The 57,039-nt window shown below is 63.7% G+C and carries 53 protein-coding genes (2 of these 53 running past the window's edge); 33 read left to right on the plus strand and 20 right to left on the minus strand.

What is annotated here, in order from left to right:
- The 18 genes from BM194_RS00540 to BM194_RS00625 form a co-directional block, all read left to right on the plus strand.
- Positions 1-657: the 3' portion of a MurR/RpiR family transcriptional regulator gene (locus tag BM194_RS00540; protein ID WP_092842691.1), read on the plus strand. The gene continues 207 nt to the left of window position 1, outside the view; only the last 657 of its 864 coding nucleotides appear in the window; its start codon lies beyond the left edge, outside the window; its stop codon occupies positions 655-657.
- Between the two features lie 117 nt (positions 658-774).
- Positions 775-1,464 carry a beta-ketoacyl synthase chain length factor gene (locus BM194_RS00545; protein WP_092842692.1) on the plus strand — a complete coding sequence of 230 codons (690 nt, stop codon included), beginning with the start codon at positions 775-777 and terminating at the stop codon, positions 1,462-1,464.
- Positions 1,465-1,478: 14 nt separating this feature from the next.
- Positions 1,479-2,279: a lysophospholipid acyltransferase family protein gene (locus BM194_RS00550; RefSeq protein ID WP_092842693.1), complete on the plus strand. Its 801-nt coding sequence runs from the start codon at positions 1,479-1,481 to the stop codon at positions 2,277-2,279.
- Positions 2,257-2,520 carry a phosphopantetheine-binding protein gene (locus BM194_RS00555; RefSeq protein ID WP_092842694.1) on the plus strand — a complete coding sequence of 88 codons (264 nt, stop codon included), beginning with the start codon at positions 2,257-2,259 and terminating at the stop codon, positions 2,518-2,520. Before BM194_RS00550 ends, BM194_RS00555 begins: the two co-directional genes overlap by 23 nt.
- Before the next feature lie 25 nt (positions 2,521-2,545).
- Positions 2,546-3,103 carry a COG4648 family protein gene (locus BM194_RS00560; protein ID WP_092842695.1) on the plus strand — a complete coding sequence of 186 codons (558 nt, stop codon included), beginning with the start codon at positions 2,546-2,548 and terminating at the stop codon, positions 3,101-3,103.
- Positions 3,100-4,857: an ApeI family dehydratase gene (locus tag BM194_RS00565; protein WP_092842696.1), complete on the plus strand. Its 1,758-nt coding sequence runs from the start codon at positions 3,100-3,102 to the stop codon at positions 4,855-4,857. Before BM194_RS00560 ends, BM194_RS00565 begins: the two co-directional genes overlap by 4 nt.
- Positions 4,847-5,602, plus strand: coding sequence for a glycosyltransferase family 2 protein (locus tag BM194_RS00570; protein ID WP_092842697.1), 756 nt, complete (start codon positions 4,847-4,849; stop codon positions 5,600-5,602). The genes BM194_RS00565 and BM194_RS00570 overlap by 11 nt, the downstream gene beginning before the upstream one ends.
- A 2-nt stretch (positions 5,603-5,604) precedes the next feature.
- On the plus strand, positions 5,605-6,558 hold the full coding sequence (locus BM194_RS00575) for an LpxL/LpxP family acyltransferase (protein ID WP_092842698.1): 954 nt from the start codon (positions 5,605-5,607) through the stop codon (positions 6,556-6,558).
- Positions 6,539-8,098 carry an HAL/PAL/TAL family ammonia-lyase gene (locus tag BM194_RS00580; RefSeq protein WP_092842699.1) on the plus strand — a complete coding sequence of 520 codons (1,560 nt, stop codon included), beginning with the start codon at positions 6,539-6,541 and terminating at the stop codon, positions 8,096-8,098. The genes BM194_RS00575 and BM194_RS00580 overlap by 20 nt, the downstream gene beginning before the upstream one ends.
- 30 nt (positions 8,099-8,128) lie before the next feature.
- A complete protein-coding gene (locus BM194_RS00585; RefSeq protein WP_092842700.1) occupies positions 8,129-8,695 on the plus strand; it encodes a LolA family protein in 567 nt (188 codons plus the stop codon).
- Complete coding sequence (locus tag BM194_RS00590) at positions 8,682-11,042, plus strand: MMPL family transporter (protein ID WP_092842701.1); 2,361 nt, start codon at positions 8,682-8,684, stop codon at positions 11,040-11,042. The genes BM194_RS00585 and BM194_RS00590 overlap by 14 nt, the downstream gene beginning before the upstream one ends.
- The gene (locus tag BM194_RS00595) at positions 11,039-12,304 is read left to right on the plus strand and encodes an NAD(P)/FAD-dependent oxidoreductase (RefSeq protein WP_092842702.1); all 1,266 of its coding nucleotides are present in this window, start codon (positions 11,039-11,041) and stop codon (positions 12,302-12,304) included. Before BM194_RS00590 ends, BM194_RS00595 begins: the two co-directional genes overlap by 4 nt.
- Positions 12,301-12,894, plus strand: a complete 594-nt coding sequence (locus BM194_RS00600; protein ID WP_092842703.1) for a DUF3261 domain-containing protein — start codon at positions 12,301-12,303, stop codon at positions 12,892-12,894. The genes BM194_RS00595 and BM194_RS00600 overlap by 4 nt, the downstream gene beginning before the upstream one ends.
- Positions 12,891-14,075 carry a beta-ketoacyl-ACP synthase gene (locus BM194_RS00605; RefSeq protein ID WP_092842704.1) on the plus strand — a complete coding sequence of 395 codons (1,185 nt, stop codon included), beginning with the start codon at positions 12,891-12,893 and terminating at the stop codon, positions 14,073-14,075. The genes BM194_RS00600 and BM194_RS00605 overlap by 4 nt, the downstream gene beginning before the upstream one ends.
- Positions 14,072-14,554: a hotdog family protein gene (locus BM194_RS00610; protein ID WP_092842705.1), complete on the plus strand. Its 483-nt coding sequence runs from the start codon at positions 14,072-14,074 to the stop codon at positions 14,552-14,554. Before BM194_RS00605 ends, BM194_RS00610 begins: the two co-directional genes overlap by 4 nt.
- Entirely contained in the window at positions 14,551-15,276 is a 726-nt protein-coding gene (fabG, locus tag BM194_RS00615) for a 3-oxoacyl-ACP reductase FabG (protein WP_092842706.1), read from the plus strand. Before BM194_RS00610 ends, fabG begins: the two co-directional genes overlap by 4 nt.
- 74 nt (positions 15,277-15,350) lie before the next feature.
- The gene (locus BM194_RS00620) at positions 15,351-16,061 is read left to right on the plus strand and encodes a LolA family protein (protein ID WP_092842707.1); all 711 of its coding nucleotides are present in this window, start codon (positions 15,351-15,353) and stop codon (positions 16,059-16,061) included.
- Positions 16,062-16,158: 97 nt separating this feature from the next.
- Positions 16,159-16,767, plus strand: coding sequence for a hypothetical protein (locus BM194_RS00625; RefSeq protein WP_092842708.1), 609 nt, complete (start codon positions 16,159-16,161; stop codon positions 16,765-16,767).
- Here the strand turns inward: BM194_RS00625 and BM194_RS00630 are convergent.
- The 6 genes from BM194_RS00630 to BM194_RS00655 form a co-directional block, all read right to left on the minus strand.
- Positions 16,761-17,120, minus strand: a complete 360-nt coding sequence (locus BM194_RS00630; protein ID WP_092842709.1) for a RidA family protein — start codon at positions 17,118-17,120, stop codon at positions 16,761-16,763. The genes BM194_RS00625 and BM194_RS00630 overlap by 7 nt on opposite strands.
- A 24-nt stretch (positions 17,121-17,144) precedes the next feature.
- The gene (locus BM194_RS00635) at positions 17,145-17,999 is read right to left on the minus strand and encodes a universal stress protein (protein ID WP_092842710.1); all 855 of its coding nucleotides are present in this window, start codon (positions 17,997-17,999) and stop codon (positions 17,145-17,147) included.
- A gap of 60 nt (positions 18,000-18,059) precedes the next feature.
- Positions 18,060-19,550: a SulP family inorganic anion transporter gene (locus tag BM194_RS00640; protein ID WP_092842711.1), complete on the minus strand. Its 1,491-nt coding sequence runs from the start codon at positions 19,548-19,550 to the stop codon at positions 18,060-18,062.
- 346 nt (positions 19,551-19,896) lie between these two features.
- Positions 19,897-20,826, minus strand: coding sequence for a DMT family transporter (locus tag BM194_RS00645; protein WP_092843021.1), 930 nt, complete (start codon positions 20,824-20,826; stop codon positions 19,897-19,899).
- Between the two features lie 75 nt (positions 20,827-20,901).
- Positions 20,902-21,732 carry a slipin family protein gene (locus tag BM194_RS00650; RefSeq protein ID WP_092842712.1) on the minus strand — a complete coding sequence of 277 codons (831 nt, stop codon included), beginning with the start codon at positions 21,730-21,732 and terminating at the stop codon, positions 20,902-20,904.
- Between the two features lie 174 nt (positions 21,733-21,906).
- Positions 21,907-23,334, minus strand: coding sequence for an NfeD family protein (locus tag BM194_RS00655; RefSeq protein ID WP_092842713.1), 1,428 nt, complete (start codon positions 23,332-23,334; stop codon positions 21,907-21,909).
- Positions 23,335-23,518: 184 nt separating this feature from the next.
- On the opposite strand from BM194_RS00655, the gene BM194_RS00660 reads away from it, so the two are divergent.
- Positions 23,519-24,217 carry a TIGR04283 family arsenosugar biosynthesis glycosyltransferase gene (locus BM194_RS00660; protein WP_092842714.1) on the plus strand — a complete coding sequence of 233 codons (699 nt, stop codon included), beginning with the start codon at positions 23,519-23,521 and terminating at the stop codon, positions 24,215-24,217.
- On the plus strand, positions 24,204-24,839 hold the full coding sequence (locus BM194_RS00665) for a TIGR04282 family arsenosugar biosynthesis glycosyltransferase (RefSeq protein ID WP_092842715.1): 636 nt from the start codon (positions 24,204-24,206) through the stop codon (positions 24,837-24,839). Before BM194_RS00660 ends, BM194_RS00665 begins: the two co-directional genes overlap by 14 nt.
- Before the next feature lie 4 nt (positions 24,840-24,843).
- On the opposite strand, the gene BM194_RS00670 is transcribed toward BM194_RS00665, so the two are convergent.
- From BM194_RS00670 to BM194_RS00680, 3 genes are read right to left on the minus strand one after another with little or no spacing between them, the layout of a single operon-like run.
- Entirely contained in the window at positions 24,844-25,332 is a 489-nt protein-coding gene (locus tag BM194_RS00670; RefSeq protein WP_092842716.1) for a DUF302 domain-containing protein, read from the minus strand.
- Positions 25,333-25,364: 32 nt separating this feature from the next.
- Positions 25,365-26,666, minus strand: coding sequence for a Glu/Leu/Phe/Val family dehydrogenase (locus BM194_RS00675; RefSeq protein WP_092842717.1), 1,302 nt, complete (start codon positions 26,664-26,666; stop codon positions 25,365-25,367).
- A gap of 45 nt (positions 26,667-26,711) precedes the next feature.
- On the minus strand, positions 26,712-27,677 hold the full coding sequence (locus tag BM194_RS00680; RefSeq protein WP_092842718.1) for a radical SAM protein: 966 nt from the start codon (positions 27,675-27,677) through the stop codon (positions 26,712-26,714).
- A 135-nt stretch (positions 27,678-27,812) separates the two neighbouring features.
- On the opposite strand from BM194_RS00680, the gene BM194_RS00685 reads away from it, so the two are divergent.
- The 4 genes from BM194_RS00685 (at position 27,813) to BM194_RS00700 (ending at position 33,085) form a co-directional block, all read left to right on the plus strand.
- Positions 27,813-29,963, plus strand: coding sequence for an FAD-dependent oxidoreductase (locus tag BM194_RS00685; RefSeq protein ID WP_092842719.1), 2,151 nt, complete (start codon positions 27,813-27,815; stop codon positions 29,961-29,963).
- Between the two features lie 88 nt (positions 29,964-30,051).
- A complete protein-coding gene (locus BM194_RS00690) occupies positions 30,052-30,912 on the plus strand; it encodes a putative selenate ABC transporter substrate-binding protein (protein WP_092842720.1) in 861 nt (286 codons plus the stop codon).
- Positions 30,912-31,583: a phosphonate ABC transporter ATP-binding protein gene (locus BM194_RS00695; protein ID WP_092842721.1), complete on the plus strand. Its 672-nt coding sequence runs from the start codon at positions 30,912-30,914 to the stop codon at positions 31,581-31,583. The genes BM194_RS00690 and BM194_RS00695 overlap by 1 nt, the downstream gene beginning before the upstream one ends.
- 29 nt (positions 31,584-31,612) lie before the next feature.
- Positions 31,613-33,085 carry a PhnE/PtxC family ABC transporter permease gene (locus BM194_RS00700; RefSeq protein WP_092842722.1) on the plus strand — a complete coding sequence of 491 codons (1,473 nt, stop codon included), beginning with the start codon at positions 31,613-31,615 and terminating at the stop codon, positions 33,083-33,085.
- Between the two features lie 13 nt (positions 33,086-33,098).
- On the opposite strand, the gene BM194_RS00705 is transcribed toward BM194_RS00700, so the two are convergent.
- Positions 33,099-33,770 carry a haloacid dehalogenase type II gene (locus tag BM194_RS00705; protein WP_092842723.1) on the minus strand — a complete coding sequence of 224 codons (672 nt, stop codon included), beginning with the start codon at positions 33,768-33,770 and terminating at the stop codon, positions 33,099-33,101.
- Positions 33,771-33,932: 162 nt separating this feature from the next.
- Between BM194_RS00705 and argC the strand changes: the two genes are divergently transcribed.
- Entirely contained in the window at positions 33,933-34,874 is a 942-nt protein-coding gene (argC, locus tag BM194_RS00710; protein WP_092842724.1) for an N-acetyl-gamma-glutamyl-phosphate reductase, read from the plus strand.
- Between the two features lie 88 nt (positions 34,875-34,962).
- Positions 34,963-36,111, plus strand: coding sequence for a DUF418 domain-containing protein (locus tag BM194_RS00715; RefSeq protein WP_092842725.1), 1,149 nt, complete (start codon positions 34,963-34,965; stop codon positions 36,109-36,111).
- A gap of 145 nt (positions 36,112-36,256) precedes the next feature.
- Here the strand turns inward: BM194_RS00715 and BM194_RS00720 are convergent, their stop codons facing one another.
- From BM194_RS00720 to doeA, 9 genes are all read right to left on the minus strand, one after another.
- Positions 36,257-37,573 carry a dipeptidase gene (locus BM194_RS00720; RefSeq protein WP_092842726.1) on the minus strand — a complete coding sequence of 439 codons (1,317 nt, stop codon included), beginning with the start codon at positions 37,571-37,573 and terminating at the stop codon, positions 36,257-36,259.
- A gap of 82 nt (positions 37,574-37,655) precedes the next feature.
- Entirely contained in the window at positions 37,656-38,600 is a 945-nt protein-coding gene (locus BM194_RS00725) for a cyclodeaminase (protein WP_092842727.1), read from the minus strand.
- A gap of 42 nt (positions 38,601-38,642) precedes the next feature.
- The gene (eutB, locus tag BM194_RS00730; RefSeq protein ID WP_092842728.1) at positions 38,643-39,641 is read right to left on the minus strand and encodes a hydroxyectoine utilization dehydratase EutB; all 999 of its coding nucleotides are present in this window, start codon (positions 39,639-39,641) and stop codon (positions 38,643-38,645) included.
- Positions 39,642-39,758: 117 nt separating this feature from the next.
- Entirely contained in the window at positions 39,759-41,165 is a 1,407-nt protein-coding gene (locus BM194_RS00735; protein ID WP_092842729.1) for an aminotransferase, read from the minus strand.
- 187 nt (positions 41,166-41,352) lie between these two features.
- Positions 41,353-42,822 carry an NAD-dependent succinate-semialdehyde dehydrogenase gene (locus tag BM194_RS00740; RefSeq protein WP_092842730.1) on the minus strand — a complete coding sequence of 490 codons (1,470 nt, stop codon included), beginning with the start codon at positions 42,820-42,822 and terminating at the stop codon, positions 41,353-41,355.
- Between the two features lie 164 nt (positions 42,823-42,986).
- A complete protein-coding gene (locus BM194_RS00745; RefSeq protein ID WP_092842731.1) occupies positions 42,987-43,817 on the minus strand; it encodes a formate dehydrogenase accessory sulfurtransferase FdhD in 831 nt (276 codons plus the stop codon).
- 68 nt (positions 43,818-43,885) lie between these two features.
- Positions 43,886-44,356 carry an Lrp/AsnC family transcriptional regulator gene (locus BM194_RS00750; RefSeq protein WP_092842732.1) on the minus strand — a complete coding sequence of 157 codons (471 nt, stop codon included), beginning with the start codon at positions 44,354-44,356 and terminating at the stop codon, positions 43,886-43,888.
- A gap of 13 nt (positions 44,357-44,369) precedes the next feature.
- The gene (gene doeB / locus BM194_RS00755; protein WP_092842733.1) at positions 44,370-45,383 is read right to left on the minus strand and encodes a N(2)-acetyl-L-2,4-diaminobutanoate deacetylase DoeB; all 1,014 of its coding nucleotides are present in this window, start codon (positions 45,381-45,383) and stop codon (positions 44,370-44,372) included.
- A 33-nt stretch (positions 45,384-45,416) separates the two neighbouring features.
- Positions 45,417-46,616, minus strand: coding sequence for an ectoine hydrolase DoeA (doeA, locus tag BM194_RS00760; protein ID WP_092843023.1), 1,200 nt, complete (start codon positions 46,614-46,616; stop codon positions 45,417-45,419).
- Between the two features lie 204 nt (positions 46,617-46,820).
- On the opposite strand from doeA, the gene ehuR reads away from it, so the two are divergent.
- From ehuR to yejK, 3 genes are read left to right on the plus strand one after another with little or no spacing between them, the layout of a single operon-like run.
- A complete protein-coding gene (ehuR, locus tag BM194_RS00765) occupies positions 46,821-48,227 on the plus strand; it encodes a MocR-like ectoine utilization transcription factor EhuR (protein WP_092842734.1) in 1,407 nt (468 codons plus the stop codon).
- A gap of 30 nt (positions 48,228-48,257) precedes the next feature.
- Positions 48,258-49,187 (plus strand): 2-hydroxyacid dehydrogenase, encoded by a 930-nt coding sequence (locus BM194_RS00770; RefSeq protein ID WP_092842735.1) that lies wholly within the window; start codon positions 48,258-48,260, stop codon positions 49,185-49,187.
- Between the two features lie 7 nt (positions 49,188-49,194).
- Complete coding sequence (gene yejK, locus BM194_RS00775; protein WP_092842736.1) at positions 49,195-50,199, plus strand: nucleoid-associated protein YejK; 1,005 nt, start codon at positions 49,195-49,197, stop codon at positions 50,197-50,199.
- Positions 50,200-50,719: 520 nt separating this feature from the next.
- Here yejK and BM194_RS00780 read toward each other — a convergent pair.
- Positions 50,720-51,280, minus strand: a complete 561-nt coding sequence (locus BM194_RS00780) for a DJ-1/PfpI family protein (RefSeq protein WP_092842737.1) — start codon at positions 51,278-51,280, stop codon at positions 50,720-50,722.
- Between the two features lie 151 nt (positions 51,281-51,431).
- On the opposite strand from BM194_RS00780, the gene BM194_RS00785 reads away from it, so the two are divergent.
- The 4 genes from BM194_RS00785 to BM194_RS00800 all read left to right on the plus strand — a co-directional run.
- On the plus strand, positions 51,432-52,145 hold the full coding sequence (locus BM194_RS00785; protein WP_092842738.1) for a hypothetical protein: 714 nt from the start codon (positions 51,432-51,434) through the stop codon (positions 52,143-52,145).
- A gap of 78 nt (positions 52,146-52,223) precedes the next feature.
- A complete protein-coding gene (locus BM194_RS00790; protein WP_092842739.1) occupies positions 52,224-53,150 on the plus strand; it encodes a LysO family transporter in 927 nt (308 codons plus the stop codon).
- Between the two features lie 112 nt (positions 53,151-53,262).
- Entirely contained in the window at positions 53,263-54,570 is a 1,308-nt protein-coding gene (locus BM194_RS00795) for an efflux RND transporter periplasmic adaptor subunit (protein WP_092842740.1), read from the plus strand.
- Positions 54,567-57,039, plus strand: the 5' portion of a protein-coding gene (locus BM194_RS00800; RefSeq protein WP_092842741.1) for an efflux RND transporter permease subunit. 626 nt of this gene lie beyond the right edge of the window; 2,473 of the gene's 3,099 nt are visible here — the first part of the coding sequence; it begins with the start codon at positions 54,567-54,569; its stop codon lies off the right edge, out of view. Before BM194_RS00795 ends, BM194_RS00800 begins: the two co-directional genes overlap by 4 nt.

The raw sequence follows: 57,039 nt of genomic DNA on the forward strand, positions 1-57,039 counted from the left end.
AAGATAAAGCTTGCCCAGAGTCTGGCAGGCGGGACGCTCTACGTCAGTCGCAACGTGGAACGCGACGATGACGCCGCCAGCTATGGCGACAAGATTTTCAGCGCGACAATCGCTGCGCTCGATGAGGCCCGGCGCGCCCTGGACGCCCGCCTGGTCGAGCGCGCCGTCGACTATCTGATCCAGGCCAAGCAGATCAGCTTCTTCGGCCTGGGCGCCTCGGGCCCGGTCGCTCAAGACGCACAGCACAAGTTCTTCCGCTTCAATCTGCCGGTCATCGCCTACGAGGACGTGCTGATGCAGCGCATGGTGGCCGCAGCCAGCCACACCGGCGATGTCATCGTCATCATTTCCTATACCGGCCGCACCCGCGAGCTGGTGGAGATTGCCAGGCTGGCCCGCGAGAATGGCGCCGTGGTGCTGGGCATCACTGCCCCCGGCTCGCCGCTGGCCGCAGAGTGCACCGAAACGCTCAACGTGGTGACCCCGGAGGATACCGACGTCTACATGCCGATGACCTCACGCATGATTCATCTGGCCCTGATCGACGTGCTGGCCACTGGCGTGACACTGCGCCGTGGCGAGGATTTCCTGCCACACCTCAAGAAGATCAAGGACAGTCTGAAGGCCACGCGCTTTCCGCTGGGCGAAACGGAGTGATACCCTGTCGCCAAAAAAGCCGGTGCAGACTTACCCGCACACGGCCAGACGCGTAGGGTTTCCCGTTACGCTCATGGGTCGCCTCGTACACCGAGACGACCGGAAACGGAACGCTTGATGACGACAGCCTCGATTACCCTTCAGGATTGGCGCGCCTGGCAACCGGGTCGTGCCGTGCACGCCGACTCCCGCCTGTCGGTAGAGCCTCGCCCGAGTGGCGCTTCGGTGCCCGCCATGCTGCGCCGACGCCTCAATCCGTCCGGGCGTGCCGTCTGCGACATGCTCGCCGCACTGGACCCCGAGGCACAGCGCATCCTGCTCTATGCCTCGCGGCATGGCGATGGCGAACGCACGCTGGACATGCTCTATGCCCTGACCGAGCAGGAGCCGCTATCGCCGGCTCGGTTCGGCATGTCGGTGCATAACGCCACGCTAGGCGTCCACTCTATCGCCAGCGGCAATCGCCGCTCCCTGCAGGCGATCGCTGCCTCGGGGGCCGAGGTCGCCGCGCTGTTCAGTGAAGCGCGCGGCTATCTTGCCGAAGACGAGCGTGACGTCATTGCCGTGTTCAGCGATGCGCCGGTTCCCGAGCGCTTTGCCGCTCATGTGGCGGAGCCGACCGAACTGGCTGCCGTGGTCCTGCATCTGTCGATCCGTGGCGGGCGCAGCATAGACACCCACACCTGCGCCCTTTCTCAGGCCGGACACGTCCGCGCGCCCCAGCCCGCCGACGTTATCGCCTGGCTACTGGGTGAAGCACCGCTGGTCTGTCCTTCCCGACAACTGGCCTGGACCTTGTCGCCCTGAGACCGGACGCAATCATGGTATTAACGCTGACGGCCGGCATCGACCGCGGCTGGCGCTGTTTCGCGACCGCCCTGGGCTTTTCACTGTTTGCCCTGTGCGCACTGGCGGTCGGGCTAGCCATCGCCCCTCTGGCCCGACTGTGCAGCACCAATCGAGCCTCATCCCAGCGCCGAGTCAGGCGCAGCGTCAAGGCAACGTGCCGAGGTTTCATCGCCTTGCTCAAGGGGCTGCGTCTGATCGACTACCGCTTTGCCCACGCAGAGCGGTTGCAGCAGCCTGGCAGTCTGGTGCTGGCCAACCATCCAACATTGCTGGATGCATTGTTCCTGCTCGCCAGCGTTCCCGATGCCGTCTGTGTGGCCAAGGGGGGCCTGGCCAACCACCCGGTGACGCGCAGCGTCATTCGCGCGGCGGGCTTCATCGCCGACCCGAATCCACGTCGCGTGATTGCAGCCGTCGGCGAAGCGCTGGAAAATGGCCAGTCCGTCATCCTGTTCCCCGAGGGCACCCGGTCGACCCCGGGGCAACCGGTCCGACTGCGACGCAACGGTGCCATGATCGCCGTCATGCGCCGTGCGCTGGTCATCCCGGTACGCATTCGCTGCGAGCCGCCGACCCTGCTCAAGGGCAGCCCCTGGTACCATGTGCCCGCGCAGCGTCCGCGTTTCACCTTCGAGGTGGGAGCTGCCATACAGGAAGACACCGAGACCCCGTCGATGCCGGCAATCATTGAACTCAATCGCCGGCTCGAGACTCTTTTCAACCATGATGCCCCTAAGGATGATATCGCCCATGACGAACGCGCTGGAACTTGAGCTCAAGCAGCTGATCATCGATACCCTGGAACTCGAGGACGTGACGCCTGAGGATATCGACCCGGATGAGCCGCTGTTCGTCGAGGGACTAGGGCTCGACTCCATCGACGCCCTGGAACTGGGCCTGGCATTGCAGAAGACTTACGGCATCAAGCTCGAAGCCGACAGCGAGGAGACCCGCCGGCATTTCGCCAACCTGAGAAGCCTCGCGGCGCTAGTGGAAGCGCGGCGCGTCAAGTAACCCCCACCAAGCCAGCGTGGCCTTTATGCCTTCCCTGCATCGCCCTCCATCACTGCCTCCCGGCCAGCTCCTGCTCGGCGTGCTGGGCCTGGCCTGGCCGGTGCTGGCGCTTATTCTGGTGCCCAGCCTTGGACCTTGGCCCTTACTGGCCGCAGCAGTCGCGCTGGCGTACTGGCGATTGCCGCATAGGCACAAGCCGTGGGGCGCGGTGCTGGCAATGGCAGCCTCGATGGCAGTGCTGTTCGGTCATGCAGAGTTGGGGGTGCGGGCCTGGCCAGTCATTGTCAACGCGACATTGCTGGTCATCTTCGCGGCCAGCCTGCGCCAGGAGCAAAGCGTGATCGAGCGCCTGGCACGTCGCCAGGAACCTGACCTGCCTCCCCGCGGCGTAGCTTATACACGTCGGGTCACCCAGGTCTGGTGCGTGTTCTTCCTGTGCAATGGAGCCGTGGCGCTATGGACCGCACTCTATGCCGACTTGAGGACCTGGTCGCTGTATAACGGCGGTATTGCCTATGGGCTGTGCGGCCTGCTGTTCGCCGGCGAATGGTGTGTTCGACAACGAGTAAGGAAGCGCTCTTGACGCGGCAGATGCAATTGCTTGGCGCCCCCTGGCGACAGGCACCTTCTCACGACATCGTGGCCTGGGACGCCGATCGCGGCGCTCCCGCCCTCGATCAGGCCGGGTTTCACCAATCCATCGGCGCCTGGCAGTACCGGCTGGACGAGCTGGCTCCAACGGGGCAGAGCTGGCTGCTGTACCATCGTGACCCCGTGGCGTTCGCTGCCGCCCTGATCGCCTTGTGGGAACGTGGCGATAGCGCCGTGCTGCCGGCCGACGACCGGCCAGAAACGCTCGACGCCCTGTCGTCTCTGGTCACAGGCCGGCTGGGTGATGTCGCCCAGGGCCACCAGGCCGGTGCGCCACAGGCGCCCCGTTGGGGTCACCTTTGTGCCGACCGAGTGGCCGTGACACTGTTCACCTCGGGCTCGACCGGCGCACCCAAGCAGCTCGACAAGACCTTCGCGCAACTCGACGCCGAGCTATCGGTTCACCGGACCCTGTGGCCACTGGATGGCAGGCTGGTCATCAGCCAGGTCAGCCATCAGCACATCTACGGTTTGCTGTTCGCCATACTCCGACCGCTTTGCGAAGGTGCGCCGATGGCTTCCCGCACGTGCCGCTATCCGGAAACGCTAAGCGCCTGGCTGCAGCACCTTTGCCCCTCCCGTGAGGCCAGCTCGCAGACGCCACGCAGCGCCGTACTGATCAGCGCCCCGCCGCCTCTCGAACGCCTGCCCATTGAGCTCGACTGGCAACGGGCCAGCGAGCGGCTGGCCCGCATCCATTCGTCCGGCGCCCCGCTGAGCGCCGCCGCCAGCGCTCATGCACGAGCCGTGCTGGGTGTCGGTGTCAGCGAGATCTACGGCAGCTCGGAAACCGGAGGTATCGCCTGGCGCGACCAGCAGGTCAGCGATCACTGGACGCCCCTGCCCGGCATCGAGGTGCGCGACGATGCCGAAGGTCGATTGTGGCTACGTTCGCCGTTCCTGCCCGACCCAGGCGCCTGGGAATGCCAGGCCGATCGCATCGCCCCGGTGTCCGGCGGGTTTCGCCTGCTCGGTCGTCGCGACCGGATTGCCAAGGTGGGCGGCAAGCGCTTGTCGTTGTCCGCCATGGACCATGCCCTGCAAACCTGCCACGGCGTGCTGCAGGCGCGTGCCCTGCCCTTGGCTGCTCGCGACAACCGGCTCGGCGCCATCATCCAGCTCAGGGCTGAGTGCGTACCGTACGATCATGCGGCTCGCCGCGACTTGATCCAGGCCCTGCGCAACCGCCTGTTGTCTGCCTTCGAACCGACGGTCATTCCGCGTTATTGGCGCTTCGTCGAGGCCTGGCCGACCAATACCCAAGGCAAGCTGTCGACAGAGATCGTCGCGCAGCTGTTTGCCGACCTGAAGGACCGTCGCCTGCCGCGTTGGCTGGGCTCAGAAGCCGATGACGCCCAAGCATGCCGGATCATCCTCGAAGTGCCTGAGCGGCTTGTCTACTGCCAGGGGCACTTCCCCGAGCAGCCGGTGGTTCCCGGCGTGGTCATGCTGCAGTGGGCCATTGATCTGGCACGCCGGCATCTGGGAGTGGACGGGACGTTCCAGCGCCTGGAGCGGGTCAAGTTTCCGCAATTGCTCCTGCCCGGCGACCGCGTCAGCTTGAGCCTGACCTGGCATCCAGACAGTGAAGGCGGTCGCTTGGCATTCGACCTGTCGGGACGGCGCGGTTGCCACGCCTACGGCAGGATGCGTTTCGCCATGACGGAGGTCAGCCATGCCTCATGATGCGCCGGCCAGGCCCTGCGTCCTCATTCCGGTCTACAACCATGCTGCCGCCATCCAGCGCACCTGCGAGGGGGCGCGCCGTCTGGGCGTGCCGATGCTGCTCGTCGATGACGGCAGCGACCGAGAATGCGCAGCCGTACTCGATGCCTTGGCCGAGGCAGAGGATATCACCCTGGTTCGCCTGCCGACCAATCGTGGCAAGGGCGCCGCTGTCAAGGCGGGCCTGCACGAAGCCGAGCACCTGGGCTTTACCCACGCCCTGCAGGTGGATGCCGACGGCCAGCATGCGCCTGAGGACTTTCCGCCATTCCTGGCGGGCCTGACCGCCACGAGCCGGGAGTTGCGTATCGGTTACCCGCGTTTCGACGACAGTGTGCCCCGGCATCGCTTCTATGCCCGTTACGCTACGCACTTGCTGGTCTGGCTCAACACGCTGTCGTTCGCATTGCGCGACACCATGTGCGGCGTCAAGCTCTATCCGGTTGCCGAGGTCAATCGCCTGACACGTCGCCATGGCTGCGGCAACCGCATGCAGTTTGACACCGAATTGCCGGTCCGTTGGCTGTGGGCCGGGCTGCCCACCTGCAACCTGCCGGTACGCGTGCATTATCCGCTGGATGGCATCTCTCACTTCGCCCTATGGCGCGACAACGTTCAGCTGGCGGCAATGCATGTCCGGCTATTCTTCGGCATGCTCCGGCGGCTGCCCCGCCTGCTAGCAAAACGCGGTTCATCAAGGAAATGACAATGACCACCCATAGCGACCAGCCCCAGCATTGGGCGCGTATCCAGGAATCGGGCACGGTCGCCGGCATGCGCGCCATGGTATGGATTCGCCGCCGGCTCGGACGCCTGCCGTTTCGCCTGATGCTGGGTCTGGTGATCGCTTATTATTATGTGGGCCGTGCCCTGCCACGCCGGGCATCGCGGCGTTATCTCGAGCGCATCTGGCCGCTGCATGCCGGACGTCCCCTGCGTGGCGGCTGGCTGCTCGGCCTGCGCCACTTCATGGCCTTTGGCCAGTCGCTGATGGACAAGGTCGACGCCTGGAGCGGGGTGCCACTCGACGTACGCTTCACCCCCGAGGATCGCGCCTGCCTGGACCAGGCCATCCGCAGCGGGCGCGGCGGACTGATGCTGGTCTCGCACATCGGCAATCTGGAGATCTGTAGCGCAATGAGTGATACCCGCGACGATTTCCACGTCACCCAGCTGATGCATACCCGCAATTCGCGCAAGTTCAATCAGTTGCTGGATCGCTCCACCCTGCGCCGCGGCCCGGAGATCGTCGAGGTCAGCGAGATCACGCCTGCCACGGCCATGCGCCTGGCCGAGCGAATCAACGCCGGCGGCTTCGTGGTGATTGCCGCCGACCGCGTTCCGGTCAACGATAATGGTCGCGTACGTCATCTCGACTTTCTGGGTTCGCCTGCGACGTTTCCCGAGGGTCCTTTCTGGCTGGCTGCCCTGCTGCGCTGCCCCATCTATACGCTGAGCTGCCTGCGCGAGGAAGAGTCCCATCGTGTCGAGTTTCGCCCCTTCGACGACACGACCCACCTGCGCCGCGCCGAGCGTGACGCCTGGCGCGAGGACGCCATGCGCCGTTACGTGGCGTGGCTGACCGACCAGTGTCGGCGCTATCCGCTGCAATGGTTCAACTTCTTTCCCTACTGGCTGACCGATGATCGACACGCAGGCTGATCGCCTCCCCCCGCTGATTCTCGATGGCGCCCCCGTCTCCCTGGACGCGGTAGGCGCTGTCGCCCGGCGCGAGCGCCACGTCATGCTTTCCGGTGACAGGGCATTTCGTGAGCGCATCGAGGCCGGCCCGGCCTTTCTCGACCGCCTGCTCGACGAGGAAGGCGTCGTGTATGGCGTCACTACCGGCTACGGCGATGCCTGCACGCGCAGCGTACCCGCCGAGCAGCTTGCCGATTTGCCGCGCCACCTGTACACCTTTCACGGCTGCGGATTGGGCGACGTGCTCGATGTCGAGGCCAGCCGTGCCGTGGTGCTGGTCCGCCTGGTATCGCTGTGCCGGGGTGTGTCGGGTGTCAGCCTGGAATTGCTCGAGCGCCTGGTGTGGTTGCTCGAGCACGACGTGGTGCCGGTCATTCCCTCGGAGGGCTCGGTAGGTGCCAGTGGCGATCTCACGCCGCTTTCCTACCTGGCTGCCGTGCTGTGCGGCGAGCGCGAGGTCTTCGATGCCGGGCGTCGCCGGCCTGCCTTGGATGCCTTTGCCGAACGTGGCCTGACGCCTTATCGGCTGCGCCCCAAGGAAGGCCTGGCCCTGATGAACGGCACGGCGGTCATGACTGCCCTGGCCTGCCTGGCCTGGGAACGTGCCGAGCGTCTCTCGCACCTTGCCACGCGGATCACCGCCATGAACGTCTGGGCGCTGGACGGCAATCCGTACCACTTCGATGCAGACCTGTTCGCCGCCAAGCCGCATGCCGGCCAGCAGCGCGTGGCCGAACGCCTGCGCCGGGACCTGGCGCAGGGCGACGCCGGCAATGCGCCACGCAATTCGCCGCGCCTGCAGGACCGTTACTCCACGCGCTGCGCCCCACACGTGATCGGCGTGCTGGAGGACAGCCTGCCCTGGCTGCGCAGCTTCATCGAGAACGAACTCAACAGCGCCAACGACAATCCACTGATCGACCCGGTGGCCGGCAAGGTCATGCATGGTGGCCATTTCTATGGCGGGCACATCGCCTTCGCCATGGATTCACTAAAACCGCTGGCGGCCAATGTTGCCGATCTGCTGGATCGCCAGCTCGCGCTGCTGGTGGATACTCGCTACAACCATGGGCTGCCCGCCAACCTGAGTGGCGCATCGACGGCGCGTGCATCGCTCAATCACGGCTACAAGGCGGTACAGATCGGTGTCTCGGCCTGGACCGCCGAGGCGCTCAAGCAGACCCTGCCGGCCAGCGTGTTCTCGCGCTCCACCGAGTGCCACAATCAGGACAAGGTCAGCATGGGGACCATCGCCGCGCGCGATGCGTTACGGGTACTGACGTTGTGCGAGCAGGTCATTGCCGGTGTACTGCATGCCGCCTGCCAGGCCGTGGAATTGCGCCAGCGAACGGGTGCCTCGCCGCCGGTCGCCATTGGCCGCTTCCTGGCGCAGTGCCGGGAACATGTCGCCGGAGTCGAGGAGGACCGTGCACTCGAGGCCGATCTGCGTCACCTGTGCCGACACCAGGCCACGCTCGCCGCAGCGCTTTACCACACCTGACGCTCATCACGGCAACACGAGGCAATACCGATGATTCGTACGCTACTGCTGCTGTTGATAGGGTTGCCGGCCAGCGCCCTGGCTTTCACCCTCGATGACCTCCAGGCCCGTCTGAACCAGACCGACGCGTTGGCGGGTCGTTTCGAGCAACAGCGTCACTTGGCCGACCTGGACACGCAACTGACCAGTCGTGGCCACTTTCGCTACCAGCGCGACGAGCGCATCGTCTGGGTCTTGGAGTCGCCCATCGAGGATCGCCTCGAATTTACGCCCGACTCGGCCGCGAACATCGATGACTCGCTGGGCGGTAACCAGCGCGGGCGCGATCAGGTAGCTGCGCTGCTGCTCGATCTGCTGGGCGGCGACTGGCAAGCGTTACAGACCCACTTCCGGATCGAGCTGAGTGGCGATGCCCGGGATTGGCAGGTCGACCTGACCCCCTTGAGCGACGCCCTGCGCGACCGGCTGTCCGAGATACGGATCGAGGGCGGCGAATACTTGGATGACCTGACGCTGCACGCCGCCAACGGCGATCGACTGCACGTGCGGTTCTTCGATCAGCAGCCAGCGATGAAGGACAAGGATGTCACGCCGTAAGCCGGCGTTGACGTGGCCAAGGGTGGCAGCCTGGCTGTGGGGCGCCGTGCTGCTGGCCTGCGCACTGGGCCTGGCCGCACTGCTGCGCGACGGCCTGCCCGCCGATACGCGCCTGACGGCCATGCTGCCCGAAGACCGGCAATCGCCGCTGATCGAGCGCGCCGACGCCCAACTCGGCCAGTCCTTCGAGGATCGCTTCGTCCTCCTGCTCAGCTCATCCACTCTGAATGCCGACACCCATGTGCTGGCCCAGGCCCTGACCGCAGCCAATGGCAACACGAATCCCCCCTGGCTGGCACGGCTCGATTGGCGCGACACCGATCTGGCCGACCAGGATCCGCGCGATGACCTGGGCCAGTACCGCTACCGCCTGCTCACGCCCGCGCTACGCCAGGCAATCGCCGCTGACGGCGGCCAGTCATTGGTCGAGCCGGCCCTGCGCGAGCTGTTTTCACCGACCGGCCAACCCCAGCCGGTCACCGATCCCTTCGGGTTGCTCGACCACTGGCTGACATTTCTGGATGCCGTTCTGGCGGAGAGCACCGTGCGGCCGCGCGATGGGCTACTGACGCTGCAGGACGATGAGCGTACCTATGCACTGCTGATCGGCCAACTGGCCCGCTCACCCTATGACCTGACGGCCCAGCAGGCACTGACGTCTACCATCGCCGAGTTCGAGCGCGAACATCCCGAGGTTTCGCTGCTGCGCTCGGGGCTGGTCTTTCACGCTGCCACCGGGGCGCGCCAGGCGCGCCAGGAGATCACCACCATCGGCCTGGGGGCGCTGATCGGCCTGGTGGCCGTGCTGTGCTTCGTATTCCGCTCGCCTCGCGTACTTGGCCATATGCTGCTGCCGCTGGTCGGCGGTGTGCTGTTCGCGCTGCCGATCACGCTGCTGCTGTTCGGCCGGCTACACCTGCTGACACTGGCCTTCGGCGCCAGCCTGATCGGTATTGCCATCGACTATGCCCTGCACGTGCAATGTCATCGCGCCGTGCAGGGTACGGCTTTTCGCTTGCGTCCGCTGTTGCCGGGACTGACGTTGGGGCTGGTGTCCAGCCTACTCGCCTATCTTGCCCAGGCATTGACACCGATGCCGGGACTGCGTCAGATGGCCGTATTTGCCGCTCTCGGCCTGCTGGGTGCGTGGCTGACCGTGGTGCTCTGGCTGCCACGCCTGACCTCGCCCGCTCACCCATTCACGGATCGCCTGTCCCGGCGCCTGTGGCAGCTCACCATGCCGCGCCGGCGGCTGCCTCCCCGTCTGGCTACGCTCTTCGCCATTCTACTTGTCAGTCTGGTCGCCTGGCAGCTCGAGGCCGACGATAGCCTGCGCCTGCTCAATCCCTCGCCGGCATCGCTGCTCGAGCAGGAGCAGCAAGTGCAACGCCTGATGGGCAGCAATACCGGCAATCGCTACTATCTAGTCACGGCTCCCAGCGAGGCCGAGGTACTGTCCCGCCTGGTAGCGCTCGGTGCCACCCTGAGTCGTTGGCAGCAGGACGGGGTCAGCCTGCGCTACACCAACCTGGCCGATAGCGTGCCGCCGCCTGAGGTGCAGCAGGCCAACCTGGCCCGGGTACGCCAGCTCTACGGCGAGCCGTTGACCACATTGCTCGAACGCGCCGGGCTGCCTACCCGACTGGCCGAGCAGGCCCGCCAGACGCTACACGACGCCCCTGTACTCGACGTATCATCCTGGCTGGCAACATCGGCTGGCCAAGGCCAGGCCCGCCTGTGGCTCGGCGCTACCGACACACGTGACGCCAGCGAAAAGGAGCCCCGTTTTGCCGCCATGCTGCCGCTCACCGATGTGGATGCTTCCCTAGTGCCACGTCTCGAACGACTGGCGCAAACCCGCGAGGGCGTGAGCTACGTCGATCGCGTCGAGCGGCTTTCCGGCCTGCTGGGTCAGCTACGCCAGCACATCGCCTGGTGGGTAGCCGCCGCGGTAGCCGGGCTGGCCCTGCTGCTGGCCTGGCGTTATCGTCGCTGGACATGGCGAGTGCTGGCACCGCCGCTTGGCGCCATTCTCGGTGTGCTCGGCATCCTTGCCGTGGCCGGCATTCCACTTAACGTCTTCAGCCAATTGGGGCTGCTGCTGGTGCTCGGGATCGGGCTCGATGCGGGGATCTTCAGTGTCGAACATGCCAGGCGCGCCGAGACCTGGCTGGCCATCAGCCTGTCGACACTGACCAGCCTGCTGGCCTTTGGGCTACTGGCCTTCAGCGCCACGCCTGCCCTGCATTACCTGGGGCTATCCTGCCTGATCGGCCTGGCCCTGGTATGGTTGCTGGTGCCGTGGGTGAGGCCCCCTGATGGGGCCAACGTCAAGGAGCCAAGATGACACATGACATTGGTGTCGATACCGACGTGGCGATCATCGGCGCCGGCCCGGCCGGGGCGGCAGCCGCTGCCCTGCTGGTGCGTAGCGGCCTGAGCGTGCACGTGCTCGAGCGCAGTCGCTTCCCGCGCTTCTCGATCGGTGAAAGCTTGCTGCCCCAGTGCATGCAAACCCTCGACGAGGCAGGCCTGCTGTCGGCCGTCGAGGCCGGGGGTTTCCAGCCCAAGAACGGCGCTGTATTCACCCACCGCGCTCATGAGGCAGTCATCGATTTTCGCGACAAGTTCAGTGACGGGTGGGGAACGACCTATCAGGTCGAGCGCGCCGATTTCGATCAGCGCCTGATCGAAGCGGCCGCCGCCCAGGGCGCCCGGGTCGACTTCGGCGTCACCGTTACCGGATTTCGCCCCGATGCGCAGCACCCCTGCCTGACATACTTCGACGAGAGCGGACACGAAGCGACGCTGGCGGCGCGTTTCGTACTCGATGCCAGCGGCTATGGCCGCGTTCTGGCCCGCCTGCTCGGGCTCGGTCGCGATCCACGTCTCGAGCCGCGCATGGCCTTGTTCACCCATGTCGAGGACCACATTCAAGAACCGAATTTCGACCGCGACAAGATCCTTATCGGCGTTCACCCCGAGGACGCCTCGCTGTGGTACTGGTTGATCCCTTTTTCACACGGCCGGGCCTCGGTGGGGGTGGTCGGCGATGTCGATACCTTGTCCGCCCAGGGCGGCGACGCCGAACAGCGCTGGCAACGGCTGATCGAGGCCGAACCCCGCTTTCGCGAACTGCTTCGTGATGCTCGCCCGCTACGCCCGGTGGCCTCGCTTCAGGGCTATTCTGCTGACGTGACTCGCCTCCACGGACCAGGCTACGCCCTGCTCGGCAACGCCGGGGAGTTTCTTGATCCGGTATTTTCATCCGGCGTCACCATCGCGCTACGTTCGGCCCAACAGGCGTCGCCCCTGGTCGTGCGCCAGCTCCGCGGCGATAGCGTCGATTGGCAATGCGAATTCGAGCGTCCGCTGCGCCAAGGGATCGACACGTTTCGTGCCTTCGTGGATGCCTGGTACGACGGCCGCCTGCCATCGATCATCTTTCACGACGCCCACCCCGCCACGATCAAGCGCATGATCAGCTCGGTGCTGGCAGGCTATGCCTGGGACACAAGCAATCCCTTCGTCAGCGCCGCCCGACGGCGCCTGACCACCCTGGCCGAGCTGTGCGGCCACGCTCCCGTAGCGTCAGGAGACAGCCCATGAGCCGACGGCGAATCGTTTCATTGCTCCTGGGGTCCCTGGGCCTGGCAATGCTGGGCCTGGCCGGTTGTTCGCTCACGCCTCCGGTAGCGCCAACCCCCTCGTTCGACAGCGTGGCGACGGCCGACACCTTCAAGCGCCGCCTGACCTTCATGCCCGACGACGCAAGCCAACCCTCCCAGACGTTGATCGGGCTGATCCGCATCGCCGATCATGAGCTGCGCGCCGTGCTGCTGACACCGTACGGCCAGCGCCTGGTCACGCTGGTGAACGACGCCGAGGGCAGCCGCTATCTTGCCGGCGATGTGCCCCAGGCGACCCTCGAGGAAAGGTTGCCCGTACCTGCCGACTGGCTGGCCTCGCGCCTGCAATGGAGCCTGTGGCCGGTTGCCGCGCTGCGCGATGCCTTCGCCGGCAGCGCCTGGTCGATTGCCGTCGAGGGTGAGTCCCGGATCATCCGTCATCATGGTAAGGTCATGGCCCGAATCACGCCGGCCTCGGCAAGTGCCGACACTCGACAGGACGTCCTGCTCGACGACCGCCAGGGCCGCTATCGTCTACACATCACCCCGCTCGAGGAAGCCACGTCATGAGCGAGCGCCACGACCGCCAGCCCTGCCACCTGTCGCCTCCCGGCGTGGTCTGCAGCCTGGGCGATACGCATGAGGCCATTGCCGAGGCGCTGTTCGAAGGCCGCCGTGGACTGAACGTGAGCGATGCCTACACCCCCGGGCGACACCTGCCGTTGGGCAGTGTCATCGGCGATCTGCCCGACGACCGTGACTGGCCGATCCATCAGCGCAGCCGCAACAATCGTCTGCTGGCAGCGGCCCTGGCGCGCCTGGGCGATACCCTCGACATGACCCTGACGCAGTATCCACGAGCGCGCATCGGGGTGGTCATCGGCACCAGCACCTCGGGCATCGGCGAGACCGAAGTCGCCCTGGCGCAGGCCGGGCGCGACGCCCCGTTGCCCGGAGCGTTTCGCTATGCCCATCAGGAACTCGGCGACCCGGCGCGCTTCGTGGCCGAGCGGCTCGGGCTGGAGGGTCCCGCCTATGCGCTTTCCACAGCCTGCAGTTCGAGTGCCCGTGCGCTAGGCAGTGCGCGCCGCCTGCTGCTGTCCGGCGAATGCGATGCAGTAATTGCCGGTGGCGCCGATACGCTCTGCAGGCTCACGGTCAACGGCTTCGCCAGCCTCGAAGCGGTCAGCGACCGGCCCAGCCTTCCGTTCTCGGCCAACCGTGACGGTATCAATCTCGGCGAGGCAGCCGCCCTGTTCGTGCTGACTCGCGAGGCTGGCGGCATCCAGCTCGAAGGCGTCGGCGAAAGTTCGGATGCTTACCATGTTTCCGCACCGCGCCCCGATGGCAGCGGCGCCTTGGCTGCAATGCAGGCGGCCTTGCGCCAGGCCGGACGCTCGCCAGACCAGGTGGACTACTTGAACCTGCATGGCACCGGCACACCCCATAACGACAGCATGGAGGCCAAGGCCGTCCATGCGCTGTTCAGCTCTCCGCCGCCCTGTAGCTCGACCAAGGCATTGACTGGCCATACCCTGGGAGCGGCCGGTGCCTTGGAAGCCGCCTTCTGCTGGCTGGCCCTGCATCATGGGCGATTGCCCCTGCACGTCTATGACGGCCACTACGATCCCGAATTGCCGCCCCTGCCGCTAGCCGAGCGCACCGTCCCCGGCGCCCCGCGCCTGGCCCTGAGCAACTCGTTCGCCTTTGGCGGCAACAATGCCGCGCTGCTGTTGGGACGTGCGCAATGAACGGCTCCGCCCTGCCAACGCTGCCCTGTCCCATCACTCCTTTCGTGCCCCATGCGCAAGGCATGTGCCTGCTCGAGCGTATCGTCGAGGTCGATGAGACGCACCTGGCCGCCGAGGCGACCCCCGAGGCACAGGACCTGTTCTGTTGGGAGGCTGCCATTCCTGCCTGGGTGGGCCTGGAGTGGATGGCCCAGGCAGTGGCGGCCTGGGCCGGTTGGCAGGCCGCTGCACAGGGAAAGTCGCCCACTGTAGGATTTCTGGTAGGTACACGACGTTTCGAGACCGTGGCCGACGAGTTTCCGGTGGAAAGAACATACCGGGTATCAGTCAGCCTCGACTTTCGAGCCGACAACGGGCTGGGCCAGTTCCGGGGGACCATCGAAGACGGCACGACACTTTTGGCCGAGGGCAGCCTGACGGTTTACGTGCCGGCCTCCCCGGCGCCTGGCGATCCTGTGATTTCACGAGCGACAACATGACCGACACCATTCTGATTACCGGCTCGAGCCGGGGCATCGGCCGCGCCATCGCCCTGCGCCTGGCACATGATGGATTCGACATCGTACTGCACTGCCGCCAGCGTCGCGGCGCGGCGGACGACGTAGCCGACGAGATTCGCCTCATGGGCCGCCAGGCACGCGTGCTATGCTTCGATGTGGCCGACCGCGACGCGGCGCGTGAGACGATCGAGTCGGATATCGAGGCCCATGGCGCCTACTACGGTGTCGTCTGCAACGCCGGCATCACTGCCGATGGCGCCTTTCCCGCCCTCTCCGACGAGGCCTGGGACAGCGTCATCCACACCAACCTCGACGGCTTCTACAATGTGGTGAAGCCGCTGGTCATGCCCATGATTCGCCGCCGCGCACCGGGGCGTATCGTGGTGATGTCCTCGGTATCGGGTCTGATGGGCAACCGCGGCCAGGTCAACTACAGCGCCGCCAAGGCTGGCCTGATCGGCGCCGTCAAGGCGCTCGCGGTGGAGCTGGCCAAGCGCCGCATCACGGTGAACTGCGTGGCGCCGGGCATGATCGATACCGATATGAGCGATGAACGGGTCCGTGAGGAAGCGCTCAAGGTCATTCCCATGCAGCGCACCGGCACCAGCGAGGAGGTCGCCGGCACGGTCGGCTTCCTGTGCTCGCCGGATGCGTCTTACATTACCCGACAGGTGATCGCCGTGAATGGCGGGATGTGCTAATCGACCAATGGCGCCTGCGAAGTGCTTATCGCCCCGGTAGAATGCTTCGATCCATGCAAGCTCAGGACTCCCTCATGAACCGACTGACTTGCGGCCTGCTTCTCGCGATGATGCCGCTCCTCGCCCAGGCCGCGACACCGGAAGAATGGCAAACCTGGCAGGCGGATACGCCGGCCTTCCAGAGCCGGGTCGAACAGAGCCGCTGGCTGCCCGAGGCAGAAACCCGCGTCCATGCCGATGGTGAACTGCTCTACACCCCGACACAATCGCTGGCCTGGCAATGGGTCACGCCGCAGCCCCGTATCGTCGCACTGGACATGACGGGACAGTTCGTGGAGTTGACCCCCGATGTCCCCGAGCTTTCCGTGGTCCCTCTGAGCGAAACCGACGACGGCCTGCCCGAGGAACGCCAGGTTATCCGCCTGCTTTTCCAACTCCTGCAGGGCAACCTCTCTGCCCTTCGCGAGCGCTATCACCTGCTGCTGGACGGTGAGCGCGAAGACTGGCAACTGATATTGCTGCCCCGGGACCGCAGCGAGGGCGCCCTCAAGAAGGTAGCCGTCGAGGGAGGTCGCTTCATCGAATCGCTGCAGTTCGTGTCGGCACAAGACAATGAACTTTCGCTGACCCTGAGCGATCCCCAGCCACCGGTAGAGGCCCGGGGTGCCCAGTTGCTGGCGGAATCGCTGACCACAGACACCATCGACAGTACCGACACTACCATGCAAGGTGACGATTCACCCGACCACAGCGCGTCCGCGGGTCCTGCCGCCTCGGATGACTAATCGAAACCCGGGCTAAGCTTTCGGCGCAACGGGCCGATAATCGTTACAGCGCACTTTGTTTTTCCCTCACGTTGCCGTAACGAACCTGGAGAAGTCCGTGAGAATTGCGATTGTCATCGTCGTGCTGGCGACCCTGGCGCTGGGCGCGCTGGGTATTGCCCAAAGCGATCTTTCCTGGCCCCTGGCACCCGAGTCCCTGGTCTCGCTGGGGCTGTTTGGCCTGGCCCTGATCGCCGGCATGGGTGTACTGCTGTTGCTGGTCACGCTGGTGGCCCATCAGGGGCGCCAACAGCGCTCCCTGCTTGATAGTCTGGATGCTCAGCGCCGTCAGCAACGCAGCCTGGAAACCGCCCAACTGATGAGGCACTTCGTGCATCAGGCCGAAGCGCTACTCGAGAAGGACAGTCTCGATCCCAACAAGCGCAGCGTGCAGCGTTGCCTTGCCGTGGATGCCCTGCGCGGCAATACGGGACGCGGCGATCCCAATTATCACCGCCTGGGCCGACTGTTCGAATGGCTGGCGGACGAGGCCGACGAGGCCAAGAGCGATGGCGCCCGTACTCGCTTGATAGACCCTGTACTCCGTCAATATGCGGAAATTGCCGAGCAACTGTGTCGCATCGGCGAAGCCGACGAGGAGCGGCTGGCGGCGTTCATGCGCTTCCAGCCGCAACCCCCCAAGGTCAGTGACACCGTGGCTCAGTAACCTTCGACCACGGCCGTGACGGTGATTTCCACCTTGAGTTCATCCGCCGGCATGGGCGCAGTCACGCAGGTCCGCGCCGGTGCATGCCCCTCGGGCACCCAGGCATCCCACACCTCGTTCATGGCCGCAAAGTCGCTGCCTTCCTTCAGGTAGATAGTCGCCGTCAGCAGACGATCACGGCCGGACCCGATCTCTTCGAGCAAGGCATCGACCCGTGCCAACATGCTGCGCGTCTGCTCCTGGATATCGCCATGCCGGGCTTCCGGTCCGGCCACCTGGCCGCACAGGTAGGCGACGCCATTGTGGATGACGGCACGGCTCATGCGGGCCTTGGTATCGTGACGCTGGATCATCTCTGGTTCCTCGAATAAGGTGGATTAGCGCAGCAACAGTAACGGAGTCTCTGCGCTGCGCAGCATGTCGGTCGTGGTGCTGCCGACCAGCAGGTGGCGAATGCGCGAGTGGCCATAGGCCCCCATCACCAGCAGGTCGATGTCATGTTCGCGCTGATAGTCGTGCAGGGTAGACTCGACCTCACCGGCACGTATCTCGCCATGCGCATCGACCCCGGCAGTTTCGAGCGTGCGCACCGCCCAGTCCAGTTGCGCCTGGACATCGGCTATCTCGGCCCCCACCGTTACCACATGACAGGTCAGCCCCTTCAGGAGCGGGCTGGCTGCCAGTGTCTCGATGCCCTTGCAGGTGGTCTTGCTGCCATCGAAGGCGATCATGACCCGCTCGGGGGTCTTGAAGCCCTCGGGCACCATGAGGATCGGCCGGTGCAGGGCGCGAACCACGCGCTCCAGATTGGATCCCAGGTGCTCGCTAGCCTTGTGTGCCGCCTCGCCGCGCTTGCCGAGCACCAGCAGACGAATCTCCCCTTCCAGGTCGGCCAAGGTTTCGACCAGTTCACCGTTGCGCTGGCGCGCCCTGGGCGACTCGGCCCCCTGCGCGATGGCACGGTCGCGCGCGGCCTCGAGCATCAAGCGGCCCTGCTCCTGGGCCAGGCGTGCACGCTTCTCATCCAGCGAGGCGAGCTCTTCAAGCAGGTGCTCGCGACTGCCCAGGCCGATGCTGCCCGACAGATCGCCCTCGTCGGGTGGTGGATGATTGTCCAATACATGCAGGAATGTCAGCGGCGCCTCGAGTCGCTGGCTCGCCCAGGTCCCATAGTCGCAGACGGCAGAGGCATAACCGGAACCGTCGATGCAGGCCGTTACGTGTTCGCTCATCGTGCTCGTTCCTTCTTGTCGTCTTGAGTCATTCTAGGATGCCTACGCATGTCGAAGTACCTAGTGGCCACCCATCATCTTCTCGACGGCCTCTGGCTTGTCGTGGACGGCAAAGCGGTCGACGATCGTCGCACTGGCTTCGTTCAGGCCCACGATCTCGACCTCGGTACCTTCGCGGCGGAACTTGATCACTACCTTGTCCAGCGCACCTACCGCAGTAATGTCCCAGAAATGGGCCCGCGACAGGTCGATGCGCACACGCTCGAGGGTTTCCTTGAAGTCGAAGGCATCGACGAAGCGATCAGCCGAGGTGAAGAACACCTGACCGATGACCTGATAGTGGCGGGTACGTCCGTCATCGCTCGTTTCGCTACCGACGTAGAGCACCTGCCCCACCTTGTTGGCAAAGAACAGCGATGCCAGCAACACACCGACGAACACGCCGATAGCCAGGTTATGGGTGGCGACCACCACGGCCACCGTGGCCAGCATGACAATATTGGTGCTCATCGGGTGCTTCTTCAGGTCGCGCAGCGATTCCCAACTGAACGTTCCGATGGACACCATGATCATCACCGCCACCAACGCCGCCATGGGAATCTGCGATACCCAGTCGCTGAGGAACACCACCAGCAGCAACAGACCGACCCCGGCAATCAGCGTGGACAGGCGCGTTCGGCCGCCGGATTTCACGTTGATCACCGACTGGCCGATCATCGCGCAACCGGCCATGCCGCCCAATAGCCCGGCACCGATATTGGCCAGCCCCTGCCCCTTGCATTCACGATTCTTGTCGCTGGGCGTATCGGTCAGTTCATCGACAATGGTCGCCGTCATCATCGACTCGAGCAGGCCCACCACGCACAGCATGATCGAGTACGGGAAGATGATCACCAACGTCTCGAGCGTCAGCGGCACCTCCGGCCACAGGAAGACGGGCAATGCATCGGGCAGTTCCCCCATGTCGCCGACGGTACGGATATCCATGCCGCTCATCAGGTAGACGATGGTCAGCACGACGATGCACACCAGCGGTGACGGCACTGCCTTGCCGATCTTCGGTAACAGCGGGAACAGATAGATGATGCCGAGCCCCGCGGCGGTCATGGCATACACGTGCCAGGTGACGCCCGTCAGCTCGGGCAACTGCGCCATGAAGATCAGGATCGCCAGGGCATTGACGAAGCCAGTCACCACCGAGCGTGACACGAAACGCATCAGTTCGCCCAGGCGCAGGTAACCGGCGCCAATCTGCAGCACCCCGGTAAGCAGCGTGGCCGCGAGCAGATATTCGAGACCATGCTCGCGCACCAGCGTCACCATGAGCAGCGCCATGGCGCCGGTAGCCGCCGAGATCATCGCCGGACGTCCACCGGCGAAGGCGGTGATCACGGCGATGCAGAACGAAGCGTAGAGGCCGACCTTGGGGTCGACTCCAGCAATAATGGAGAAGGCGATGGCCTCGGGTATCAGCGCCAGGGCGACGACGATACCGGCAAGGGTGTCGTTCTTCAGGTTGGAAAACCAGGTCTGTCGTAGGGAGCGGATCATTCTCGATTCCGTGATTGTCAGCCGCTCACGCTTCCGCATTGGGCAGGCGCCCCATGGCAGGAAGAGCATCGCAGCGGAATTTCGTATTACAGGCAGGCCGTATGACACTGCCAACGTGACACAAGGTACGCGCTGGACATGAGCGGAGAATGACGAGACGAGCCCATGCCATCGCAGCATGCAGAGGGCATGCGGAGGGAGGTCAGGCGCTAGGGTGGACTACAGCCGGCATTGGATGAAGGCATCGGGATGGCGCTTCCGGTCATGGATGTCATCGACGAATGCGACCATGGCCGCAATCGTCCAAGTGGCAAGGCGCGGAGTCTAACAGGTTTGCCCGATACGTTCACGACCGAGCGGCGGAGTGAGCCGGGGCGGATGGTGCTGAACGAGCCTGGCGCTCCAGTCGTCGCTCGATCAGGCCCTTGGTCAACAGCGTTCCCAGCACCACCGCACCACCGATGAATGCCAACGATGAGGGCGTTTCATCGAGGACCCACCAGACCCACAGCGTGCCGGCCACGGTTTCGAGCAGCATCAACAGGCTGACGTCGGCCGCCGGCAGGTAGAGTGGCCCGCGCTGGATCAGGGTAAAGCCCAGCGGCAACAGCACCAGGCACAACAGTGCCAGCCAGCCTGCTTGCGACACTGATGGCAGTATTACGCTGCCTTGCAGCGTCGCCAAGGGCAAGGCCGCCAGCACCAGCAACAGGCCCGAGACGACCAGCATTGGGCTCATGTCGACGTGAGGACGGGTTCGACACAGCGTGAAATTCGCCGCCATCGAGACGGCGGCGAGCAGCGCAAAGGCATTGCCCAGCCAGGAGCCGGGGCCAGCGTCGTCGAGCACGATCAACGACGTGCCCGCCAGGCACAGCAGAATCGCCAACCAGGTCCGCCACGGCAAGCGCTCGTGCAGGAAGACACGCGACAGCAAGGCGGCAATCAATGGCGTGCCGGCCAGGATCATCAGCACGTTGCCCCCCTTGGTGTACTGATTTCCCAGCACGAAGCCGACATTGGACAGGCTGAAGAATGCCGCCACGCCTAGCCCGGTGAGGCCACAACGCCGAAACATCGCCCCTATGTTTCGGCCACTGCGCAGCAGAAGCACGAGCAACATGCCCAGCGCAAACAGCGCCCCTCGCCAGAACAGGACCTGGCTGTCGGGCATGCCGACCAGCTTGATCAACAGGGCATCGGGAGAAATGATCAGCGGGCCCGCTGCCGTCATCAGCAGGCCTTTCTGGCGCAGGGACAAGGAAGAAAACGACAAGATAACCTCTCGGTCGGCAACGATCGGCCATTCAGCCTGAGCGTATTCCATGGCTCGGGCAAGCCGGATCGAGGGTCAGCCCAGGTCAGTGCCGTCGCCACCCTGCTCGGTACGCTGCGTGGTGGGCGACGTCCGGTCCGCCGGTGCTGGGCGAGCGCCTCCCTGCCCCATCGTCTTGAATACGTCCAGGATGTCCATGGGCAGTGGGAACACGATCGTCGAGGCGTTGCGGTTGCTCATGTCGCTCATGGTCTGCAGATAGCGCAGCTGCAACGCCGCCGGATTGGCCGACATCACGTTGGCCGCCTCGACCAGTTTCTGCGAGGCCTGCAGTTCGCCCTCGGCATGGATCACCTTGGCACGCCGCTCACGCTCGGCCTCGGCCTGGCGAGCAATGGCACGGATCATGCTCTCGTCGAGATCGACGTGCTTGATCTCGACATTGGCGACCTTGATCCCCCAATCCTCGGTCTGGGTATCGATGATTTCCTGAATATCGTCATTGAGTTTGTCGCGCTCGGACAGCATCTCGTCGAGATCATGCTTGCCGAGCACCGAACGCAACGTGGTCTGCGCCAGTTGACTGGTGGCAACGATGAAGTTCTCGACCTGAATGATGGCCTTCTCGGGATCGACGACCCGGAAATACAGCACGGCATTGACGCGCACGGTGACGTTATCCTGGGAGATCACGTCCTGTTCCGGCACATCCATGGTAATGACTCGCAGGTCGACCACTTCCATCTTCTGGATCAGCGGGATGATGATGAACAGCCCCGGCCCCTTGACCGCCTGGTAGCGCCCCAGGAAGAACACCACGCCGCGCTTGTACTCGGGAAGGATGCGGATCGAAGCCGCGATCAGCAACACGACCAGCACGATGGGCACGAGATAGGAAATCATCATGACGACCTCCGGAAAGGTTAAGCTCTGTCTGAAAAATCGGCGAGCGATAGCCAGACAAGGCAAAAATTGACGAAAGAGCGGTGTTTACGTGGGTAAATGAGCATCTTGAGTCGGTTTTTAACGCCGTATGGTTGAGTGCAGACATTTTTTCAGACAGAGCGTAGGTGAGACGCATCAGGGAGACTCGCCAGGGGCAAACGTCGCATCGAGTGGCACGACCTCGAGGGTCAACCCATCGACGGCGACGACCTTGAGATGTTGGCCTTTTTCCACCGGCTGGCGGCTGCGTGCATTCCAGCGCTCGCCACCCAGGCGTACATGGCCACTGGTGGTGAAGTTCTCAAGCGCCACCGCCTCGGCGCCCAGCAACTCGTCATGCCCGGTACGCGGGCGCTTGCGACGCATCCTCACGAAGCCAATCACCGCCCAGAGCATGAACCCCGAGGCCACCAGGGCCACTCCCCCGATCAAGGGAACCGATACCGCCATGTTGCGATCGTCCATCAGGATCACCGACCCCACCACGAACGCCACGATGCCGCCGATACCCAGAATGCCGAAACTCGGCATTAGGGCTTCGCCAACGATCAACCCCAGGCCCAGCAGCACCAGTGCCAGCCCGGCATAGTTGACCGGCAGCACCTGGAAGGCGAACAGCGCCAACAGCAGGCTGATGGTGCCGATGACCCCTGGTACCATGCCGCCGGGATTGATCAGCTCGAACAGCAGGCCGTAGAAGCCGACGATCATCAGCAGGTAGGCAACGTTGGGGTCGGCGATGATCGCCAGCAATTCAGTGCGCCAGTCGGGCTCGATACGCTCGAGGGCTAGCCCCGCGGTATCCAGGGTCAGCGTCCCGTCGCGCATGACTACCTCTCGACCATCGATCTGCACCAGCAGGTCCTCGATGTCGGTCGCCACCACGTCGGTCACGTTCTGCTCCAGTGCCTCGCGGGCGGTGAGATTCACCGCCTCGCGAACGGCGCGCTCGGCCCAATCAGCATTGCGCCCGTGGCGCTCGGCCAGACTGCGGATATAGGCCACGGCGTCCTCGAGCACCTTGCGCTCCATGGCCGTATCGCCTCGGCGCGGCTCGCTGCTCTCCGGATTTCCGTCACGCCCCTGCTCGGGCGGCTCTTGCCTGTCCGGGCGCTCGTCGCCACCGCCAGGCAGGCCACTACCACCGATACTGACCGGCGTTGCCGAGCCCAGGTGAGTGGCCGGCGCCATGGCCGCTACATGGCTAGCCATCAAGAGATAGGTGCCGGCACTTGCGGCACGAGCGCCCTGCGGCGCGACATACACCACCACAGGCACCTCGGACGCCAGCATGGCCCCGATCATGTCGCGCATGGCCGCATCCAGACCACCCGGGGTATCCAGTTGGAGGATCACGAGCTCGGCTCCCTGGCTCTCGGCCCGTTGCAATCCACGCTGGAAATAATCGCTGGTCGCCGGGCTGATGCTGCCGTCGATGGTCATGACCAGCGCAGTCTGACGCGACTCCTGCGCGCCAGCCACCCAGGCCAGCAATGCCCCGCAACACAACGAGACCATCCAGACGACGCAACGCAAGGCGCTCGAGGCGCGGAGGGAATTCATCACGGCGACCTCCCGGCCAGGAAAAGCCCGGTCCTGCTACCACTGTAGCCCACTCCAGGGCACCGCCGTGTGGTGTCAGATCAAGTCATCTAAGGCAAGTCCCAGAAAAATCAGCGCCGGGTGGCTTGAGCAATCGTCCAATCTGCGGCGATCATCAAAAATCGTCAATTCGTTTAGGCCTCGCATGAGCAAGGAAAGCCAGCCAACACTCAGCATCATCATCCCCACCCTCAACGAGGCGGCGACCATCGAGTCACAGCTGTCGTCGCTGCTGGGGCTATGGGTGTGTGGCTGTGAAATCATCGTGGTCGACGGCGGCAGCACCGACGATACGCCTCGGCTCGCCGCGCCCTATGCCAACCAGGTGATCGCCAGCCGGCCCGGGCGAGCCACGCAGATGAATGCCGGCGCCCGCGCCAGCCGCAGTGAGCGGTTGCTATTTCTGCATGCCGATACACGTCTGCCCCGGCGTGCCGACAAACTGGTCCTGGCAGCCCTGCGCAATGGCCAGCGCTGGGGACGCTTCGACATTCGTCTGGAGGGCCACTCGTCCTGGCTACCGGTAGTGTCACTCGCCATGAACCTACGCTCACGATTGACCGGCATCGCCACCGGCGATCAAGCGCTGTTCATGACGCGTGACGCTTTCGAGGCGGTCGGCGGCTTTCCGGAGCAACCCCTGATGGAAGATATCGAACTCTGTCGACGCCTGAAGCAGCTTTCGCCGCCCGCCTGCCTGCGCGAGCGAGTTTGCAGTTCGGGGCGGCGTTGGGACTGCCAGGGAGGGTGGCGAACGATCGTTCAGATGTGGCGATTGCGCTATCGCTACTGGCGAGGCACCGACAGCCAAACCCTCGCGAAGGAATATCATGACGTCCGCTGATACCACATTTCCCCTGGCGATACTCGCCAAGGCGCCTATCCCCGGCCAGGCCAAGACACGCCTGATACCGCAACTGGGTGCCGAGGGGGCGGCCGCGCTACACCGCCGGCTGGTCTGGCAAACGCTGGAAACCGCCGTGGTAGCCACCAAGCCGGAAGCCATCACGCTATGGACCTCCCTGGCCCACCCCGGCTCACCGGACTACGCCTTTTTCGCGACCTGCCGCGAGCGCTTTGGCATCCAGCTCCGCGAGCAGCCAGTCGGCGATCTGGGCTGGCGCATGCATACCGCACTCGCCACCATGCCGGGGCCCGGCATGGTGATTGGCTGCGACTGCCCGATGCTGACGCCCGACCTGCTGAAGCGCTGCTACGCCGCATTGCAGTCGGCGGACTGTGTCTTCCTGCCTGCCGAGGATGGTGGCTATGCCCTGGTCGGCGTGTGCCGTGCCGAGCCTTTTCTGTTCGACGACATCGACTGGGGCAGCGACCGGGTCATGCGACAGAGCCAGGAGCGCATCGAGGCCCTCGGCTGGCGCAGTGCCTGCCCTGCCATGGTCTGGGATATCGACCGTCCCGAGGACCTGATACGCTGGCAGTCTTGGCAGCAAGTTCCCACCTGAGCGGTCACTTGCCCGCCGCCTCGCGCGCCACCTCACCCAACATGCCGGCCATCTCGTCGAGCGGCAAGTCACAGTCCCGCAGGCCATGGCGTTCGGCCAGGTAAGCCGGTGAATTCCACTCGATGCGCGTCCCGTCATTGACCTTGCGAACCACCATCTTCTGGGGCAGATCGAGAGCCACACTTCCCTGGCACTGCATCATCGCCGTGCCGACATTGGGATTGCCGAAGATCACGGTCAACGTAGGCGGTAGTTCTTGCCCGGCATCGACAGCCCCTTGGGTATGATCGATGACCGTGAACAGCTTCAGATCACGCGCCTCAAGCGCCTTGCGCAGCTTGGCCTCGACCTCGTTGACCGACTCCTGACTGGTAACATGCTTGATCCCCGGAAAGGGATCTTCAGCCGTTGCTGACTGGGCAAGGCCCAGCGTGAGGATCAACAGCAGGATGCTGAACGTTGTGCAGCGACGGGCTGGGATACGTAGTGTCATGACAGGCTCTCCCTGCTTGGGCGGTCGCTGTATCAGCCGGCATCGCCATTGAAGTAACGGTAAGTCCCACGCTGTGCCATTGCCTCGGCAATGCGCCCCAGACCCTGCCGATAGGCGGCAGTACGCAGCGAGACCCGCTTGTCTTCGGCCAGGTCGAAGCAGCGAGTGGCCTCACGGTCCATCCGCTCGACCAACCTGGCCTCGACCTCATCGGCGGACCAGTAATCGCCGGTACGATTCTGGACCCATTCGAAGTAACTGACGACCACCCCGCCGGCATTGGCCAGCACATCCGGCAGCACGGTGACGCCGCGCTCCTCGAGACGAGCATCGGCTGCCGACGTCACCGGGCCATTGGCGATTTCCAGAAGGCTGTCGGCGCGCACCCGGTCGACATTGTTCTCGTCGATCTGGTTTTCCATCGCTGCCAGCACCAGCACATCGACATCGAGCGCCAGCAGATCCTCGTTGCTCATATGCTCAACGCCGGATTCCTCGCATAGCGAGGACTCGCAGTACACCATGCCCTTGAGTTCGCGGGTGGCATGCTTGTGTTCATGGATAGGATCGGGGTCTAGTCCATCACGCGACAGGATGGCGCCTTTCGAGTCCGACAGCGCCACGATACGGTAGCCGTCCTGCCGGGCCAGGCGGGCAAAATGGTAGGCGGCATTGCCGAAGCCCTGCACGGCGACGGTCATATCCTGGGGTGTCTTGCCCTGACGCTCGGCCCACAGGTTCAGCACTTGCAGCGCTCCACGCCCGGTCGCCGCCACGCGCCCTTCGGACCCGCCCAGGCCAAGCGGCTTGCCGGTAATCACCGCCGGCACCTGTCGGCGGGCGATCTGGTCGTATTCGTCGGTCATCCAGCCCATCACGGTGGGGTTGGTATTCACATCAGGCGCGGGGATGTCGCGGTCAGGGCCGATGATGTCGTGAATGGCGCGAATGTAGCCACGAGACAACCGTTCCAGCTCGAGGCGCGACAACTGCTTGGGATCGACGCATACACCGCCCTTGGCCCCGCCGAAGGGCAGGCCGAGCACGCTGCACTTGATCGCCATCCAGAAGCTCAGCGCCGTGACGTCGTCTTCATCGACGTCGGAGTGAAAGCGAATGCCGCCCTTGGTCGGCCCACGGGTATCGTCGTATTGCACCCGCCAGCCCTGAAAGACGCGTAGCGAGCCGTCATCCATGCGTACGGGGATGCTGACACGAATGCTCAACCGGGGCTGGGCTAGACGCTGGCGCACGTCCTCGTCAGCATCGAGATCGTCATAGATGGTTTTCAGGCGCGACTGGGCATCGCCCAGGGTGGTTTCCATATCGGTCATGAACTCGCTCCTTCGAGTCGATGGTCGAACGTCCTGTCATGCCGGTCAGGGCGCGCTGCAACTGGCTCCGAAACGGTAGCAACTGAAACAGCGGTGATGGCGTAGCATGACACGGGTGTCGAGACTGTCACGCAGGCTATCCGCCGCATAATCGGGATCGTCATCCACTAACGTACAAGCGTAGACTTTTATGCGCCCCTGCTGCTTGACCAGCATGCGGCTGTAGCTGCACATGAAGTGCGCCCGGCTCGCCTCGGTCGGATATTTTTCCATGCACTGCTCGGTGATTTCCGGCGAGTCGCCGTCGCTGCCGGGCGTGCCAAAGTCGGGAAACGCGGTGAAGGCCAGATCCTCGGGCAGGCCTGCTCGCTTGAATATTCGTCGGAATGCCGCTTCGACCGCCTCGGCGTCTTCCTCCGGAGACTGCTGACGGGCCACCGACACGTCGAAGCCTTGCTCGTGGAGCCAACGAATGCCCTGCAACGCCTTGGCGAAACTGCCTTCTCCCCGGTCCCGGTCGTGGCGTGAGGGGTCGGGATAATCGAGACTGACCCGAAAGCGAATCGGGAACGGTTGCGAGACCAGAGGCAACAGCTGATGCGCACGCCGTAACAACGGGTCTGTGGCGTTGGTCAATACGAAGCAGGGACGCCGCTCGCTGGCATAGCGCAGGATGTCGATGAAGCCCTTGATCACGAAGGGTTCGCCACCGGTGAAGGAGAACTGCTTCACGCCCAGGTCGACGGCTTCGTCCAAAAAGGGCTGGACCTCGGCAAGGTGCAGGGCATTGAGCCGGTCGTCGCCCGGGCGGGAGCCTTCCAGACAGAAGGGGCAGGAAAGATTGCAGGCCGTGCCGGTATGCAGCCACAACTCGTCGAGGCGCTGAAAATCGATATAGCCACGGGGCGCATCGTTGCGGGTATGTGTCCATGCGCCACGTAGCGGTCCGGAAGTCGTTGCATCGACAGCAGGTATTCTGCCTTGCTCTGACGCCGAATCTGTTAATGTCATGAAAGACTCCCTCGGGTATCGGAAAACGACGATGGCCCGCACGCGGTCGCCAGGAAAGGGCGAACGCGTATAACCACTGACCAACGGCAAGGATGGCCGTTCCATTTTCACGGATGATAAAAGGGTGGTTGTTTCTTGAAACGTAACAAGCTTTTCCTGCTGCTTCTCGTTGGGCTGGGTCTCGGTGCGTTCTTCGCCCTTGATGGCGACGACCTGCTCGAGCTCGAGTTCCTGCGCGCCCAACTCGATAACTTCCACAGCTGGTTCGACGACTCTCCATGGCTGATGGCGGGCGGCTTTTTCCTGATCTACGTGACCGCTGCAGGCTTATCGCTGCCTGGCGCCGCCCTGCTGACGCTGCTCGCCGGAGCGTTGTTCGGCCTGGGCAAGGGATTGCTGATCGCCTCCTTTGCCAGCTCGATCGGGGCCACCCTGGCTTTCCTGATGTCACGCACGCTGTTGCGCGACACCATTGAAAAGCGTTTCAAGGGCGCGTTGCGAAGCGTCAATCGTGGCCTGGAGCGTGACGGGTCTTTCTACCTGTTCAGCCTGCGCCTGGTGCCGATTTTCCCGTTCTTCGTCGTCAACCTGGCCATGGGCGTAACGCGCCTGAAGACCCTCACCTTCTATTGGGTCAGCCAACTGGGCATGTTGCCCGGTACTGCGGTGTACGCGAATGCCGGGAAGCAATTGAGTACCCTGGAATCGCTCGAAGGGATCCTGTCCCCCGAGTTGCTGTTCTCGCTGATTCTGCTGGGCCTGTTTCCGCTGGTAGGAAAAAAAATCGTCGATGGCGTGAATCGACGCCGTCAGCGTCGCCATTTTTCGCGTCCCCGCCACTTCGACTACGATATCGTGGTGATCGGCGCCGGCTCGGCCGGCCTGGTGGCCAGCTATATCGCCAGTGCAATCAAGGCCAGGGTAGCGCTGGTCGAACAGCATCGCATGGGCGGCGATTGCCTGAATACCGGCTGTGTACCTTCCAAGGCGCTGATTCGCGCAGCACGTGCCGCTCACGAGGTACGCACGGCCTCGCGCTTCGGCGTCCATGCCGGCGAGCCCCGCATCGACTTTGCCGACGTCATGGCTCATGTGCATGATGCCATCGCCAAGGTCGCCCCGCATGATAGCGCTGAACGCTACACCCAACTCGGCGTCGACGTGATCGAGGCTCAGGCGACCCTCGAGTCACCCTGGGTAGTGAGCGCGGGCGAGCGCCGGCTGACCGCGCGACATGTGGTCATTGCCACCGGCGCCCGCCCACGGCTTCCCGACTTGCCTGGGCTCGAGAATGTCGAAGTACTGACTTCGGAGAACCTGTGGGCGCTGGACACCCTGCCCGAACGGCTGGCCATCCTGGGGGGAGGCGCCATCGGCTGTGAACTCGGTCAAAGCTTTGCGCGCCTGGGCAGTCAGGTCACCCTGGTCGAGGGCGGGCCTCGATTGCTGGCCAAGGAGGATGACGATGTCAGTGACCTCGTCCGGCAACGCCTGTCTGCGGAAGGCGTGACCGTGCATACCGACACCCGCCCCGTGATTGTGGAAACCGATGAGAAAGGCCAGCACGCCTTGATCGTTGAGCGCGACGGCACGCATCACGAGATACCCTTCGATCGGCTACTCGTCTGTGTCGGTCGCCAGGCCAATGTCGAAGGACTCGGCCTCGAGTCACTGGGCGTCCTCACCACCGATCAGGGGACACTGGAGATCAACGACTACCTGCAGACCCGCTGGCCCAATGTCTGGGCGTGTGGCGATGTCTGCGGTCCGTTTCAACTGACCCATGCCGGCGCACATCAGGCATGGCATGCCACGGTCAATGCGTTGTTCGGGGACCTGAAGCGGTTTGCGGTCGACTATCGCGTCATCCCTGTCGTGACCTACACGCAACCCGAAGTTGCACGCGTCGGCCTCAACGAGCGACAGGCTCGCAGCGAAGGCATCAAGTACGAGGTGACGCACTACGCCCTGCACGATAACGACCGGGCCATCGCCGAAGGCGCCACGGAGGGCTTCGTCAAGGTGCTGACCGAGCCCGGCAAGGATCGCATCCTGGGCGCGACACTGGTCGGGGAGAATGCCGGCGAATGGCTGGCCGAAATTACCCTGGCCATGAAACGACGCACCGGCCTGAACAAGTTGCTGGGCACCGTCCACCCCTACCCAACCCTGTCCGAAGCCAGCAAGTCCGCTGCCGGGCAATGGAAGAACGCCCACAAGCCCGAACAACTGTTACGCTGGCTGGAACGTTACTTCGCCTGGCGCCGTCACTCGCGGCGGCAATGATAAGCGGAGTAAGCTTCTTGTATACTGCGCGACGCGGCCGATTCGGCCGCGTCCGCTTTCCATCGTTTACCCAAGAAGGAAAATGTCGATGTTCAAGGACACGCTGCGCAAGCTGACGCTCGCTTTGACCCTGATCGCACCGGTGGCCGCCGCCGAGCCGCTGGTGTTCACTGCCATTCCCGATCAGGACGAGACCAAGCTGCGAGAGCGTTTCCAGAAGGTGGCCGATTACCTGGCCGAGGAGCTCGATACCGAGGTCCGCTTCGTGCCGGTGAAATCCTATGCGGCAGCCGTGACCGCCTTTCGCAACAATCAGGTCCAACTGGCCTGGTTCGGGGGGCTTTCCGGCGTTCAGGCGCGCCAGCTCGTGCCCGGCTCAGAGGCGTTGGCCCAAGGGGTCGAGGATGCCCAGTTCCGCACCTATTTCATCGCCCACGAGAGCACCGGGCTCGAACCGTCGGATCATTTGCCGGAAGCCATGAAGGGCATGACCTTCACCTTTGGTTCCAAGGGCTCCACTTCCGGACGCCTGATGCCGGAGTACTACATTCGCCAGCAGTTCGACGCCGCCCCCGAAGACGTATTCAGCCGGGTCGGCTTCAGCGGCAACCATTCGCGCACCATCGACCTGGTGGAATCGGGCACCTATCAGACCGGCGCACTCAACTTCGCCGTGTGGGAGAGCGAAGTCGCGGCAGGCAATGTGGATACCGATGCCGTCCAGGTGATCTGGGAAACGCCAAGCTACGCCGACTACCAGTGGACTATCCGCGGCGACGTCGACGAGCGTTTCGGTGAAGGCTTCAAGGAGCGGGTCCGCGAGGCGCTGGTCGGCATGGACGATCCGGAACTGCTCGCCAGTTTCCCCCGTGAAGGCTTCATTCCGGCCAGCAATGACGATTATCAGGGAATCCTTGAGACGGCACGGGCGCTGGACCTGATCGACTGATGAGCGCCCTGGCCCTCGAGCGGATCAGCGCCGCGTACGGTGAACGTCGTGTCCTTGGCCCGCTGACGCTGCACATTGCCCGTGGCGAGAAAGTCGCCTTGGTAGGGCATAGCGGTGCCGGCAAGTCCACGCTGCTTGACTTGATGTTCGACAAGCAGCGCCGGGATATCGCCCTGCTGCCCCAGAACCTAGGCCTGGTGCAGACCCTGAGCGTGTTCCACAATGTCTACATGGGCCGCCTGGCGGCTCATTCCACGTTGTACAACCTGGCCAACCTGATCCGCCCGTTGCCCAAGGAAGTCCGCCGCGTACGCCAGGTCCTCGAATCGCTGGACATGGCTGACAAGCTGTGGGCACCGGCCGGTGAGCTGTCGGGTGGCCAACGCCAGCGTACCGCCATCGCCCGGGCACTCTACCAGCCGGCCAGCGTGCTGCTCGCCGATGAGCCGGTGTCCGCGCTGGATGGGCCGCGCGCCATATCGGTCATGCAGGCGTTGAACCGGCATTTCGAGACCAGCGTGATCGCGCTGCACGACGTGGAACTCGCCCTGCGCCACAGTACGCGCATTGTCGGCATTCGTGATGGCGGCATTGCACTGGACAGGCCAAGCGAGCATATCAGTGCCGGCGATCTGCACTTTCTCTACGACGTTGCCGCACCGGCCGCCTGATGCTTCGTTCTCCGACAGACAATTCTGCCATGCGCCGATCCGCCACGGTGCGCACCAGCGTCGGCTTCGTGGTCGTGGCACTGCTGTGCCTGGTCATCGCCGATATCCAGGTCACTACCGTGGCGCCCTGGCGCGAGCTGGGACGGCTGCTCACCGGCCTGGTCACACCGGACTTCAGCAACCCGGCAGCAATCGGCACGGCCCTGCTGCGCACGGTTGCCTTTGCCTTCGTTGGGGTCGCCCTGGGCGCATCGGCCGGCTTCCTGCTGGCGCTGATCTTTCACCTCCGGGTGGTACGCACGCTCTGCGCCTTCGTGCGTGCCATCCATGAGCTGTTCTGGGCGCTGATCTTCCTGCAGTTCTTTGGGCTTCACCCGTTGACCGGCGTGCTGGCGATCGCCCTGCCCTACGCTGGCGTATTCGCCAAGGTCTATTCGGAGATTCTCGATGAGGCCGACCCGTTGCCCATGCAGGTGCTGCCAGCAGGCACCGGGTTGATCTCCGGCTTCCTGTTCGCCCGGGTGCCGGACGCCTGGCCGCATCTGGTCAGCTACACCGCCTACCGCCTGGAATGCGGCCTGCGCTCCAGTGCGGTGCTCGGCTTCGTCGGCATGCCGACGCTGGGCTTTGCGCTGCAATCCTCCTTCGCGCAGGGCTACTACTCCGAGGTCGGCGCCCTGCTGCTGGTGTTCTTCGTGCTGATCGCCACGTTGCGCCTGTGGGTACGCCCCTGGCTGGTGCCGCTTTATGTCGCCGTATCGCCGTTCCTGCTCGGCACGGGCCTGCCGATCATGTGGGGCAACGTGGCGCGTTTCTTCACTGAAGACATCGTGCCGGCCCCACTACGCCACGGTGAAGGCTGGGCAGCGCTCTGGCAGTGGTTCAGCGACCTGTTGCTTCACGAGGCCCTGCCTGGCGTGTGGACCACCGTGGTGCTGACCCAGATTGCCCTGGTCGGTACCGGCCTCATAGCGCTGCTGGCCTTTCCACTGATCTCGCGCCATTTCACCTCACGCCCCGGCAGCGTGCTTGGTCACGTCGCGCTGGTCGTGGCCCGCTCGACACCGGAATATCTGCTGGCCTATGTCCTGCTGCAACTCTGGGGACCTTCGATGCTGCCAGCCATTGTCGCGCTGGCATTGCACAATGGCGGGATCATCGGTCACTTGATCGGCCGCCGCAGCAACGAGATCACCCTGCGCCCCGACGCCGCTCACGGGCTCGACCGCTATGCCTACGAAATGGTGCCGAGACTCTACGGGCCGTTTCTCGCCTTCCTGTTCTACCGCTGGGAAATCATCATGCGCGAGACGGCGATCCTCGGCATCCTGGGCATCGCTACCCTGGGCTTCTATGTGGACAGTGCCATTCAGGAGTTGCGCTTCGACCGCGCCCTGGTGCTGATCGTGATCACCGCCCTGCTCAACATCGGCGTCGACAGCCTGGCTCGCACCTTGCGCCGCCGCCTGCGGCTACGCCACATGGTCAATTGCGAGCCGTGACTGCCCGGCCAGCTCAACCGAGCCGGTCGAGCAGTTCGTCTAGATCGCTCACCGTCAGGTCCGGCTCGTCGCCCCACGGGTCGAATGGCGCTTCGGCGCTACGCCGCACCCAGGCGGCATGCAGCCCGGCATGCTTGGCGCCGATGATGTCGAACGGATTGCTGGAAACCAGCCAGGTATCGTTGGCTGCCGCTTCGACACGGTTGCGTAGATAGGCATAGACCGCCGGGTCCGGCTTGAAGCGCCGCACTTCCTCGACACTGACGATGTCATCGAAGTACTGCAGGATGCCTGCGCCTTCGAGAAGTTTGGACACGGCCTGTCGGCTGCCATTGGAAAACGCCACACAGCGCACCTGGCGACTTTCGGCGATGCGCGCCAGGGCATCGGCGGCATCGGGAAAGGCCGGTAGCGAGGTGTAGGTGGCCATCAGGCGATCCTTGGCGTGCTCGGAGAGTCGCGTTCCCATGGCCCGGTCAACGTACTCCAGCGCCTCGCGGGTGCACTGAGCGAAGTCGACGTAAGCCCCCATCAGGCCACGGCGAAAGGCATACTCGAGTTGCCGGTCGCGCCAGCGTTGGGAAAACGCCATCGCCTGATCGCCGACATGCTTGCCGAGTTCATCGATCACACCGTGCGTATCGATCAGCGTGCCATAGACGTCGAAGGCCAGCACTTTCTTCATGTCAGGGCTCTCCATCGGTAAAATGCACTAACAAACTGGACAGTTTTTCCGGCCCCGGCAAGCTTTCACTGTGACAAACCCAGTCTATCTCCGCACACTACACGTTTGCGTACACTCATTCTCAGCATGACCCGGCATCGGGGATTGATTCGAGGCACCAAGATGGCATTCAAGATCTACGTGGACGGACAGGAAGGCACGACCGGCCTGCGCCTGTTCGATTATCTCAATGGCCGCGACGATATCGAGCTGCTGCGCATCGATAGCGACAAGCGCAAGGACACCCGCGAACGCGCCCGGCTGCTCAATGCCGCCGATGTCGCTTTTCTCTGCCTGCCCGACGACGCTTCTCGCGAGGCCGTCGCGCTGCTGGAAAATCCCGACACCTGCCTGATCGATGCCAGTACCGCATTTCGTACCGCAGACGATTGGGTCTACGGTTTGCCGGAGTTGGCTCCCGGCCAGCGCGAACGCATCCAGACCAGCAAGCGCATCGCCAACCCGGGCTGCCATGCCAGCGCCTTCGTGCTGTTGACCCGCCCCCTGGTGGACGCCGGCCTGCTGCCTGCAGACTATCCGGTCTCGGCCTTTTCACTGACCGGCTACAGCGGTGGCGGCAAGAAACTGATCGCCGACTATGAAAGCGATGCCGACAACCGTTTGGCGGCACCGCGTCCTTATGCCCTGCCACTGGGCCACAAGCACCTGCCGGAAATGCGCCTGCATGGCGGCCTGTCGTCGGCCCCGGTGTTCAATCCCATCGTCGGCCCGTTCCTTAAGGGCTTGGCCGTGACCGTACCGCTGCATGTCTCGCATCTCGCCCCGGGTGCCAATGCCGAGGCGATCCGCGAGGCCTACCTCAAGCATTATCAGGGCGAACGCTTCATCCAGGTCATGCCACTGGACGATGCGGCCAACCTGGACAATGGCTTCTTCGACGTTCAGGGCGCCAACGACACCAACCGGGTCGACATTTTCGTGTTCGGCGGTGCGGAGCGCCTGGCACTGGTTGCCCGACTGGACAACCTGGGCAAGGGCGCAGCCGGTGCCGCCGTGCAGTCCATGAACATTCATCTTGGCGTGGACGAGGATACCGGCCTGTAAGTTGTCCTGAGTGAGAGCCTTCGTTACTTTGAAGACGAGGGTGCGCCACGGAAGGCGCGTTCAGTGAACAACAAGGCAAGGATTGCCCATGGCCGATTCCAGGGATAAAGAACGTCTTCACGTCGTGGACGCCATCAGGGCCTTGGCCCTGTTCGGCGTGCTGGTCATGAACCTGCGGGACATGTCGGGGCTGAACTTCCTGACGGCGGAAGCGCTGGCTTCACTGCAAGGGCCGGTCGACCAGGCCGTCGACTTTCTATTGCATGTGGTGTTCGACGAGAAGTTCCTGTCCTCGTTTTCGTTTCTCTTTGGCCTGAGCTTCTACTTGCTGCTCGAACGCAAGTCCGACCAGTCGGGTTTCATGGCGATGTACTTTCGTCGCCTGCTGGTCCTGGCCGGCTTCGGCCTGATCAACATCGCTTTTCTGTACTGGGCCGATATTCTGCTGGTCTATGCCGTGTTCGGCACCACGCTGGTGCTGATGGTACGCCTGCCACAATGGGTGTTGCTGGCCATTTCGACGCTATTTTTGTTCAGTGCGCCGGTGGCACTGGCCCTGGCTGGTGCCGTACGCGGCGACACACTGCAGACGCCGGAAGAGCTGGAGGCATTGCGAACATTTGGCAGCTCTGCCTACTGGCCCAACGTCGTCGAGAGCCTGAGCCTGTATTTCGGGCTCGGCAGCTCCGGCCGCCTGGTCGAGCTATGGGACCATACCAACGTTTACGGCATGTTGCTGTTGGGATTATGGGCCGGACGCGCGCGGATTCCTCACCGTGTCGATGAGCACCGGTTGCTGTTACGCAGCGTAGCCTCCCTCTGCCTCCCGGTAGGCCTGCTGCTGACGCTGCTGTGGGAAGTGATGCCCGACACCGACCCGCTCACTACCGTCATGCGTATCGGCGCGCCGATCCTGGCGATCGGTTACATGTCGCTGGGCGCCCTGCTGCTCAGCCGCCCCGGCGCAAAGCGCATTCGGGCCTGGCTGGCGTTTCCGGGCCGGCTGGCATTGACCAACTACCTGGCGTACGGCCTGATCGGACAGGTGCTGCTGTATGGCTGGGGACTTGGCTGGATCGGCACTCTCGGCTCTGCCGAGATTCTGTTGCTGGCCGTCGGGATTTATGCCGTGGCGCTCGTGCTGAGCCGGCTGTGGCTGATACCGTTCAGGATGGGGCCGATGGAGTGGATGTGGCGGTGTTTGACTTACCTCCGCCCCTCTCCTTTGCGCCGTTAGGCCCGATCTGCTGCGCGTCGGCCATACGTCGTTGAAATCCGTCTCGCCGTGCTCATTTACTCCAGTAAACTGCGCAGGCTCGACAGATTTCTCCTTGTCTGACCTAGCTCGCTAGATCGTAGGTGTAAGTGCCAAGACCACTCTTTCATGCTCTCGGCAGCGGTGCTGGCGAGCAGATCTCCTCGACGGCCTGTTCGCTGCCGCCCGGTAGCACGCGAGCGAAGAAGCGGCACACGTTGAGACCAGCGATGTTGCGGATGGTACGTTCGTCGAAGGGGTGGGCACGCTGACGCATCACCGCGGTCAGGATGTCGAGGTCGCTGACATCGAAGAACGGTGTGACCGAGCCGTCGTAATCCGAGCCGAAGGCGACATGGCGACCCGGTTCCAGCCCCATTCGCTCGGCGATCTGCATGACGTGCTGCATGGCATCGGCGATATTCCAGACGCTGGGCCCTACGGCGTAGGGCCAGTAGCCGATGCCGATCACCCCGCGATGCTCGAGTACGGACTCGACCTGCTGATCGCTGAGGTTGCGTGCCGGCCGGCACGGGTCCTCGCAGCTGCCCTTGACGCCAGTATGCGAGACCATGAACGGCTCGCTGAGGATCCGTGCGGCATCGTCCATGCCCTGTTGCGAAATGTGCGCGACATCCACGGCAATACCGAGACGCTCTGCCGTCTTGAGAGCCCGTTCGCCCATCGGGGTCAGGCCATAACGCTCACAGCCCTCACCCGAGCCGGCGAGTGCGTTGTCAAACCGATGGTTGGGCGCAAATTGGCGCACCCCAAGGTCGAAAAGTTGCTGCATGTCCTCGTCGACCGCCTGCAGGTCGTCGGGGGTATTCCCGACCCAGTGGCCGCCCTCGATGCCCAGCACGGCCCCCACGACTTGCTGGCCGGCGCGGCGATCGGCCATCAGTTGTCGCAGGTCATCGACATGGCGGATCAGGCGAAGCTCGGGTCCTTCGCGCTGCCTGGAGCGCTTGATGGCAGCCTTGAGACGCTCGATCTGGTAGATGGCCCGCTCGCGGGTACTGAAGGCCGGGCGACCCTGCGATGCTGCCAGCAGGGCAGCCATGTCGACACTACCGCCGCTGACGCATTCCTCACCGTTGCGGTAGCGATCGCTGCTGCCATACGGCAACGGACTTTGGGTGACGATAGTAAAGGACTGTAGTGCAACGTTCCCTTCCACCAGTCGTGGCAGATCGACATGCCCCCACTCGCTGCGTACCAGCAGGTCGCGATCCCACTTGAGCGTATCGACATGCAGGTCGGCGATGAACAGCGACTCGTGCAGTGACTTGTCCTCGGCTGTGGGAACAGGCGCGTCGGGATCGGCCGCAATCCGGTTCATCAAACGGTCGTAGGTTTCCGCGCCGAAGAGGCGCACGCCGCCCAGCAGTACCAGCAGGAACACCACAATGATGCCGCAGCTGATCAATATCCCTCTCAGCATGTCTCATCCTTGAGCACGTGTGACGGTTCATTGGGAATACACCTGAACGGCTTCAGGAGCAATCGCTATCAACAGCGCAGGGCTATAGTCCCAGACGACTCAGTGCATAGTTGGCAATGGCCGTATCCTGCACACCGGTCCCGGTGAGATCGCAGACGGTGATGCTGGACGGCGAGACACGCAGGCGCTGCTCATCGGCAATCACGCGGCCCAGTTCGTAGACCTTGAACGGCGGCTCGCCACCGGCATAGGCCTTGAGTTCCCCGTTGTGTTCGCTCTGGGCCCGGGTATCGCAGACGAAAGCATCGGCGCGGGTCATTACCGACTCGTCGAGCTCACGCTTCTCGGGGCTGTCCGAGCCCATCGCCGTGACATGCACCCCCTCCGGTAGATCCTGCGCGGTCAGGATCGGCTGACGGGCCGGAGTGGTAGTCACCACGATATCCGCCTCGGCGCAGGCTGCCTTGACGCTGTCATGGACACGGACCGTGAAGCCCTGGTCCTGCATGCGCTCGGCATACGCTTCGGCCTGCTCACGGCGACGCGCCCAAACGTCGAGCGTATCGACGTCCCGAATGAGTTGCAGCGCTCGCACCTGCAGTTCGGCCTGTTCACCGGCACCGAGTACCGCCACGCGGCGGCTGTCTTCGCGAGACAGGTGCTTGGCAGCAATGGCACCGGCCAGGGCGGTACGCACCGCCGTCAGGTAGCCTTCGTCAAACAATACCGCGTCGACCAGCCCGGTCTTGGCCGAGAACACCATCATCAGACCATTGAGGCTCGGCAAGCCAAGCTTGGGGTTGTCGAAGAAGCCGGGGCTGACCTTGATCGCGAAGCGCTCGAAGCCACGGATGTGCGCCGTCTTGACGTCGACCTCGCCGTTGGACTCCTCGATGGCCATCGACAGAATGGGCGGCTGCACCACCTCGCCACGCCCCAATGCCGCAAAGCCGGCTTCGACGGTGGTCAGGGCATCGCGGTCGAGCTTGACCGCCGCTTCGATGGCATCGCGCTGATATAGCTGCATGACACTCTCCAATTCCGATTTGCGTGTTGAGCGAACGGCTGCCTACCGTCCTGCGAGCGAGCGCGCCCTGTCAAACGTAGCCAGGTCGATGCCATTGCCCGAAACGACCAATGCCACCTTCTGGCCGCGGATGTCCAGTCCGTGCTCATCGAGGGCCGCCAGGCCGACAGCGGCCGCGCCTTCGACCAGCATTTTCTCATGTGCCAGCAGGTCGACCATGGCCCGTGCAATGGCGGGCTCCGAGACCTGGACGTGATCGTCCATGACCTCGCGCACCAGCGCAAACGTGCAGGCATTGTCGAGTCCGATGCCGCCTCCCAGCGAATCGCCCAGGCTTTCGACTTCCTCGACATCCACCGGCTGGCCGGCCTGCAGGCTTTCCCACATCGCCGCGCCGCGGGACAGGCTCACCCCGGTAACCTGCACCGCCGGCCGGATGGCCTTGACGGCGGCACCGATGCCACCGAGCAAACCACCACCTGACAACCCGACGATGACCCGGTCGAGGCTCGGCTGATCCTCGAGCAGTTCAACGCCGATCGTACCCTGCCCGCTGGCGATCAGTGGATGATCGAACGGCGGAATCAGGGTCATGCCCTGCTCGTCGACCAGCCGTGCCACCTCCCCGAAGGCCTCGTCCTGGCTGCGCCCCACCCGACGTACCTCGGCACCCAGCGCCTCGATGGCCCGCACCTTGTTGGCCGGCACCAGTTCCGACAGGCAGACGATTGCCGGGACGCCCAGGCGCGCCGCCGCAAAGGCCACCGCCCGGCCATGATTGCCGGTGGACGCCGTGGTCACGCCGCGTTGCAGCGACTCGGCACCCTGCCGCTCCATCAGTGCCGCGATCATGTTGGTGGCGCCACGCAATTTGAACGCCCCGCTGGGCTGCTGATTCTCGAGCTTGAGGTAGACCTCGGCGTCGAAGCGCTCGGAGAGTGCCAGCGAACGCACCAGCGGCGTGCGCGCCACTTGTCCCTGGATTCGCGCTCGTGCCTCGTAGATCGATGCCAGCGTCACGCCGTGGGTGGGTTGGACCATGGAGCCTCCAAGGCAAATAAACCTGACTCACATAAACAGTAGCGCTGCGAAAGCAGAACTTCCGCAGCGTTGTATTGCCAGTGATTTAGGGGTTGAACGCAAGCGAGCGCAGTCAGTTCAAGCCTTGAAGTCACCCGAGCGGACCAACTCATCGGTCACCCTATCCACTGCCCGCTTGGCACGCGCCACGATATCGTCCACCTCATCGCGGCTAACCACCAGCGGCGGCGCGAAGCCGAGGATGTCGCCGTGCGGCATGGCCCGGGCGATCAGGTTCTCTTCCAGCGCTGCGGCACTGATGCGCGGGCCGACCTTGAGTGCCGGATCGAAATGCTCGCGCCGGCGCTTGTCGGCCGAGAATTCCAGCGAGGCCAGCAAGCCGACGCCACGTACATCGCCGACTAGCGGATGCTCGGCAAAGGTAGCCTGCATCTGCTGCTGGAGGTAGGCGCCGGTTTCCGCGGCATTCTGGGTCAGGCCCTCGCGCTCGATGATGGCCAGGTTGGCCAGCGCAGCCGCAGCCCCCAGCGGATGGCCGGAGTAGGTCCAGCCATGGCCGATCGGGCCGTATTCACCGGTACCCTGCTCCAGGACACGCCATACCTTGTCACCGACAATCACGCCGGACAGTGGCTGATAAGCGCTGGTCAACCCCTTGGCCACGGTGATCAGGTCAGGCTTCATGCCGTAGAAGTGTGAGCCAAAATCGGTACCAATACGTCCGAAGCCGCAGACCACTTCATCGGCGATAAGCAGCACATCGTACTTGGCCAGTACTTGCTGGATCGCTTCCCAGTAGCCCTCCGGCGGCGGCACGATGCCGCCGGTGCCGAGCACCGGCTCGCCGATGAAGGCAGCCACGGTGTCCGGCCCTTCGGCGAGGATCATTTCCTCGAGCTTGCGTGCACAGTCCTGGGCGAACTCACGCTCGCTCATGTTGGCCTGATCGTCACTGCGACGGTAATAGTACGGTGCCTCGGTATGGCGGATCGTCTCGATCGGCAGATCGAAATGGTCATGGAATGCCGCCAGGCCGGTCAGCGAGCCGGATGCGATGCCAGAGCCGTGATAGCCGCGGTTGCGCGAGATGACCTTCTTCTTCTGCGGCCGCCCGAGCACGTTGTTGTAATAGCGCACGATCTTGAGCTGGGTCTCGTTGGCATCGGACCCGGACATGCCGTAGTAGACCTTGGACATGCCCATGCCGGCGAGTTTGATGATCTTCTCGGAGAGTTCAACCAGCGGCTCGTTGGTGGTACCGACATAGGTATGGTAGTAGGACAGCTCCAGCGCCTGCTTGTAGATCGCCTCGGCCATCTCGGTGCGCCCGTAGCCGATATTCACGCAATACAGCCCGGCGAAGCCATCGATGAACTCGCGGCCTTCCTTGTCGACGATACGAATGCCCTGGCCGCCGCTGATTACCCGGCCCGGCGCATCGCCATGGGCGAAGTCACGCAGGTGAGTAGACGCATGAAACGTGACCTTGCGGTCGCGATCGATCAAATCCTGATGGGCGCTCACAGCAGCCTCCTTGATGTTTTATTGCGATATAGCTTTTGATTTTTGAGTACAGATCACTGCAGGAGCTCTGCGAGCGAAGGCCAGGCAAGGCGGACTTCGACGAAAACAGCGGAGTTTACTGTTGTAAATGAGCATGTTTAAGTCGAAGTCCAACACAGCATGGCCGAGCGCAGCTAGCTCCAAGCGATCAACTTCCAGAGACGGAGCCAAGCCCACCAAGGCAGTAGTACTTCGTATCCAGATACTCCTCGATCCCTGCCGTGCCGCCTTCGCGCCCCAGCCCGGACTGCTTCACACCCCCGAACGGAATGGGTGGACCGGTCATCTTGACGGTGTTGATCGACACCATGCCGTTCTGCAGCGCACGCAGCATCATCCAGATACGCCGGATGTCATGCGTGAAGACATAGGCCGCCAGGCCGTACTCGGTATCGTTGGCCATCTCGATGGCTTCTTCATCGGTCGAGTACTGGGTGATGCCCGCCACCGGTGCGAAGTTTTCCTCACGCCAGATCTTCATGTCGCGTGTCACGTCGGTGACCAGGGTGGGCATGAAGAAATTGGAGCCTGGCGCCATGGACTGGTCGCCGTGCACCAGGGTGGCCCCGCGCGACAGGGCGTCGTCGACGATGCTCGAGGCCTTGTCCACGGCGCGGCGATGGATCAGCGGGCCGATATCGATCTCGCTGACCAGGCCGTTGCCGACCTTGAGTGCCTTCATGCGCTCGGCGAAGTGCTCGACGAACTCGTCGTGAACGTCTTCGTGTACCAAGATCCGGTTAGCCGCCAGGCAGTCCTGCCCTGCGGTCTGGAACTTGGCAGCCACGGCAGCGTAGGCAGCCTCCTTGGGATTGACGTCGGGGCCAACGATGAACGGCGCATTGCCACCGAGTTCCAGCGACACCCGCTTGACGGTGCTGGCGGACTGCTCGAGCAGCAGGCGGCCGATCGGCGTGGAGCCGGTGAACGACAAGGCCTTGACGCGCTCCTCGTGGCACAGCACGTCGGAAACCTGCGCGGCATCGCCCAGCACCACGTTGAACACGCCAGCCGGGATTCCCGCCCGCTCGGCCAGTTCGGCCAGGGCCAGCGCGGAGAACGGCGTCTCGCTGGCCGGCTTGACCACCACGGTACAACCGGCAGCCATCGCCGCGGCGGCCTTGCGGGTGATCATCGCCAGCGGAAAGTTCCATGGCGTGATCAGCGCAGCCACACCTACCGGCTCCTTGATGGTGCCTAGCGCCGCGTTGGGAATGTGGCTGGGAATGGTCTGGCCGAAGGTGCGCTTGCCTTCCTCGGCGAACCAGCGCACGAAGCTGGCACCGTACTCGACCTCGCCACGCGCATCGGGCAACGGCTTGCCCTGCTCCAGTGTCATGATGGTCGCCAGGTCTTCGCGATTGGCCTGCAACAGGTCATACCAAGCCAGGAGCCGCTCGCAGCGCTCGTCGGCCCGCAGCGAACGCCAATGCACGAATGCCTGGTCGGCGGCCTCCACGGCCTCGCGGATCTGGTTCGGCTCGAGCAGCGGGATGTGCCCCAGCGTTTCCTCGGTCGCCGGATCGATCACGGCCTCTTCGCGGCCGCCATCACCATGGGTCCACTTGCCGCCGATGTAGGCGTACTGGCGAAATAGACGCGGATCGTTGAGCTTCATGCTGCACCTCCTGAAACGAAAAGACGCCGGTAACGGCTTGTCTTGACGCACAGGTTAGCGGCTCAACGCGGTCGGGTGTTTTTGTCCCGGCGCAGCACGGATACGGTTTTTTTCGGAGTTTTGCGTTTCGGGCAGGATTTTTTCTGCGGACCGGCCAGGCCCGCTCAGGCAGGAGACGACAGGGCGCCACTCAGCAGTTCGAGACGCCTGCCGCGATGACAACAGATTAGGTTGAGGTCACAGGCGCGGGCGACTTCCACTGCCATGGCCGAGGGGAGCGACAAGGTGGCCAACGTAGTGATGCCGGCACGCACGGTCTTCTGTACCAGTTCCAGGCTACAGCGACTAGAGATCAGCACAGCTTGCGGCCAATGCCCGCTGCGCAGGCTGTCGCCGATGACACGGTCGAGGGCATTATGGCGGCCGATATCCATGCCGGCCGTGATGACCTGACCGGTGGCATCCAGCCCCAGAGCGCAATGCTGCCCGCGCCGGGAGTGAGCCTGAAGAGCCGTCAGGCCCTGCTGCAAGGCTTCAGCGGCCAGGGGCGGCGTGGCACCCAGACGAACCAGCCCGGCCATTACCTGCGCCTCCTCGACGGCGCCGCAGGCGCCACAACTGGATACCGAGGCTTCACGCGGTGCCGTCTCGAGCGCTCTGGCCGCCAATCGCTCCGGTACGTTCAGGCGCACGGCCAGGCCATGACGTAGACGCGAGCGCTGGATGGATTCCACCTGGTCGATACGTTCGATCCAACCCGCGGTATAGGCGTGGCCAATGGCCAGCGCCTCCAGCGACTCCGGCGTGGCCAGCAGGGTGGCCATGGCAATGTCGTTGAGCGCCAGGGTGATAGGCAGTTCACTGGGGCCATCGAACTCGCGCAGCGGGCGATGGCGCTGGTCCTCGTAGCCAGCAGAAGCCGGGGGGGCGTCCTGCACAGCAGGGTGACGCGCCTCCGGCGGGATGACCACGCTCGGGATCGGGGAATCGGGCATGTGACGGCTCATGGAAAAACGATCATGAACACAGCTTAAGCCCCGGCAGGCAGTGTCGCCAACCGGGTTCATGCCTCATCGAGGGAGAGCGGCGGATCCTGGCGTTTCACCTGCTTGGTGACGATGTAGGTAAAATAGCGTTCGATACCCACGTCGGACACCAACCACTCGTCGATCAAGCGCTGATAGGCGTCGATGGAACTCGCCTCGACCTTGACCAGGTAATCGACCCCGCCGCCCACCGCCACGCATTCGGTGACTTCGGGCGTGTCGCGCACGAATTGCTCGAACCGCGAGAAGCTCTCGACATTGTGCTGCTTGAGTTCGATCTGCATCCAGACCGGCGTCCGTTGGACGATTGCCCGGGGATTGATGCGCGCCGAGTAGCCCTCTATGATGCCGGCCTTTTCCAGGCGCCGCACGCGTTCCCAGCACGGGCTGACCGACAAGTTGATCGCCTCGGCCAAACGCGATTTGGTGATCCGGCCATCCTTGGCCAGAATCTCCAGAATCCTGAAATCGTAGCGATCGAGCTTCATTGATTCGTTATCGTTAGTCTAGCGAGTCGACGACTTCGGCGATCACCGCAATGGTATCGCCCATGTTGACCAGCGACGGGAAGCGCCGTGCCACCAGCACCCCGCTACGCTGGGCATGGTATTCCACGGGCATCGCGCCGGTGCGGGTCATGTCGTAGACACGGGCAAGCACCTCGCCCTTCTCGACCATCTCGCCAAGCGTCACGGTCAGTTCAAGCAGCCCGGTATGTTCGCTCTGCACATAGCAGGAGGCATCGGGCATGTCGACATAGACTTGCGGCTGGCTGGGGCCTGCCAGTTCACCATCGACCAACCCATAGTGGATCAGGAAATTGCGCACGCCACGCTCGGCAATTTCCATGCGCTCGGGCGTGGTGGTCCCGCCGCCGCCCAATTCGGTAGCCACGAAAATCTTGCCCTGGCTTTCCACGGCAGTGTCGAATAGCCGCGCGGCATCTAGTTCGAACATCATCATTGCCGTCGGCGCACCGAACGCCTTGGCGCCTTCCAGCGCCTGGCGCTGCTGATCCTTGTTGTCGAGCAGGTGTGAGGCGGCGAACGGAATGATGTCCAGTGTTCGCCCACCGGAATGCAGATCGAGCACCACGTCGACCAACGGCACCATATAGCGCGTGAAATAGTCGGCAATCTGCTCGGTAACGGTGCCGTCGGGATTGCCGGGAAAGCTGCGATTGAGGTTGCCGCCGTCCATCGGCGAGGTGCGCCGCCCCACTTTGGCGGCCGGCACGTTCATCATCGGCACGATGATCACCCGGCCATGCACGTCCTCGGCCTTGAGGGTATTGGCCAGCTTGAGCAGTGCCGTGATGCCCTCGTACTCGTCGCCATGATTGCCCCCGGTCAGCAGGGCACTGGGGCCGTCGCCATTCTTGACCACGGTGACCGGGATCATCACCGCGCCCCAGGCAGACTCATCGTTGGAGATCGGCAGCTTGAGGAAGCCATGCTGCACGCCGTCGGCATCGAAATCGACGGTAGCGGAAATCGGGCTGGGTCGCTTGCTCATGGTGCGGCTCCTATCGTTCGGCAAACAGCCGGCTCATTTGACGAATAACTGACGCGGAAAGTTGGTCAATGTCTCGACACCGGTCTCGGTGATCAAAATGCTCTCGGTGATCTCGAGCCCCCAATCGTCCATCCACATGCCTGGCATGAAATGGAATGTCATGCCAGGCTCGAGAATCGTCTCGTCGGAGGGGCGCAGGCTCATGGTGCGCTCGCCCCAGTCCGGCGGGTAACTGATGCCGATGGGGTAGCCGCAGCGCGCCCCGCCACGGTCGAAGCCGTACTTGTCCATCGCTGCGCCCAGCGCCATGGCGATATCCGCACAGCGGTTGCCGGGCTTGGCCACGGCCAGGCCGTTCTCGATCCCTTCGAGCAGTGCCGACTCGCCACGCACGAACTCCTTGGGCGGGCGCCCCAGGAACACGGTACGCGACAATGGCGCATGGTAGCGCTTGAAGCAGCCGGCGATCTCGAAGAAGGTGCCCTCGCCTTCGCGAAACGGCGTGTCGTCCCAGGTCAGGTGCGGTGCGGCGGCGTCGGAGCCAGTCGGCAGCAGCGGCACGATGGCGGGGTAGTCGCCGCCCAGGGCAACGCCGGCCTCGTCGATACATCCCTCGATGCCCACACGGTAGATTTCCGACACCAGCCGGCTCTTGGGCAGGCCGGGTTCGATCATTTCGAGAATGCGCGAATGCATGCCCTCGACAATGCGGGCAGCGACCCGCATGTAGGCGATTTCCTGGGGAGACTTGATCGCGCGGCACCAGTTGACCAAGGAGTTGGCATCCTGAAAGCGGGCATGCGGCAACTCCTTTACCAGGCTCTGGTAGGCCTTGGCGGAGAAGTAATAGTTGTCCATCTCCAGACCCACGACCCCGGTATGCCAGCCACGATCGGGCATGATCGACTGGGCCAGATACTCCATGGGGTGCATGTCGGGATTCTGAACGTAATAGTCCGGGTAATAGGTGATGTTGTCCGGATCGATCCAGCAGGTACGCAAGGCACCGTTGCTGTCCTGTCGGCGCCCATACCACACCGGCTCGCCTTCCAGCCCCAGCAGCACGCATTGATGAACATAGAACGACCAGCCATCGTAGCCGGTCAGCCACGCCATGTTGGAGGGGTCACTGACGACCAGTACGTCGATGCCGCGACTGGCCATTGCCGTGCGCACCTTCATCAGACGTTGGGCATACTCTTCACGCGTGAACGGCAGGGAAACCTGGATCATTCGGCCTCGCCCCAGAACGAAATCGCAAAAACCGACCTCCTGCACGCCTGCAGGGGAGTCGACCGCCATGTTGGGAACCTGATGGTTAATGGACACCAGCTTTGTCATGATGCAAAAACATTGAAACCATGACAATTGGCTGCCAATGTCCTGAGTTGATACTAGCACCAACGCAGAGCCAGCCGTCAAAGGCTTTATTGGATCATGACAATTGACCTAACGCCCTACCTTCCTGCACAGGGTCCCAAGTATCTCGCTATTGCGCGCGCCCTGTCCGAGGCAGTCCGTCAAGGCGAACTGACACCGGGGACACGCTTGCCGACGCACCGGCAACTGGCCGAATCACTGGGCGTCAGCGTACAGACGGTATCCCGAGCCTATGCCCAGGCAGAAAAGATGGGGCTCGTGCAGGCCAGGGTGGGCAGCGGTACGTGGATCAACACGCTCGACGACGCTCGCGAATCCGAATACCTGCGCGGCGGCGAGCCACGTCCGGAGGCACCACTGATCGATCTCTCCATCGCCCATCCCGTCTGCCTGCCCACCCATCACCTGCGCTTTCGCGAGGCCTTGGCCGATCTCGCCGAGCAAGCCTCACCGGCCGTGATCGATGCCTGCCGGCCCATTGCCGGCCTCCCCTACCAGCGCGAATGCGCCAACGGGTGGCTGCAGGACACGCTGGGTGTACCCGGCGACGTCGAGAACCGTATCCTGGTCAATGGGGCCGCCCATGGCCTGATGGTAGCCATTGCCACAGTGGTCCAGCACGGCGACGTGGTGTTGACCGAGGCATTGACCGACCATGGGCTGATTGCCCTGTCGCGTACCCTGGGCTTCCAGCTCCGAGGCGTGACCATCGATGCCGAGGGTATCGTGCCGGAAGCACTGGATGCCGCCTGCCGACGCTTCCAGCCGCGCGCCGTGTGCCTGACCCCGACGCACCTGAATCCAACTGGGGCGACCATGAGCCAGGCGCGTCGCGACGCCGTGGCCGAGGTCATCGCCCGCCATGGTGTATGGTTGATCGAGGATGACGTACAGGCCTTGCTCGAGCCCCCCGGCCTGACACCCCTGACCGCCCGCCTGCCTCGCCAGAGCTTTCATGTCACCAGTCTGACCAAGATCACGGTTCCCGGCCTGCGCGCCGGTTACCTGAGTGTGCCGCACAGTCAGTTGCACCACACTCTGCCGCGCCTGCGCGCCACCAGTTGGATGGCAACACCGCTGATCTTCGAGCTTGCCAATATATGGTTGAATGACGGCACCGTCATCGCCATGGCCAGCGAGCAGCGCGGCCTGCTCGCCGAGCGCCAGCGGCTCGCGGCACATTGCCTTCAGGGGCATGACTTGAGCGCCCGGGAGACCGGCTTGCATGTCTGGCTGTCGCTGCCCTCGGCCTGGCGCGCCGAGGAACTTCAGCAACAGGCCGAACGCGAGGGCCTGTCGATCACCACTGCCCAGCCATTCATGGTCGACCAATCGCCCCCGCCACGCCGGGTCCGCCTCAGCCTGGGCGCTGAGACCGACATGGCCCGGCTCAAGTGTGGCCTGGAGACGCTGGCGCGCTTGCTCAACGAAGCACCGCCCCCCATGCTGCAGATCGTTTACTGATCCGATCCCACGGATACCTCAGGAGGAAAAATGCGCGTACTGGTCCATATCGACGAGGCCGATACCTGGCGAGAGGCCTTGGCGCAACGCCTGCCCGGCGCAGAGATCGTCACCAGCGACGACGACAGCGACACGCCGGCGGATTACCTGGCGGTCTGGAAACCGCCCGAAACCCTGCTCAGGAACCAGCCCCGAGTGAAGGGCATCGTCAATCTAGGTGCCGGTGTCGATGCGCTGCTCAACAATCCCGGCCTGCCCCGCGACGTTCCGATCGTCAAGCTGCGAGACGCGGGCATGGGACCGCTGATGGCCGACTATGTGCGCTATGGCGTGCTGCATTTCCAGCGCGATTTCGACCGCTATCGGGCTCAGCAGAACGGCAAGCAATGGCGCGAACAGCCATTGACCGACAAGGCCGATTGGCCCGTCGGCATCCTGGGCCTGGGCGCAATCGGTGCGCATGTCGCCAGCACGCTGGCTGACGATGGCTTTCCCGTCCACGGCTGGAGTCGCTCGCCCAAGACACTGGACGGTGTGACCTGCCATCATGGCAACGAAGGGCTGACAACCCTGATGGGCAAGGTGAAAACCCTTGTTACCCTGTTGCCGGATACATCCAGCACCCGCCATATCATCAACACCGATACCTTGGCGCAATTGCCGGCCGGAGCCAGCCTGGTCAACCCCGGCCGCGGTACGCTGATCGACGAAGCGGCCCTGCTCGCCGCGCTGGGCGACGGCGCCGAGGAAGGCCGGCTGCGTGGCGCCCTGCTCGATGCTTTCCCCGAGGAGCCCCTGCCGGCCGATAACCCCCTGTGGACGCACCCGCGCGTGCTGATCACGCCGCATATGGCCGCACCCACGCCCGTGCGCGACGCCGCCGACCAGGTCGCCGCACTGATCCGTGCCATGGAAAACGGCGAGTCTGTCGAGACCATCGACCCACAGGCAGGATACTGAGCGCGTCATGCCGATACTGCACAGCATCGTCCATCTCATCGACAAGCAGCCCGACGGTCAGCCCGCGACCCTGCACGGCAGGGACAGCGAGCTGGCCATCACGCCGGCACTGGAAGACCTGTTGGAATCCCTGAACGACAGCTACAACGGCAAGCCCAAGAGCTGGGGCTTCTTCAATGCCGATTCGGCGACCTACCCCTTCAGCACGTGGCTGGCCCGCTATCTCGATGGCGAGATGGATTTCGTCGCTTTCAGCCATCAGGCCGCGGAGCACCTGAAAACGCTGATGGAAGGCAATAATCTCTCTGTGGGCGGACATGTGTTGTTCGTGCATTACCGTCACGCCGAAAGCGACTATCTGGCCATTGCCCTGCTCCATCACAGCGAAGGGGTCAGCGTCACCGAGTCGCTGGACGTCGCCCCGGCGCGCCAGTTGGACATGGGCCAGTTGCACCTGGCTGCGCGCATCGACCTGTCGGACTGGCAGGGTGACGAGCCTTCACGGCAATACATTTCGTTCATCAAGGGCAAGGGCGGCAAGCGCATCGCCGATTATTTCCGGGATTTCATCGGGCACGAAGAGGGTATCGATGCCTCCGGCGAGACCCGGACCCTGCTCAAGGCATTCAGCGATTATGTCGAGAGCGAGGACTTCGCCGAGGAGCAGGCCCGTGAGAAGACCGAGACTCTGATCGACTATGCCAGCAACCAGGCACGCAGCGGCCAGCCGATTACCCTGGATGAGCTTTCGGAGCTGGTCGATGAGTCTCAGCCCAAGGCGTTCCATGACTACATTCGCAACAAGGATTATGGCCTGTCGCCGGAAATCCCCCCCGACAAGCGCACCCTGCACCAGTTTCGTCGCTTTGCCGGGCGTGCCGGCGGTTTGTCGGTGAGCTTCGACACACATCTGCTGGGCTCGCAGGTCGAATACGACGAAGCCAGCGACAAGCTGATCATCCACACGGTGCCGGCATCGCTGCGCGACCAGATCAAGCGCCGCAGGGAATGACGGGTAGAAAGCCTGGCAGAAGGATATTTCAGCCATTTGCCAGCGACCGATACATCTACGCTGGCACCATCAGGCACTGGAGTGTCGCTACAGGAAACCCACCCACACCAGAGTGTCTCCTCCTGCATACACAGCAAGTTATTGATTTTAAAGCATTACAAAAGAAACAGCGTTCTAATGTCGCAAATCAGGAACATGACGAGGGGCCTGGCACTACCCTCTGTACCTCCAATCCCAGACATGCCAAGTTTTATTTTTTATAACTTACTGAAAAATATATATTTTTAAAAAATTGGCATTGGATTCGCTATAACTAGATCAGACAGGCAACAACGTTCCCTTTCGTTGCCTGGGGCTTCGGCCCAGCAGTACCCTTCAGTTCCCTGCGTACCTTGGGCCGCTCTGCGGTCCAATTTTTTATGCGCGCTATTCAGCGCAACGCTGTCCGATCCTCCCAGACTCCCTTATATGGCCCGAGCCTGACGGCCCGGACCATTCGATACCCTGAGCTAGCCAGGCCTTATGTCAGCAAGGCGTGAAACTGTCGGAGCCACTCAGGATGTGCCGGCCAGGCAGGTGCGGTAACCAGCTTGCCGCAGGTCACCGCTTGGGTCACCTCGAGGTCGACGAAGTTGGCGCCAGCCAGACGCACCTCGGGAGCGCAAGCGGGGTAGGCCGAGACACGCCGCCCTTCGAGCGACACCGCGGCGGCAAGCAGTTGAGCGCCATGGCAGATTGCCGCGACTGGCTTGTCGGCGGTCATGAAATGGCGAACGATATCCAGCACGCGTTCATCGAGGCGGAGATACTCCGGAGCCCGACCACCGGGCACGACCAGCGCATCGTACGCGGCAGGGTCGGTATCGGCGAAGGTGGCATTGAGCGCGAAGTTGTGTCCCGGTTTCTCGCTGTAGGTCTGATCACCCTCGAAGTCATGAATGGCCGTCTTGACGCTGTCCCCCTCGCGCTTGTCGGGACAGATGGCATGCACGTCATGCCCCATGGCCTGCAGGGCCTGGAACGGCACCATGATCTCGTAATCTTCGACGAAATCGCCGGCTATCAGCAGTATCTTGGCCATGACACGTATCTCCGTAATAGGAAGGGAAAGGACAAGCGCAACGGCTCGCTCATGCAGCGTAGAGTGTTGTCGACAGGCGCGCACGGAACGTTGTCAACGTACCGGCGTCCTAGCCAGGGTACCGTGATTCACTTGTCAGGAGTGCCTGGCCATGGCCCCCTTACCCCGCGTTCTTTCCTTGCAGCCAGTGTGCCGTCCCGTTGTCGCATGGCTGCTGCTGACGTGCCTGGCCTTGCTACCCAGCCTGTCCCATGCCAGCGCAACACCTTTCCAGGCCAATTATGCGCTGAGTATCGACGGCTGGCCGGATGCCAGCATCCAGCACACGCTTTCTCGTCACGGTTCGACTTGGGAAAGTGAGATGCGAGCGGCCATTGCCATTGCCGAAGGCAACGAGCGCAGCCGCTTTCGCCTTTACAACGAAAAGGTGGAGTCGTTGCAGTTCGTCAGTGGGTATCGCCTGCTTGGACTTGGCAAACGCTACAGTTTATCGGCAGAAGACCTGCGCGCCCTGCCCGATCGCCAGACGGCGCTATTCGCCCTGTCCCGTCAGGTACGCACGGCGCGCTGCACACATCCTCAGGTGTCGCCATGCACGATTCGCTATCTCGACCACAAGGGCGATGAGGAGATCCTGGACTATCGGATCGTTGCCCACCCCGACGTCACGCTGCCCATCGGCACCCTACCCGGCATACGCATCGATGCCTGGGATCCCGGTAAACGGGATCGCCACCTGATCATGACGTTTCATGCCGACATTCCCGGCCTGCTGCTGAGCATGGAGTACCGGCGCGAAGGTGAAATCGCCAGCCGTCTCACCCTGACGGACCTATCCCTGCCCACGACCGATCAGTTCCCGTGATGGGCTATCAGCAGAACTTTCTGACATCCGTACCCGGCAAGCGCTAGAGTAACGCTCTTTTGCGCCCAAGGAGTGCGGATGTTCTCCGGCCTGCTACTGATTCTGCTGCCCCTGATACTCGGCTACCTGGTGCCGGTACGCCAGCCGCGCCTGCAGGAAACCATCAATCGCGGCGTCAACGCCTCGGTCTATGCCATCCTTGGTCTGATGGGCATCAGCCTGACAGGCCTGGACAACCTCAGCGAGGAGCTGGCGCGCATGGGCGGCCAGGCGGCGCTGCTGTTTCTGATCATCACCCCGGTCAACCTGCTCGCCCTGTGGTGGCTTTCTCAGCGCAGCCGCTTGCATGCCGGCCAGTCGAAGGCGGTCGCCAACGCCCCGACCAGCAAGCTGGCCGCCCTGCAGGGCTCGCTGCAATTGGCCGGCGTGGTCGTACTGGGCGTATTGCTCGGCGTCGTCGTTTCCAGGCTCGGCTGGGAGGCAGCGCCCGCCCACGCCGAACGACTCGCCGAATGGGTGCTGTATGCCCTGCTCGCGCTGATTGGCTGCCAACTGCGCAATTCGGGAATGCCGCTCCGGCAGATTCTGCTCAATCGTCATGGCCTGGCCATCGCCTCGACGGTGGCGGCCAGCTCGTTGGCGGCCGGACTGCTGGCTGCCCCATTGCTCGACCTGCGCTGGAACGAAGGGCTGGCCATGGCCGCCGGCTTCGGCTGGTATTCGCTGTCAGGTATCCTGATCGGCGATCAGCTCGGCCCAGTGCTGGGCGGCGTCGCCTTCTTCAATGACCTGGCGCGCGAACTGCTGGCCTTCCTGCTGATCCCACTGGTCATCCATCGCGCCACGCCGCTGGCCATCGGTTATGGCGGTGCGACATCGATGGACTTCACGTTGCCGGTCATCCAGCAACATGGCGGCGTTGCCTGCGTGCCTATCGCCGTGGTCAGCGGCTTCATTCTCTCGCTGCTGTCGCCGCCACTGATCCTGTTGCTGCTTTCGGTCTAGGGCAGCGCAGGACTGAGTTTCGAGAATTACACGTTTCTTGCACGTTTCGTGAGCAATCCCTGCATGGCGATGTCCGATAGTGGCCTGACTCATCGGAACAACGAGCCCATGCATGCCTTCACGTCTCTCTTATCGCTCTCCTGTCTCGGTGCACCGACAGGCAGGCCGTAGCCATTGGGGCACATTGGCCGCACTGCTGGCCATCGCCTTGGGTCTCAGCATCGGTTATTGGCTGCTCAGCCAGCCGCCTCGTGTCGAACGTCGTGCCGCGCCGCCATCCCCGGCCCCGCGTGTCGAGGTCGTCCGCCCCGACACCGGTGCCGTTGCGCCTGTCATCCAAGGTTATGGCCGTGTCGTGGCAGCTCGCCAGACTGACGTTGCCGCACGCGTGGGGGGACGCCTCATGACCTTCAGCGAGATAGCCGAGCCGGGGCGTGTGGTCGAGGACGACGCAGCACTGGCGACCCTGGACGCCAGCGACTACCGGCTGGCAGTGCGCAGCGCCGAGGCCGCGCTAGCCCAGGCCGAAGCCGAGCTGGCCGTCGAGCGTGGCGAACAGATCCGGGCCCGTAGCGATTACGAGTCCTTCGGTCGCCAGCTTTCCGCTGAGCGGCGAGCACTGGTGTTGCGCGAGCCCCAGCTGAAATCCGCTCAGGCCGCCGTGACCAGTGCCGAAGTCGCCCTCGAAACGGCCCAGCTTGACCTGGCCCGTACCGAGATCAAGGCGCCCTACCGGGCCATGATCCAGGAGCGCCTGGTTGGACCGGGCAGTGAGATTTCCGCCAACACCGCCGTACTCAGCCTGGTCGACGTGGGACACTTCTGGATCCGCGTCTCGCTGCCCAGCGAGGAACTGACCTGGCTGAACACCGGCGAAGGCAGCACCCCGGGAGCCAGCGTTCGCCTGACCAGCCGTGGCTGGCCCGCTGGCGTCTACCGTGAGGGCCGGGTGTTCTCCGTGCTGCCCGATCTCGAAGAGAGTGGCCTGCTGGCTCAGGTACTGGTGCGTGTCGATGATCCCCTGGCCCTGGAGAATGACGCCCCGGCGCTGCGACTGGGCGATCTGGTCAACGCCACCTTCGAGGCCACGCCCCGCGATGGCTTGATTGCACTGCCCACCCTGGCCCTGCGCGACGGCAATCGGGTATGGGTCGCCAGCGAGGATGACCAGTTGCAGATACGCAAGGTCAACGTGGTCTACCGTGGCGAGGAGCGCGTCTTGCTCGATGCCGACGACTCGGCGTTGAATGCCGACCAGCGTGTCATCGTCAGCAACCTCGGCCAGGCACGTGAAGGGATGGCTCTGCGTATCGCCGGCGACACCCAGGATAGCGATGCCATAGCGGCCGACACTCGCGAGCCCAGGCAAGGTGCCGCAAGCGACGATACAGCGCCGCGCGCCGAGGAGGCTAGCTCATGATGCGCCAGGGCCCGATCGCCTGGATGACCCGCCATGGCGTGGCACCCAACCTGTTGATGCTGGCGCTGCTGATCGGTGGGCTACTGGCCAGCCTGCACATCAAGAAGGAAGTGTTTCCCGATTTCACGCTGGAATCGATAGCGATCAGTGTCAGTTATTCCGGCGCAACACCGGAAGAGGTCGAGCAGAGCCTACTGCTGGCCATCGAGGCCGAGCTGGCCGACATCGAAGGGATCGACGAGATCACCTCCACCGCCAGCGAAGGCAGTGGCAGCGTGGAAGTCGACCTGCTGGACGGTGTCGACACCATGCGCGTCTATCAGGAAATCCAGCAGGCCGTGGATTCCATCACCACGTTCCCGGATGCCGCCGATCCACCTCGCTTCAGCCTGGCAGGGCGTTCGCGCGGCGTTCTCGAACTGCAGTTGCACGGCGACGTGGATGCCCTGACGCTCAGCGAACTGGGCGAACAGGTACGTACCGAACTGATGTCGGGTACCGACATCACCAAGGTGGAGTTATCCGGCAACCGCGAGCGCGAAATCCAGGTGCTGCTCGATGAAGAAGCCATTCGCCGCTATGGTCTCAGCCACTTCGCCCTGGCCTCGTTGATTGCCGACGAAGCCCTGGATCTTGCTGGCGGCAGCCTCGACACCCGAGACAGCGAATGGTTGATTCGCTACCAGGGACGCCGGGAGAGCGCCCAGGCGTTTGCCGACCTGCCGGTGCGCACCACCACCAATGGCGGCGTGATTCGGCTCGGCGACATCGCCGAGGTACGGGAAGGCCTGGCGGAAAGCGACCGCGAGGTGCTGTTCAACGGCGAGCCCGGCCTGACGCTGGACGTCTATCAGGTCGGTAACCAGACGCCGCTGGGCATATCGGAGACCGTACGCGGCGAGCTCGATCGCTTGCGTGCCGATTTGCCCCAAGACGTGTCATTGACGCTGGGCTGGGATAGCTCGGAGATCTACCGGGAACGTCTCGACCTGCTGCTCAAGAATGCCTGGATGGGCCTGGCTCTGGTACTGGTGCTGATGGCGCTATTCCTCGAGGCGCGCCTGGCCTTCTGGGTCACGCTGGGTATTCCCACCGCGTTTCTCGGCGCCCTGCTGTTCCTGCCGTGGATGGGCGTGTCGATCAACATGATGTCGATGTTCGCGTTCATCATCGCCCTGGGCATCGTGGTCGACGACGCCATCATGGTCGGCGAGAACATCTATGCCTACCGCGAGCAGGGCCACTCGGTACGCGAGGCTGCGGTCCGCGGTGCCCGCGAGATCGCCGTGCCGATCAGCTTTGCCGTGCTCTCGAACATCGTCGCCTTCCTGCCACTGCTCTACCTGCCGGGATTTCTGGGCATGATCATGGGCGTCGTGCCGCTGGTGGTGGTGACGGTGTTCCTGGTGTCCTGGCTGGAAGCGCTGTTCATCCTGCCTGCCCACCTGGCGCATAGCCGCAAACACGATACCCTGCCGGCATGGCAACAGCCGCTGGAGCGCCTGCGCCTGTTCATGCAGGGCGGCCTGCACCGTTTCACGCACCACTTCTTTGCCCCATTCCTGCAACGGACGCTGGATCAGCGTGCACTCACCGTAGCCATTGGCGTGGCGATTCTTTGCGTGGCACTGGCCTATGCCATGAGTGGTCGACTGGGCTTTTCGCTGATGCCACGCGCAGAGTCCGATCGTGTTCAGGCCAGCGTGACCCTGCCGGCAGGTAGCCCGATCGCCGCGGACCAGGCAGTCCGCGATGCCTTGCTGGCCAGTGCCTTGCGCCTGGCTGAACGTGATGGTGGGCCAATTATCGAAAGCACTCGCACGCACCTGAGCGGTGACAGCCTGGAGGTGCGCCTCGACCTGGCGACGGAGAGCCTGCACGACTGGCCACCTTCGCGGGTGGCACGCGAATGGCGACAGCTCGCCGGTGAACTCTCCGGCGTCCAGTCGGTGCGCTTCGAGGCCGATGTCGGCGGACCGGGCAGCGGTGCTGCCCTTACCGTGCGCCTGTCGCATTCGCAAAGTGCCATGCTTGAGCAAGCCGCAACTGCGCTGGCAGACGCTCTCAATGGCTTCGACGGGGTTACCGAGATCAACAGCGGTATCGCCAATGGCAAGCCGCAGCTGTCGATCCAACTGTCGCCCGAAGGGCGCGCCCTGGGCCTGACCGGCGCCGACCTGGCCGCCCAACTGCGCGGGCCGTTGCAGGGCGCCACCGCCCTTGAGCAGCAACGTGGCTCGACGACAGTCAGTGTCGAAGTGCGTCTGCCCCCCGAGGACCGGGACAGTCTCAGCGAACTGGGCCGCCTGCCAATCGTAACGCCGGACGGTGTCGAAGTGCCGCTGTCGCGGGTCGCGAAAATCAGTACCGGGCGCGCATCCGCCGAGCTGACACGCGTCGATGGCCGCCGGGTGATCAGTGTCACGGCCGACGTTACCGACGGGCCGCAGATCAACCGCATACTCAATA

Source organism: Modicisalibacter xianhensis (assembly GCF_900113605.1).
Lineage (GTDB): Bacteria > Pseudomonadota > Gammaproteobacteria > Pseudomonadales > Halomonadaceae > Modicisalibacter > Modicisalibacter xianhensis.

Excerpts from the sequence above, each read along its gene's own strand:
- BM194_RS00790 (WP_092842739.1), top strand. The coding sequence starts at position 52,224 with ATGTTCTCCGGCCTGCTACTGATTCTGCTGCCCCTGATACTCGGCTAC.
- ehuR (WP_092842734.1), top strand. The coding sequence starts at position 46,821 with ATGACAATTGACCTAACGCCCTACCTTCCTGCACAGGGTCCCAAGTAT.
- BM194_RS00795 (WP_092842740.1), top strand. The coding sequence starts at position 53,263 with ATGCCTTCACGTCTCTCTTATCGCTCTCCTGTCTCGGTGCACCGACAG.
- fabG (WP_092842706.1), top strand. The coding sequence starts at position 14,551 with ATGACCGACACCATTCTGATTACCGGCTCGAGCCGGGGCATCGGCCGC.
- BM194_RS00665 (WP_092842715.1), top strand. The coding sequence starts at position 24,204 with ATGACGTCCGCTGATACCACATTTCCCCTGGCGATACTCGCCAAGGCG.
- BM194_RS00675 (WP_092842717.1), bottom strand. The coding sequence starts at position 26,666 with ATGACCGATATGGAAACCACCCTGGGCGATGCCCAGTCGCGCCTGAAA.
- BM194_RS00600 (WP_092842703.1), top strand. The coding sequence starts at position 12,301 with ATGAGCCGACGGCGAATCGTTTCATTGCTCCTGGGGTCCCTGGGCCTG.
- BM194_RS00640 (WP_092842711.1), bottom strand. The coding sequence starts at position 19,550 with ATGATCCGCTCCCTACGACAGACCTGGTTTTCCAACCTGAAGAACGAC.
- BM194_RS00780 (WP_092842737.1), bottom strand. The coding sequence starts at position 51,280 with ATGGCCAAGATACTGCTGATAGCCGGCGATTTCGTCGAAGATTACGAG.
- BM194_RS00670 (WP_092842716.1), bottom strand. The coding sequence starts at position 25,332 with ATGACACTACGTATCCCAGCCCGTCGCTGCACAACGTTCAGCATCCTG.
- BM194_RS00630 (WP_092842709.1), bottom strand. The coding sequence starts at position 17,120 with ATGATCCAGCGTCACGATACCAAGGCCCGCATGAGCCGTGCCGTCATC.
- eutB (WP_092842728.1), bottom strand. The coding sequence starts at position 39,641 with ATGGTCCAACCCACCCACGGCGTGACGCTGGCATCGATCTACGAGGCA.
- BM194_RS00575 (WP_092842698.1), top strand. The coding sequence starts at position 5,605 with ATGACCACCCATAGCGACCAGCCCCAGCATTGGGCGCGTATCCAGGAA.
- BM194_RS00740 (WP_092842730.1), bottom strand. The coding sequence starts at position 42,822 with ATGAAGCTCAACGATCCGCGTCTATTTCGCCAGTACGCCTACATCGGC.
- BM194_RS00725 (WP_092842727.1), bottom strand. The coding sequence starts at position 38,600 with ATGCAGCTATATCAGCGCGATGCCATCGAAGCGGCGGTCAAGCTCGAC.
- BM194_RS00770 (WP_092842735.1), top strand. The coding sequence starts at position 48,258 with ATGCGCGTACTGGTCCATATCGACGAGGCCGATACCTGGCGAGAGGCC.
- BM194_RS00590 (WP_092842701.1), top strand. The coding sequence starts at position 8,682 with ATGTCACGCCGTAAGCCGGCGTTGACGTGGCCAAGGGTGGCAGCCTGG.
- BM194_RS00700 (WP_092842722.1), top strand. The coding sequence starts at position 31,613 with ATGCGCCGATCCGCCACGGTGCGCACCAGCGTCGGCTTCGTGGTCGTG.
- BM194_RS00695 (WP_092842721.1), top strand. The coding sequence starts at position 30,912 with ATGAGCGCCCTGGCCCTCGAGCGGATCAGCGCCGCGTACGGTGAACGT.
- BM194_RS00750 (WP_092842732.1), bottom strand. The coding sequence starts at position 44,356 with ATGAAGCTCGATCGCTACGATTTCAGGATTCTGGAGATTCTGGCCAAG.
- BM194_RS00545 (WP_092842692.1), top strand. The coding sequence starts at position 775 with ATGACGACAGCCTCGATTACCCTTCAGGATTGGCGCGCCTGGCAACCG.
- BM194_RS00635 (WP_092842710.1), bottom strand. The coding sequence starts at position 17,999 with ATGAGCGAACACGTAACGGCCTGCATCGACGGTTCCGGTTATGCCTCT.
- argC (WP_092842724.1), top strand. The coding sequence starts at position 33,933 with ATGGCATTCAAGATCTACGTGGACGGACAGGAAGGCACGACCGGCCTG.
- BM194_RS00595 (WP_092842702.1), top strand. The coding sequence starts at position 11,039 with ATGACACATGACATTGGTGTCGATACCGACGTGGCGATCATCGGCGCC.
- BM194_RS00660 (WP_092842714.1), top strand. The coding sequence starts at position 23,519 with ATGAGCAAGGAAAGCCAGCCAACACTCAGCATCATCATCCCCACCCTC.
- doeB (WP_092842733.1), bottom strand. The coding sequence starts at position 45,383 with ATGAGCAAGCGACCCAGCCCGATTTCCGCTACCGTCGATTTCGATGCC.
- BM194_RS00720 (WP_092842726.1), bottom strand. The coding sequence starts at position 37,573 with ATGCTGAGAGGGATATTGATCAGCTGCGGCATCATTGTGGTGTTCCTG.
- BM194_RS00655 (WP_092842713.1), bottom strand. The coding sequence starts at position 23,334 with ATGAATTCCCTCCGCGCCTCGAGCGCCTTGCGTTGCGTCGTCTGGATG.
- BM194_RS00705 (WP_092842723.1), bottom strand. The coding sequence starts at position 33,770 with ATGAAGAAAGTGCTGGCCTTCGACGTCTATGGCACGCTGATCGATACG.
- doeA (WP_092843023.1), bottom strand. The coding sequence starts at position 46,616 with ATGATCCAGGTTTCCCTGCCGTTCACGCGTGAAGAGTATGCCCAACGT.
- BM194_RS00785 (WP_092842738.1), top strand. The coding sequence starts at position 51,432 with ATGGCCCCCTTACCCCGCGTTCTTTCCTTGCAGCCAGTGTGCCGTCCC.
- BM194_RS00620 (WP_092842707.1), top strand. The coding sequence starts at position 15,351 with ATGAACCGACTGACTTGCGGCCTGCTTCTCGCGATGATGCCGCTCCTC.
- BM194_RS00580 (WP_092842699.1), top strand. The coding sequence starts at position 6,539 with ATGATCGACACGCAGGCTGATCGCCTCCCCCCGCTGATTCTCGATGGC.
- BM194_RS00650 (WP_092842712.1), bottom strand. The coding sequence starts at position 21,732 with ATGATGATTTCCTATCTCGTGCCCATCGTGCTGGTCGTGTTGCTGATC.
- BM194_RS00680 (WP_092842718.1), bottom strand. The coding sequence starts at position 27,677 with ATGACATTAACAGATTCGGCGTCAGAGCAAGGCAGAATACCTGCTGTC.
- BM194_RS00570 (WP_092842697.1), top strand. The coding sequence starts at position 4,847 with ATGCCTCATGATGCGCCGGCCAGGCCCTGCGTCCTCATTCCGGTCTAC.
- yejK (WP_092842736.1), top strand. The coding sequence starts at position 49,195 with ATGCCGATACTGCACAGCATCGTCCATCTCATCGACAAGCAGCCCGAC.
- BM194_RS00715 (WP_092842725.1), top strand. The coding sequence starts at position 34,963 with ATGGCCGATTCCAGGGATAAAGAACGTCTTCACGTCGTGGACGCCATC.
- BM194_RS00745 (WP_092842731.1), bottom strand. The coding sequence starts at position 43,817 with ATGCCCGATTCCCCGATCCCGAGCGTGGTCATCCCGCCGGAGGCGCGT.
- BM194_RS00610 (WP_092842705.1), top strand. The coding sequence starts at position 14,072 with ATGAACGGCTCCGCCCTGCCAACGCTGCCCTGTCCCATCACTCCTTTC.
- BM194_RS00550 (WP_092842693.1), top strand. The coding sequence starts at position 1,479 with ATGGTATTAACGCTGACGGCCGGCATCGACCGCGGCTGGCGCTGTTTC.
- BM194_RS00605 (WP_092842704.1), top strand. The coding sequence starts at position 12,891 with ATGAGCGAGCGCCACGACCGCCAGCCCTGCCACCTGTCGCCTCCCGGC.
- BM194_RS00690 (WP_092842720.1), top strand. The coding sequence starts at position 30,052 with ATGTTCAAGGACACGCTGCGCAAGCTGACGCTCGCTTTGACCCTGATC.
- BM194_RS00555 (WP_092842694.1), top strand. The coding sequence starts at position 2,257 with ATGACGAACGCGCTGGAACTTGAGCTCAAGCAGCTGATCATCGATACC.
- BM194_RS00560 (WP_092842695.1), top strand. The coding sequence starts at position 2,546 with ATGCCTTCCCTGCATCGCCCTCCATCACTGCCTCCCGGCCAGCTCCTG.
- BM194_RS00585 (WP_092842700.1), top strand. The coding sequence starts at position 8,129 with ATGATTCGTACGCTACTGCTGCTGTTGATAGGGTTGCCGGCCAGCGCC.